The 57,671-nt window shown below is 58.4% G+C and carries 51 protein-coding genes (2 of these 51 cut by a window edge); 22 read left to right on the top strand and 29 right to left on the bottom strand.

Annotated features, from left to right (window positions below):
• From AC2FGC_RS04245 to AC2FGC_RS04270, 6 genes are all read right to left on the bottom strand, one after another.
• Positions 1-550: the 5' portion of a hydroxymethylglutaryl-CoA lyase gene (locus AC2FGC_RS04245; RefSeq protein WP_496781504.1), read on the bottom strand. The gene continues 305 nt to the left of window position 1, outside the view; the window shows 550 of its 855 coding nt (coding positions 1-550); its start codon is at positions 548-550; its stop codon lies beyond the left edge, outside the window.
• Positions 551-616: 66 nt separating this feature from the next.
• On the bottom strand, positions 617-2,545 hold the full coding sequence (locus AC2FGC_RS04250; protein ID WP_496781507.1) for an acetyl/propionyl/methylcrotonyl-CoA carboxylase subunit alpha: 1,929 nt from the start codon (positions 2,543-2,545) through the stop codon (positions 617-619).
• Positions 2,546-2,548: 3 nt separating this feature from the next.
• A complete protein-coding gene (locus tag AC2FGC_RS04255) occupies positions 2,549-2,974 on the bottom strand; it encodes an ASCH domain-containing protein (RefSeq protein ID WP_496724473.1) in 426 nt (141 codons plus the stop codon).
• A gap of 1 nt (position 2,975) precedes the next feature.
• Positions 2,976-4,580, bottom strand: coding sequence for a carboxyl transferase domain-containing protein (locus AC2FGC_RS04260; RefSeq protein ID WP_496724471.1), 1,605 nt, complete (start codon positions 4,578-4,580; stop codon positions 2,976-2,978).
• Positions 4,577-5,377: a hypothetical protein gene (locus tag AC2FGC_RS04265; RefSeq protein WP_496724469.1), complete on the bottom strand. Its 801-nt coding sequence runs from the start codon at positions 5,375-5,377 to the stop codon at positions 4,577-4,579. The genes AC2FGC_RS04260 and AC2FGC_RS04265 overlap by 4 nt, the downstream gene beginning before the upstream one ends.
• Entirely contained in the window at positions 5,367-6,830 is a 1,464-nt protein-coding gene (locus AC2FGC_RS04270; protein ID WP_496724591.1) for an AMP-binding protein, read from the bottom strand. Before AC2FGC_RS04270 ends, AC2FGC_RS04265 begins: the two co-directional genes overlap by 11 nt.
• Positions 6,831-7,035: 205 nt before the next feature.
• Between AC2FGC_RS04270 and AC2FGC_RS04275 the strand changes: the two genes are divergently transcribed.
• Positions 7,036-7,641, top strand: a complete 606-nt coding sequence (locus AC2FGC_RS04275; protein ID WP_496724467.1) for an OmpW/AlkL family protein — start codon at positions 7,036-7,038, stop codon at positions 7,639-7,641.
• Between the two features lie 54 nt (positions 7,642-7,695).
• On the opposite strand, the gene AC2FGC_RS04280 is transcribed toward AC2FGC_RS04275, so the two are convergent.
• From AC2FGC_RS04280 to AC2FGC_RS04290, 3 genes are all read right to left on the bottom strand, one after another.
• Positions 7,696-8,859 (bottom strand): isovaleryl-CoA dehydrogenase, encoded by a 1,164-nt coding sequence (locus AC2FGC_RS04280; RefSeq protein ID WP_282153997.1) that lies wholly within the window; start codon positions 8,857-8,859, stop codon positions 7,696-7,698.
• Positions 8,860-9,015: 156 nt separating this feature from the next.
• Entirely contained in the window at positions 9,016-10,206 is a 1,191-nt protein-coding gene (locus AC2FGC_RS04285) for a DegT/DnrJ/EryC1/StrS family aminotransferase (protein ID WP_496724465.1), read from the bottom strand.
• 39 nt (positions 10,207-10,245) lie between these two features.
• Positions 10,246-10,917 carry an HAD-IA family hydrolase gene (locus AC2FGC_RS04290; RefSeq protein WP_496724463.1) on the bottom strand — a complete coding sequence of 224 codons (672 nt, stop codon included), beginning with the start codon at positions 10,915-10,917 and terminating at the stop codon, positions 10,246-10,248.
• 133 nt (positions 10,918-11,050) lie between these two features.
• On the opposite strand from AC2FGC_RS04290, the gene glmU reads away from it, so the two are divergent.
• From glmU to AC2FGC_RS04310, 4 genes are read left to right on the top strand one after another with little or no spacing between them, the layout of a single operon-like run.
• Positions 11,051-12,406: a bifunctional UDP-N-acetylglucosamine diphosphorylase/glucosamine-1-phosphate N-acetyltransferase GlmU gene (gene glmU / locus AC2FGC_RS04295; RefSeq protein ID WP_496724461.1), complete on the top strand. Its 1,356-nt coding sequence runs from the start codon at positions 11,051-11,053 to the stop codon at positions 12,404-12,406.
• 3 nt (positions 12,407-12,409) lie between these two features.
• Positions 12,410-14,233, top strand: a complete 1,824-nt coding sequence (gene glmS / locus AC2FGC_RS04300) for a glutamine--fructose-6-phosphate transaminase (isomerizing) (protein WP_496724459.1) — start codon at positions 12,410-12,412, stop codon at positions 14,231-14,233.
• Between the two features lie 3 nt (positions 14,234-14,236).
• Positions 14,237-14,779: a pyridoxamine 5'-phosphate oxidase family protein gene (locus AC2FGC_RS04305; RefSeq protein ID WP_496724457.1), complete on the top strand. Its 543-nt coding sequence runs from the start codon at positions 14,237-14,239 to the stop codon at positions 14,777-14,779.
• A gap of 8 nt (positions 14,780-14,787) precedes the next feature.
• Positions 14,788-15,474, top strand: a complete 687-nt coding sequence (locus AC2FGC_RS04310; RefSeq protein WP_496724455.1) for a DNA alkylation repair protein — start codon at positions 14,788-14,790, stop codon at positions 15,472-15,474.
• Here the strand turns inward: AC2FGC_RS04310 and AC2FGC_RS04315 are convergent.
• Positions 15,462-15,878: a hypothetical protein gene (locus AC2FGC_RS04315; protein ID WP_496724453.1), complete on the bottom strand. Its 417-nt coding sequence runs from the start codon at positions 15,876-15,878 to the stop codon at positions 15,462-15,464. The genes AC2FGC_RS04310 and AC2FGC_RS04315 overlap by 13 nt on opposite strands.
• Before the next feature lie 90 nt (positions 15,879-15,968).
• Here AC2FGC_RS04315 and moaA point away from each other — a divergent pair, with 90 nt between their 5' ends.
• Both moaA and AC2FGC_RS04325 read left to right on the top strand, forming a co-directional pair.
• Positions 15,969-16,976, top strand: a complete 1,008-nt coding sequence (gene moaA, locus AC2FGC_RS04320; RefSeq protein ID WP_496724451.1) for a GTP 3',8-cyclase MoaA — start codon at positions 15,969-15,971, stop codon at positions 16,974-16,976.
• Position 16,977: 1 nt separating this feature from the next.
• Positions 16,978-18,276: a 3-deoxy-D-manno-octulosonic acid transferase gene (locus AC2FGC_RS04325; protein WP_496781509.1), complete on the top strand. Its 1,299-nt coding sequence runs from the start codon at positions 16,978-16,980 to the stop codon at positions 18,274-18,276.
• Between the two features lie 79 nt (positions 18,277-18,355).
• On the opposite strand, the gene AC2FGC_RS04330 is transcribed toward AC2FGC_RS04325, so the two are convergent.
• The 7 genes from AC2FGC_RS04330 to AC2FGC_RS04360 form a co-directional block, all read right to left on the bottom strand.
• Positions 18,356-19,519 carry a M20 aminoacylase family protein gene (locus tag AC2FGC_RS04330; RefSeq protein WP_496724447.1) on the bottom strand — a complete coding sequence of 388 codons (1,164 nt, stop codon included), beginning with the start codon at positions 19,517-19,519 and terminating at the stop codon, positions 18,356-18,358.
• A gap of 59 nt (positions 19,520-19,578) precedes the next feature.
• Entirely contained in the window at positions 19,579-20,721 is a 1,143-nt protein-coding gene (locus tag AC2FGC_RS04335; protein WP_496781511.1) for an MFS transporter, read from the bottom strand.
• A 70-nt stretch (positions 20,722-20,791) separates the two neighbouring features.
• Complete coding sequence (locus AC2FGC_RS04340; RefSeq protein ID WP_496724443.1) at positions 20,792-22,069, bottom strand: DUF3422 family protein; 1,278 nt, start codon at positions 22,067-22,069, stop codon at positions 20,792-20,794.
• Between the two features lie 107 nt (positions 22,070-22,176).
• On the bottom strand, positions 22,177-22,533 hold the full coding sequence (locus AC2FGC_RS04345; RefSeq protein WP_496724442.1) for a VOC family protein: 357 nt from the start codon (positions 22,531-22,533) through the stop codon (positions 22,177-22,179).
• Between the two features lie 86 nt (positions 22,534-22,619).
• Positions 22,620-24,062, bottom strand: coding sequence for an NAD(P)(+) transhydrogenase (Re/Si-specific) subunit beta (locus tag AC2FGC_RS04350; protein ID WP_496724440.1), 1,443 nt, complete (start codon positions 24,060-24,062; stop codon positions 22,620-22,622).
• Positions 24,063-24,075: 13 nt separating this feature from the next.
• A complete protein-coding gene (locus tag AC2FGC_RS04355; RefSeq protein WP_496724438.1) occupies positions 24,076-25,647 on the bottom strand; it encodes a Re/Si-specific NAD(P)(+) transhydrogenase subunit alpha in 1,572 nt (523 codons plus the stop codon).
• A gap of 127 nt (positions 25,648-25,774) precedes the next feature.
• A complete protein-coding gene (locus tag AC2FGC_RS04360) occupies positions 25,775-26,224 on the bottom strand; it encodes a methyltransferase family protein (protein WP_496724437.1) in 450 nt (149 codons plus the stop codon).
• Positions 26,225-26,441: 217 nt separating this feature from the next.
• Between AC2FGC_RS04360 and kynU the strand changes: the two genes are divergently transcribed.
• A complete protein-coding gene (gene kynU, locus AC2FGC_RS04365; RefSeq protein WP_496724435.1) occupies positions 26,442-27,635 on the top strand; it encodes a kynureninase in 1,194 nt (397 codons plus the stop codon).
• On the opposite strand, the gene AC2FGC_RS04370 is transcribed toward kynU, so the two are convergent.
• On the bottom strand, positions 27,628-28,206 hold the full coding sequence (locus AC2FGC_RS04370) for a TetR/AcrR family transcriptional regulator (RefSeq protein WP_496724433.1): 579 nt from the start codon (positions 28,204-28,206) through the stop codon (positions 27,628-27,630). The genes kynU and AC2FGC_RS04370 overlap by 8 nt on opposite strands.
• Positions 28,207-28,305: 99 nt before the next feature.
• Between AC2FGC_RS04370 and AC2FGC_RS04375 the strand changes: the two genes are divergently transcribed.
• A complete protein-coding gene (locus tag AC2FGC_RS04375; protein ID WP_496724432.1) occupies positions 28,306-28,770 on the top strand; it encodes a (2Fe-2S)-binding protein in 465 nt (154 codons plus the stop codon).
• 3 nt (positions 28,771-28,773) lie between these two features.
• Positions 28,774-31,014, top strand: coding sequence for a xanthine dehydrogenase family protein molybdopterin-binding subunit (locus AC2FGC_RS04380; RefSeq protein WP_496781513.1), 2,241 nt, complete (start codon positions 28,774-28,776; stop codon positions 31,012-31,014).
• A gap of 46 nt (positions 31,015-31,060) precedes the next feature.
• Here AC2FGC_RS04380 and AC2FGC_RS04385 read toward each other — a convergent pair whose 3' ends face one another.
• From AC2FGC_RS04385 to AC2FGC_RS04395, 3 genes are all read right to left on the bottom strand, one after another.
• On the bottom strand, positions 31,061-31,840 hold the full coding sequence (locus AC2FGC_RS04385) for a gamma-glutamyl-gamma-aminobutyrate hydrolase family protein (RefSeq protein WP_496781516.1): 780 nt from the start codon (positions 31,838-31,840) through the stop codon (positions 31,061-31,063).
• A gap of 225 nt (positions 31,841-32,065) precedes the next feature.
• Positions 32,066-32,491 carry a GlcG/HbpS family heme-binding protein gene (locus tag AC2FGC_RS04390; RefSeq protein WP_282119153.1) on the bottom strand — a complete coding sequence of 142 codons (426 nt, stop codon included), beginning with the start codon at positions 32,489-32,491 and terminating at the stop codon, positions 32,066-32,068.
• 25 nt (positions 32,492-32,516) lie between these two features.
• Positions 32,517-34,649 carry a malate synthase G gene (locus AC2FGC_RS04395; protein ID WP_496781518.1) on the bottom strand — a complete coding sequence of 711 codons (2,133 nt, stop codon included), beginning with the start codon at positions 34,647-34,649 and terminating at the stop codon, positions 32,517-32,519.
• A 205-nt stretch (positions 34,650-34,854) separates the two neighbouring features.
• On the opposite strand from AC2FGC_RS04395, the gene pepN reads away from it, so the two are divergent.
• From pepN to AC2FGC_RS04420, 5 genes are all read left to right on the top strand, one after another.
• The gene (pepN, locus tag AC2FGC_RS04400; protein ID WP_496781520.1) at positions 34,855-37,407 is read left to right on the top strand and encodes an aminopeptidase N; all 2,553 of its coding nucleotides are present in this window, start codon (positions 34,855-34,857) and stop codon (positions 37,405-37,407) included.
• Positions 37,404-37,832, top strand: a complete 429-nt coding sequence (locus tag AC2FGC_RS04405; RefSeq protein ID WP_496724428.1) for a hypothetical protein — start codon at positions 37,404-37,406, stop codon at positions 37,830-37,832. The genes pepN and AC2FGC_RS04405 overlap by 4 nt, the downstream gene beginning before the upstream one ends.
• Before the next feature lie 130 nt (positions 37,833-37,962).
• On the top strand, positions 37,963-39,225 hold the full coding sequence (locus AC2FGC_RS04410; protein ID WP_496724427.1) for a hypothetical protein: 1,263 nt from the start codon (positions 37,963-37,965) through the stop codon (positions 39,223-39,225).
• A gap of 70 nt (positions 39,226-39,295) precedes the next feature.
• Entirely contained in the window at positions 39,296-40,807 is a 1,512-nt protein-coding gene (gene gatB, locus AC2FGC_RS04415) for an Asp-tRNA(Asn)/Glu-tRNA(Gln) amidotransferase subunit GatB (protein ID WP_496724426.1), read from the top strand.
• Positions 40,808-40,978: 171 nt separating this feature from the next.
• Positions 40,979-41,392, top strand: coding sequence for a DUF4177 domain-containing protein (locus AC2FGC_RS04420; RefSeq protein ID WP_496724425.1), 414 nt, complete (start codon positions 40,979-40,981; stop codon positions 41,390-41,392).
• A 38-nt stretch (positions 41,393-41,430) separates the two neighbouring features.
• Here AC2FGC_RS04420 and AC2FGC_RS04425 read toward each other — a convergent pair whose 3' ends face one another.
• A complete protein-coding gene (locus tag AC2FGC_RS04425) occupies positions 41,431-41,820 on the bottom strand; it encodes a VOC family protein (RefSeq protein ID WP_058274355.1) in 390 nt (129 codons plus the stop codon).
• A 40-nt stretch (positions 41,821-41,860) separates the two neighbouring features.
• Here AC2FGC_RS04425 and AC2FGC_RS04430 point away from each other — a divergent pair, with 40 nt between their 5' ends.
• Positions 41,861-42,397: a winged helix-turn-helix transcriptional regulator gene (locus tag AC2FGC_RS04430; RefSeq protein ID WP_496781522.1), complete on the top strand. Its 537-nt coding sequence runs from the start codon at positions 41,861-41,863 to the stop codon at positions 42,395-42,397.
• A 20-nt stretch (positions 42,398-42,417) separates the two neighbouring features.
• Here the strand turns inward: AC2FGC_RS04430 and AC2FGC_RS04435 are convergent, their stop codons facing one another.
• Positions 42,418-42,672 (bottom strand): BolA family protein, encoded by a 255-nt coding sequence (locus AC2FGC_RS04435; protein WP_058274353.1) that lies wholly within the window; start codon positions 42,670-42,672, stop codon positions 42,418-42,420.
• Positions 42,673-42,780: 108 nt separating this feature from the next.
• On the opposite strand from AC2FGC_RS04435, the gene AC2FGC_RS04440 reads away from it, so the two are divergent.
• Positions 42,781-43,407: a J domain-containing protein gene (locus tag AC2FGC_RS04440; protein WP_058274352.1), complete on the top strand. Its 627-nt coding sequence runs from the start codon at positions 42,781-42,783 to the stop codon at positions 43,405-43,407.
• 5 nt (positions 43,408-43,412) lie between these two features.
• Here AC2FGC_RS04440 and AC2FGC_RS04445 read toward each other — a convergent pair whose 3' ends face one another.
• The gene (locus tag AC2FGC_RS04445; RefSeq protein WP_496724423.1) at positions 43,413-44,321 is read right to left on the bottom strand and encodes a Hint domain-containing protein; all 909 of its coding nucleotides are present in this window, start codon (positions 44,319-44,321) and stop codon (positions 43,413-43,415) included.
• Positions 44,322-44,640: 319 nt separating this feature from the next.
• Here AC2FGC_RS04445 and cobS point away from each other — a divergent pair, with 319 nt between their 5' ends.
• The 5 genes from cobS (at position 44,641) to AC2FGC_RS04470 (ending at position 51,720) form a co-directional block, all read left to right on the top strand.
• Positions 44,641-45,627 (top strand): cobaltochelatase subunit CobS, encoded by a 987-nt coding sequence (gene cobS / locus AC2FGC_RS04450; protein ID WP_058274350.1) that lies wholly within the window; start codon positions 44,641-44,643, stop codon positions 45,625-45,627.
• Positions 45,628-45,807: 180 nt separating this feature from the next.
• Positions 45,808-47,685, top strand: a complete 1,878-nt coding sequence (cobT, locus tag AC2FGC_RS04455) for a cobaltochelatase subunit CobT (protein ID WP_496724422.1) — start codon at positions 45,808-45,810, stop codon at positions 47,683-47,685.
• 73 nt (positions 47,686-47,758) lie between these two features.
• Entirely contained in the window at positions 47,759-49,549 is a 1,791-nt protein-coding gene (locus tag AC2FGC_RS04460) for an aminopeptidase P family protein (RefSeq protein WP_496724421.1), read from the top strand.
• 65 nt (positions 49,550-49,614) lie between these two features.
• Positions 49,615-49,956: a DUF427 domain-containing protein gene (locus AC2FGC_RS04465; protein ID WP_496724420.1), complete on the top strand. Its 342-nt coding sequence runs from the start codon at positions 49,615-49,617 to the stop codon at positions 49,954-49,956.
• Between the two features lie 396 nt (positions 49,957-50,352).
• Complete coding sequence (locus AC2FGC_RS04470; RefSeq protein ID WP_496781525.1) at positions 50,353-51,720, top strand: DUF3179 domain-containing protein; 1,368 nt, start codon at positions 50,353-50,355, stop codon at positions 51,718-51,720.
• Here AC2FGC_RS04470 and AC2FGC_RS04475 read toward each other — a convergent pair.
• From AC2FGC_RS04475 to ftsZ, 5 genes are all read right to left on the bottom strand, one after another.
• Positions 51,717-53,402, bottom strand: a complete 1,686-nt coding sequence (locus AC2FGC_RS04475; RefSeq protein ID WP_496781527.1) for a chloride channel protein — start codon at positions 53,400-53,402, stop codon at positions 51,717-51,719. The two genes, AC2FGC_RS04470 and AC2FGC_RS04475, sit on opposite strands and share 4 nt — an antisense overlap.
• A gap of 100 nt (positions 53,403-53,502) precedes the next feature.
• Positions 53,503-55,152 (bottom strand): DNA repair protein RecN, encoded by a 1,650-nt coding sequence (gene recN / locus AC2FGC_RS04480; protein WP_496724416.1) that lies wholly within the window; start codon positions 55,150-55,152, stop codon positions 53,503-53,505.
• A 35-nt stretch (positions 55,153-55,187) separates the two neighbouring features.
• Positions 55,188-56,030, bottom strand: coding sequence for an outer membrane protein assembly factor BamD (locus AC2FGC_RS04485; RefSeq protein ID WP_496724414.1), 843 nt, complete (start codon positions 56,028-56,030; stop codon positions 55,188-55,190).
• Between the two features lie 127 nt (positions 56,031-56,157).
• Positions 56,158-57,078: a UDP-3-O-acyl-N-acetylglucosamine deacetylase gene (lpxC, locus tag AC2FGC_RS04490; RefSeq protein WP_496724412.1), complete on the bottom strand. Its 921-nt coding sequence runs from the start codon at positions 57,076-57,078 to the stop codon at positions 56,158-56,160.
• Between the two features lie 213 nt (positions 57,079-57,291).
• Positions 57,292-57,671, bottom strand: partial view of a cell division protein FtsZ gene (gene ftsZ, locus AC2FGC_RS04495; RefSeq protein WP_496724410.1) — the 3' portion only. Its footprint extends 1,240 nt past the window's final position; only the last 380 of its 1,620 coding nucleotides appear in the window; its start codon lies off the right edge, out of view; it ends in the stop codon at positions 57,292-57,294.

Consider the following 57,671-nt stretch of genomic DNA (forward strand, 5'->3'; position numbering starts at 1 on the left):
CGGGCGTGCCCTGCCCGATCGTGTCCCCCAGCGATACTTCGTAACATCCCAACGAGAACAGCCGGTCCGCAACTTCGGCCACTTTCTCGGGCGGCGTTGGTCCGTCATAGGGGCAATCAGTCACGCAGGACACATACCCACGTACCGGCAGGTCGATGTGGCGCGCAGCTTCAAGAATCGGGGCAAAGCGGTCGATGGATTCTTCAATAGTCGCGTTGATATTGGCTTTTGAAAACCCTTCCGAAGCCGAAGCGAATACCGCGATCTCATCCGCCTTTGCGGCCAAAGCGTCTTCGTATCCCTGCATATTCGGTGTCAGCGCTCCATACCGGACGCCGTCGGCCCGTTTGATCCCGGCCAACACGTCCGCGCTGCCCGCCATTTGCGGCACCCATTTGGGCGAGACAAAACTAGCCACTTCGATGCGGTTAAAACCGGCCTTGCTCAGGCAATCGACCAGCGCCACCTTGTCCGCCACTGCAATTTCGCGCTTTTCGTTTTGCAGACCGTCGCGCGGACCCACTTCGAAGATTTCGACCCGTTCACCCATTGCTGTGTCCTTCTCTGATTGCCGCATTCGATCCGACTGTGCCACGTTGTTCGAAAAGGGGACAGTTCATTCCTCCTCCAGCCGGACCAACGCGGCCCCAGCCTCGACCTGCGCCCCGGCATCCGCCAGCACTTCGGCAACGATGCCGTCACGGGCGGCCAGCAGGGAATGTTCCATTTTCATGGCCTCAAGGATTGCCAGCCGGTCGCCTTCCTGCACGGCTTGACCCACCTGCGCAAAGACAGCTTTGACCAGACCCGGCATCGGGGCCTCAATCACATTGGTGTCGCCAGCGGCACCGGCATCGCGGTCCAATGGATCAACAATTTCCAGGACTTGACCATAGTTTTCAAAAACTGTGACCTGCGAACCCGAGACAGACACGCGCGGCATAGGGGCTCCGTCGATCATCCAACCGCCCGGACCGCGCTGGGCAAGGATCGTGTGTTCTCCGACCTGCCAGACCTGACGGTTCTGACCTTCTACCTGAACGTCCAGATCAATATCATCACCTGCCCGCAACTGAACCGCGCGATGCAATGGGGCCCATAGCGAAAACCCGGTTTCCTCATCGGTATCCACCAGATCCAAAGCTGTCATCGCGGCCGCGACGATCGAAGACGCCGGGATCGGCACTGCACCAGCCAGCGCGTCCAGATCGCGACCAATCAGGCCAGTATCAACATCACCGGCCGCAAAGCCAGGATGCCGTGTCAGTGCGCCCAGAAAGCCAAGGTTCGTGACCGTCCCAGCAACCTCGGTGCCTTTAAGGGCGCGGTGCAGCTGTTCCAATGCGACAGCGCGTGTGGGGCCGTGCACGATCACCTTCGCGATCATCGGATCGTACCAGGGGCTGATTGTGTCACCCGCGCGCACGCCGCTATCGGCGCGGCATGCTGCCGGGAAGCGCAGATGGGTCAGTGTACCGGTCGCCGGCAGAAAGCCCTTTGGCACGTCCTCAGCGTACAGCCGTGCCTCGAATGCGTGGCCCAGGATCGACAGGTCACTCTGTTTCTTAGGCAAGCTCTCGCCCGCTGCAACACGCAACTGCCATTCGACGAGGTCGACGCCGGTGATCGCCTCGGTCACCGGGTGTTCAACCTGCAAACGCGTGTTCATCTCCATGAACCAGAACCGGTCCGGACGCAGCCCGTCCGAGGCATCCACGATGAATTCAACCGTCCCCGCGCCTTTGTAACCGATGGCCTCGGCGGCACGCACGCCCGCCTGGCCCATCGCGTCGCGCATCTCAACGGTCATGCCCGGGGCCGGCGCTTCTTCAATCACTTTCTGGTGCCGCCGTTGCAGCGAGCAGTCGCGTTCAAACAGATGCACCGCATGGGTACCGTCGCCAAACACCTGAACCTCGATATGGCGGGGCTTGGAGACGAATTTCTCGACCAGAACAGCATCATTGCCAAATGCAGTGCGGGCCTCACCCCGGGCGCTGTCCAATGCCTCGGTAAAATCTGCGGGCCGCTCGACCAGCCGCATACCTTTGCCACCGCCACCCGCGACGGCCTTGATCAGGACCGGATAGCCAATCGTGTCGGCCGCACCCGCCAGATGCTCGGGGTCCTGATTGTCGCCGTGATACCCCGGAACAACCGGCACGCCCGCCTGCTCCATCAATACCTTGGCCGCGTCTTTGAGACCCATCTTGCGGATCGCATCCGCCGAAGGGCCAATGAAGGTCAGGCCAGCCGCCGCGACCGCATCCACGAAATCGGGGTTTTCCGAGAGAAATCCATAACCCGGATGGATCGCCTGCGCCCCCGTATCGAGCGCGGCTTGAATGATCACGTCGCCCTTGAGGTAGCTCTCAGCCGGCGCTGCACCACCGATATGAACCGCCTCGTCCGCCATCTGCATATGCTTGGCCGACGCATCGGCATCAGAATACACAGCCACGCAAGTTACGCCCATTTTCTGAGCGGTTTCCATCACCCGGCAAGCAATCTCGCCCCGGTTGGCAATCAGGATTTTTTTGAACATAGTTTAGCCCTTATCCACCAGGTCTTCGATCAGGCGGAACCGTTCGCAAAGCAATTCCATCTCGGGATCAAACCCGCCGTTACGCTCAAAGTAACGCCGGTGATCCTCACGCCACCCGTCTAACGTTTCGTTTTCACCTTCGGCCAAGGCGAAGTCTTCGGTCATGTCGCAAAATCGGCAGATCGAAACCTCGATCGTCTCAATCACCAACGCTGGGCGATCATCCCATTCAAGAGCAATGTCGCGCCGCCCAACAACCGGGGTATCAAGGCTGCCTTCGGGATAATCGCGCAGAGCGCCGCAGGTTGCCGTTTTTTGCCCCGCCCGAATCAGCGCTAAAAGCTCGGCACTCAGGATTGCACTGTCGCCGAATTTGAACGTCTGTGCATCGGGATAACGACCTTTTACTACTTCCAGGTCCGTGCTCATCTTACATCCTGAACACGCCAAAGCGTGTCTCCTCAATCGGCGCATTCAGTGCCGCGTGCAACGACAAGGCCAGCACGTCCCGGCTTTTGCGCGGGTCGATAATTCCGTCGTCCCACAGTCGAGCTGATGCATAGAGCGGGTGGGATTGTTCTTCGAACATCTCCAGCGTGGGGCGCTTGAATTCGGCCTCTTCTTCCGCCGACCATGTTCCGCCCTGGCGTTCAATCCCGTCGCGTTTTACGGTGGCCAGAACACCCGCCGCCTGCTCTCCACCCATCACGGAAATGCGCGAGTTTGGCCATGTCCACAGGAACCGCGGTTGGTAGGCCCGGCCTGACATGCCGTAATTCCCCGCTCCGAACGAGCCACCCACCAGCATGGTGATTTTTGGCACATTGGTTGTGGCCACTGCCGTCACCATCTTGGCCCCATGCCGCGCGATGCCTTCGTTTTCGTATTTGCGACCAACCATGAAGCCAGTGATGTTCTGTAGGAATACCAAGGGGATTTTGCGCTGCGAACACAGCTCGACAAAATGCGCGCCCTTCTGTGCAGCCTCGGAAAACAGCACGCCGTTATTGGCGATGATCCCGACCGGGCAGCCTTTGACATGAGCGAACCCGGTCACCAGCGTTTCACCAAAGCGCGGCTTGAATTCGTCAAAGCGCGAGCCATCGACCAATCGCGCGATCACCTCTCGGATGTCATAAGGTGTGCGCAGATCGGCAGGGACGACGCCCAGAATTTCTTCGGGGTCATAGGCCGGATCCTCGGGGTTGGCCCAATCCACCGTCTGTGGCTTGCGCCGGTTCAGCGATCCGACAGCCCGCCGCGCCAAAGCCAGTGCGTGGGCGTCATCTTCGGCCAGATAGTCGGCCACACCGGACAGGCGCGTATGGACATCTCCGCCCCCCAGATCTTCGGCGCTGACCACCTCACCGGTCGCGGCCTTGACCAAAGGTGGTCCGGCCAGAAAGATGGTGCCCTGTTCCCTGACGATGATCGTTACATCCGACATCGCGGGCACATAAGCCCCACCCGCCGTACATGATCCCATGACCACCGCGATTTGCGGGATGCCCTTCGCGCTCATCCGTGCCTGATTATAGAAGATGCGGCCAAAGTGATCCCGATCGGGAAACACCTCATCCTGATTGGGTAGGTTCGCGCCGCCACTGTCGACCAGATAAATGCACGGCAGTTGGTTTTCCTCGGCAATCTCTTGCGCGCGCAGGTGCTTCTTGACTGACATCGGATAATAGGTGCCGCCCTTCACGGTGGCATCGTTGCACACCACCATGACCTCTTGCCCCTGAACCCGGCCAATCCCTGCAATGACCCCGGCACAGGGCGCAGCGTCGCCATACATGGCGTGCGCCGCCGTCGCGCCGATCTCAAGGAACGGCGACCCCGGGTCCAGCAAGTTCGCCACCCTACGCCGCGGCAGCATCTTGCCCCGCGATTCATGCCGTGCACGGGATTTCTCGCCTCCGCCCATGCGGGCGGCCTCGGCGGCGTCGGCAATTTGCGCCAACGCGTCCAGATGAGCCGCGCAGTTTTCCCGGAAGCCTTTGGACGAGGGCAAAGCAGAGGATCGGAGCTTCATCTTGTGTACTCTCTTAGAAAATCTCGAACGGGGTTTTCGCTGACTGCAAAGCTCTGCATCAGACGCGCGTAACCTTGCGCCACGTTGCTGGAACAAACTGCGTCAAGTTTTTTGATCTCTGGCTCTTCCAGAAAATCTTCCAGATCCGACATCGGGACCATAAAATAGTATTCAAATGGCAGCATCTCGGCCGCCATCTCCATCGCCTCGATGGCCTCTTCGTTATCCCCGCGGCACAAATAGGCCAGGGATAGGTTGTGATAGGCGCCTCCCATTGCGTCATAGTCGCCGTCCGCCTCGTACTGGCTCACGGCAAGTTTGAAACGCCCGACGACTTCGCGATTGTAAAAATTCTCATCCGCTTGCGCTTCCGGCAGGAACATCGAGACATAGGCCAGATTTTCATCATGCCATCCGTCGGTTTGCATCTCGGTGCTGAAGACACTTCTCAGCATGCGAATTTCGGGTTCATATTTCAAGGTGCTGTAAGAGGCAGAGATCGCATCTAAATAGTTGTCGTAAAATGCAATTTTTCGTTTGTCTTCGTCATCAAGGCTCGCCACTCGACCGGCTACTTTGCGCAATTCAGAGATAGCCTCGTCGGGATAATCATAATAAACCAGAAGGTCTGCCAGTTGCAGTTGCTCTATGACTGCAATTTTGTCTTCGACGGCTTTATCGATTGTGTCCCGCATCCACGTCTCGAAGTAAGCCTTACCGGCCCAAGCAGCGCCAATGACCGCAATTGCCGTCGCGCTGAATTCAATCCCCGTTCTGATACTGGACTTATCCGCCATGATTTCCCTCCTCAGACGCGCGACGCTTCAATTCCTTTCGGATTACTTTTCCGGTCACAGTCAAAGGCAACTCTTGCACAAAAGCCACTTCACGAGGGTAAGAATAATGCGCAAGGCGGGTTTTAACCCACTCCTGCAACTCGGATTCCGAGGCGTCGGCCGCCGGTTTCAAAACCACATATGCCTTGACGATTTCTGTCCGCAGCTTGTCGGGCTTACCAACCACGCCCACCGTTGCCACCGCCGGGTGGGTCAGCAGACAATCCTCGATCTCTGCCGGGCCGATACGATAACCGGACGAGGTGATGACATCATCGTCGCGCCCTACGAAACGCAGGTACTCACCCTCCCACACACCATGGTCGCCGGTGATCAGCCAGTCGCCACGAAACTTCTCAGCCGTCGCATCGGGTCGGTTCCAATATTCCAATAGCATTGAGGCCGAGCCTCGCCGGATGGCCACGTCACCCTCATCAGCGGTCGGGTTACCGTCCTCGTCGATCACCGCAATTTCGTGGCCCGGGACCGGTTTGCCTATGCAGCCGGGCCGCACCGGGAAGTCATCTGAGCAGGAAGAGACAACCATGTTGCATTCGGTCTGCCCGTAGAATTCGTTGATCGTCAGACCAAACGCCTGTTGCCCCCAGGCTAACATCTCGGCCCCCAGCGGCTCACCCCCGGACGCTACAGAGCGTAGCCCGGAAATCGCCTGATCAGAGACCTTGAGCATTCGAAGTGCCGTTGGGGGAAAGAACACGTTCCGCACACCACCGCGCGCGATCACATCGGCGCAGGCTTCGGGGGTGAACTTGTCCAGCCGCGCCGCAACCACTGGAACACCCAGCGCAAGACCAGGCATCAACACATCGAACAGCCCACCGATCCAGGCCCAATCGGCCGGTGTCCAGAGGCAGTCGCCCTCTTGCAGGTTGTTATGGCTGATCGAAACGCCCGGCAGGTGGCCGGTCAGCACCCGGTGGCCATGCAACGCACCTTTCGGACTGCCCGTGGTGCCGGATGTATAGATCAACACCGCCGGATCCTCTGGCCCGGTGTCAGCGAATGGCACAACGCCTCCGTCTTCGCCAATCTGGTCCGCCATGAGCGGTTCTGCCAAGTCGCCTAACAGCGTTGCGCCTTCAGTGTCGGTCAGCACAACCTGCGCTCCGGCGTCGCCCACTCGAGACCGCAAGGCATCCTGTTTGAATAGTTTGAACAACGGCACAGAGATCGCGCCAATTTTCCAGATTGCCAGATGCGCCGCCGCGCACCACGGTGACTGGCTGAGCAACACGCCCACGCGATCCCCCGGCTGCACTTTCTTCGACAGTGCGCGCGCGATGCCGTCTGTCATTTCAGCAAGCTGCCCGTAGGTGACGCGCCGCTCTTCGATTCCGGTCAAGTCGATCACTGCAACCTGATCCGGTGCGTGATCAAGACACTGGCGCGCCATGTTCAAACGAGATGGCACGTCCCAGCCCCCCGCTGAACGCAAACCCGGTATGCGATTAGCTTCTGGCACGCTGCAATTCCCCTATTTTCAAGGGCCTTACCGGAGAAGCCTCCGATGACCCTGTCACACAAATTTGATGCAGATCAGAGTGCGCGGACCGCGCGGCTGTCAATTCAATCTCATTAACTGAACCAAAGGCAAGACCATGACCAACAAACTCGCCGCTTTGACACTTTCCACCGCGCTGGTGGCGCTTGCCGCCCCCGCTTTTGCCCAATCGCAGGGTGATTGGACCGTCGGTGTCGGTGTCGGTTACCTCAACCCCAAATCCGACAATGGGACGCTGGCTGGACAAAAGGCCGAGATCGACTCGGACACCCGCCCGATCTTCACTGCCGAGTATTTCATCCGTGACAACTTGGGCATCGAACTGCTGGCCGCAACACCGTTCAAACACACCGTAACCTTGGGTGGAAGCACCGAGGCCGGAACCGTCAAGCACCTGCCGCCCACCTTGTCGCTGAACTATCACTTCCCGACCAACAGCGCATGGAAGCCCTATGTCGGCGCCGGTCTGAACTACACCATCTTCTTCGACGAGAAATCCGCACTGGGTGATCTGAAGGTTGATGACTCTTTCGGTGTCTCGCTGCAGGCCGGTCTGGACTACATGGTCTCGGACAACGGTGCTGTCCGTCTGAACGTACGTTGGTTTGATATCGACACGGACGTCAAACTGAACGGAACCAAGATCGGCAAAGCCGATATCGATCCCTTCCTTGTCGGCGTATCCTACGTTCATAAGTTCTGATCCTTACAAGGAAAGCGCTTCGCAGCTCCCTCGTCTGCGAAGCGTTTTCTTCTCTCAGCGCATCTCGTTCATCAGTTCCCGCCCGATCAACATCCGGCGGATTTCGCTGGTGCCCGCGCCAATCTCCATCAGCTTTGCGTCGCGGAAGATTCGGCTGACCGCCGAGTCGGACAGGAACCCTGCCCCGCCCATCGCCTGAACGGCCTGATGCGCCTGCGACATGCCCTGTTCTGAAGCATAAAGACAGCACGCCGCCGCATCCTGACGGGTTACATCCCCCCGGTCACAAGCCTTGGCAACCTCATAGACATAGGCCCGTGCCGAGTTCATCGCGGTGTACATATCGGCGATCTTGCCCTGCATCAGTTGAAAGCTGCCGATCGGTTTGCCGAACTGCTTACGCTCGGCCAGATAGGGCATGATCTCATCCAGACAGGCCGCCATGATGCCGGTTCCAATTCCGGCCAGAACCACACGTTCGTAGTCCAGCCCGGACATCAGAACCGCAACGCCCTTACCTTCTTCGCCCAAAACGTTTTCGAACGGCACCTCAACATCTTCAAAGATCAGCTCGGCCGTGTTCGAACCGCGCATCCCCAACTTGTCGAAATGGGGCGAGGTCGAGAAGCCCTTCATCTCTTTTTCAATCAGAAACGCGGTGATTCCCTTCGATCCGGCCTCCGGGTTGGTCTTGGCATATACGACCAGCGTATCCGCGTCCGGCCCGTTGGTGATCCAGTATTTGTTGCCGTTCAGCCGGTAGTGATCATTGCGTTTTTCCGCACGCAACTTCATCGACACAACATCGGATCCGGCGGAAGCCTCGGACATGGCCAACGCACCAACATGTTCGCCCGAGATCAGGCGCGGCAGGTATTTCGCCTTTTGCTCGTCATTACCGTTCAGCTTGATCTGATTGACGCACAGGTTCGAATGCGCGCCATAAGACAGAGAGACCGAGGCCGATGCACGCGCAACCTCTTCCACTGCAACGGTGTGGGCCAGATAGGACATCCCTGCCCCACCGTATTCCTCGGACACAGTGATGCCGAGCAAACCCAGATCGCCCATCTCTTTCCAAAGCTCGTTTGGAAATGCGTTCGAGGCATCGATCTCACCCGCCATCGGCTTGACCCGCTCCTGCGCCCAACGGTGCACCATTTCGCGCAGGGCATTCACGTCCTCGCCCAGATCAAATTGCATGGCCGCCGTGAACATAAGCGATCTCCTCTTTCGCATTAATGAACAGTTGTTCAATAAATAGCAGCGAATCTGAATTGGGTCAACGACGACGTCCCAAAAACAAACCGCCGCCCTGATCGGGGCGGCGGTTTCACACAAATAAAGCGTGCGCGTCATGCGCACTCGATTGGGTTACGACTGATACACTGCGCTCACCTCTGCCCGAATGATCCGTGCAATCAGCGCGCAATCATCAAGCGAAAAGGTCAAGGGAACGCGCATGTCGACGATCCCGGCGAGGATTCGATCACTTTTTGGCATCGGCGCGCTGTCGGCATATCGCCAGCTGTCATAGCGCGACGTAAAGCCGTTCGGCTCGGCCCCGCCAAACCACTTAAGCTCAACCCCCCGGGCCGCGCAGCGCTGGATAACCTCGTTTACCCGCTCTGCCGACCAATCGAGCAACAGGAACTGGATCGAGGAACCGACAAACGTCTCGGCTTCTGGCCGATCTACAACGCTCAAACCCGGCGTATCGCGCAGGCCTTTTTCGATTTCGAAATAGCGTTCGTTCCAGCGTTCGATCTGCCGATCCAGATCGCGCAATTGCGGGCGAAGGATCGCGGCACGCAGATTATCCATTCGCCCCGAGACATTGGGGGTATGATACTTGATCCGCTCAAACACCTCTGGCCCCGGTGCCGCAAGGTGGCGTTCGTACAGCATGTAGGACCCCGACAGCATCGTTGCCTTTGCCGCCAGTTCCTCATCATCGGTGATAAGCAAGCCGCCCTCGCCCGAATTGACGTGTTTGTAGGTCTGGCAGGAATAGCAGCCAATCGCGCCTTGTCGGCCCGAAACCTGCCCATGCCACGCAGCGCCCATTGTGTGGGCGCAATCCTCGATCACCGTGACACCTGCGGCATCGCACATCTGCATCAGCCGATCCATGTCACACAGATGACCACGCATATGGCTCAGCATCAAAACGCGGGCCTGATCCAGCTTGGTTTCGAGATCGTCCAGATCAATCGTAAGGTCTTCGGTCACACCCACAAAAACGGGGCGCGCACTGACCGAAGCAATAGATCCGGGCACAGGTGCCAGAGTGAACGTGTTCGTCAGCACCGGGTCCCCCGGGTTGACCCCCACGGCCCGCAGTGCCGTTGCCATCGCATAGCCGCCCGAGGACACGGCCAGACAGTATTTGGCACCTGTCTGGGCGGCAAATTCCTGTTCCAGCAGGGCGGTTTCGCCCAATTCGCCAGGTACGACGTTATAACGATGCAGACGCCCGTGGCGCAGTACCGCCAGCGCGGCCTCAACCGCCTCTTCTGGAATGGGTTCCTGCTGGGTGAAGCTGCCAGTGAATATCTCGGTCATAAGAGTGTTCTGGTCCTGCAAAACGTTCGGGTCAAGGGATTACGCGGCCGCGCCAATCAACTCTGCAACCAATTCTGGCAAATCATGGAAATGGTGCAGCAGAGCTTCGGGTTCCAGCGCGGCCATATCATCGCCGGACGGGCCGAAGGTAACCAATACCGACGGCACACCCGCGGCGCGGGCCGTGTTTCGGTCAGTGTCGGAATCGCCAATCAGAACACATAAATCAGGATGACCACCCGCCCGGCGTGCAGCTTCACGCAGCGGTTCCGGATCAGGCTTGCGCACCGACAGCGTGTCTGCACCAACTAAAGAGGCAAACAGGTCACGCACTCCCATCTGCGTGAGCAACTGATGGGCCAAGGCTTCAGGCTTATTGGTACAGATGCCAACTCCGTAACCTGCGGACTTCAACAATCCCACTGCGTCCAGCGCGCCAGGGTAGAAATGGGTATGCGTGTCGATATCGTCGGAATACGCTTCAAGCAGCATCGGGTAGTAGTCTTGAACCGTTGCATCGTCATAAGCGCCCACCCGTTTCAACCCATGGGTCAGCATCATTCGGCCACCGCGCAGCGCAACGCCCGCATCTTCGCCGTGAACCAACACATCCCCATGCCCCATATGCCGAAAACAGTGGTTGGCGGCGGCCAGCAAATCGCCCGATGTATCGGCCAAGGTCCCGTCCAGATCGAAGATAACCGTACGCATTTTGCCCCCTAATTCGGCGAGACTTCGCCATAAGTGTTGCAAACGGCAATCTTGTTTGATGCCCGAACCGCTTGCGACTTTGAACTCAGCGGATAAAACGGGCCGCAACAAAACACAAAGAGAAATCGTTTTTATGACCGTCGCCCTTGTTATCCTTGCCGCCGGAAAAGGCACCAGGATGAATTCGGATACCCCGAAAGTTTTGCACCCGATTGCCCAAACGCCGATGTTGGTGCACGCGATGCGCGCCGGTGCGGTGCTGTCACCCGAACGAACCGTTATTGTCACTGGTCACGGCTCTGAGGAGGTTGCTAAAGCCGCCACTTCCGAAGATGAAGCCGCGCAGATTGTCGTTCAGGAAGAACAGCTTGGAACAGCGCATGCAGTTGCGCAGGCGCGGGATGCATTGGCCGGTTTTGATGGCGATGTGATCGTCCTTTACGGCGACACGCCCTTTATCGACCCCAGAACACTGGAGCGTATGATTGAGGCGCGCGCATCCTTTGATCTGGTCATGCTGGGCTTTGATATTGCCGAAGTTCAGCCCCGCTACGGCCGATTGATCATGGATGGCAAAAAACTGGTCGAAATCGTCGAGTACAAAGACGCAACCGAAGAACAACGCGCCATTCGCTTTACCAACAGTGGATTACTGGCCTGCAACGCAAAAGTACTGTTCGAATTGATTGACGCGGTCGGCAACGATAACGCCTCGGGTGAATACTACCTGACCGAAATCGTGGCACTGGCAAATGCGCGCGGTCTGTCGGCAACTGCCATCAAATGCGATGAGGCTGAAACGCTGGGCGTGGACTCTCGTGCTGATCTGGCTGCGGCCGATGCCGAGTTTCAGACCCGTGCGCGCAATGAGTTGTTGGCTTTGGGCGTGACGCTGATGGCCCCCGAAACGGTTTATCTGTCCGCTGACACGATCGTAGGTCGAGACACGGTGATCGAACCCAACGTCGTCTTCGGCCCCGGCGTTACCGTCGAAAGCGGCGCGACGATCCGTGCATTCTCACATCTGGAAGGCTGCCATGTTAGCCGCGGCGCCATCGTCGGCCCCTACGCGCGCCTGCGCCCAGGTACAGAACTGGCCGAAAACACCCGTATCGGCAATTTCGTTGAGACAAAGAATGCCCAGATCGCTGAAGGCGCTAAGGTCAACCACCTCAGCTATGTCGGCGACGCCTCTGTTGGAGCGTCGACCAATATCGGCGCGGGGACGATCACCTGTAACTATGACGGCGTGATGAAGCACCAGACGACCATCGGAGAGAACGTCTTTATCGGCTCCAACACTATGCTAGTTGCCCCCGTTTCTGTCGGTGACGGCGCGATGACCGCAACAGGTACAGTCGTCACGCGGGATGTAGAACCCGACGCGCTGGCCGTGGCACGTGCCAAGCAGGACAACAAGCCCGGCTATGCGCGCAAATTGTTTGAGATGTTGAAGGCGAAGAAGGCTCGCCGCAACAAGGGAGCCTGAGTTATGTGTGGAATTGTAGGTGTACTGGGTGAGCATGAGGCCGCGCCAACTTTGGTCGAGGCGCTAAAACGTCTTGAATATCGTGGCTATGACAGCGCCGGAATTGCCACGGTCAATGGTGGTACGCTTGGACGTCGTCGGGCGGTCGGCAAGCTGGTCAACCTAAGCGATCTGCTGGTGCACGACCCGCTGCCCGGTAAATCCGGTATTGGTCATACCCGTTGGGCTACCCATGGCGTACCGTCGGTGACCAACGCGCACCCGCATCAGGCCGGCCCTGTGGCGGTTGTTCATAATGGTATCGTCGAAAACTATCGTGAGTTGCGGGCAGAACTGGCCGAACATGGCATCGGTTTCGCGACCGAGACGGACACCGAAACCGTCGCCCTGATGACGGAGTATTACCTGAAGACAGGCCTGTCGCCGGTTGAGGCCGCCTTCAAGACCATCGATCAGCTTGTTGGTGCGTTTGCGCTGGCCTTTCTGTTCGACGGTCAGGACGATCTTATCGTCGCCGCGCGCAAGGGATCACCTTTGGCCATCGGTCACGGAGATGGTGAGATGTACGTGGGCTCAGACGCCATTGCGCTGGCCCCGCTTACCGATCGCATCACCTATCTTGAGGAAGGCGACCGGGCCGTTCTGACCCGAACCTCTCTGGAAATCCGCAACGAAGCCGGTGAATTGGCTAATCGCGAGACTCGCCAGATCAAACTGGACCACACACAGACCGAAAAGAACGGCCATAAACACTTCATGGCCAAGGAAATTGCCGAACAACCCATCGTGATTGCCGACGCGATCCGGTCATACCTGCCAAGTGGTGGTGATCAGGTAGTTCTGCCTGGCGCCGATCTGGATTTCACCAAACTGGATCGTTTGACCATGGTGGCCTGCGGTACCGCATTTTACGCCTGCCTGACGGCGAAGTACTGGTTCGAGCAATTGGCCCAAATGCCCGTCGAGGTCGATATCGCCAGCGAGTTCCGCTATCGCGAACCTCCGATCACGGGGCGCACGATGGCGCTGTTCGTCAGTCAGTCGGGTGAAACTGCCGACACTCTGGCGGCACTGCGCTATTGCGAAGGCAAGGCGGACAAGATCGTCTCGGTCGTCAACGTCCCCGAAAGTTCGATAGCCCGCGAAAGCGATATCGCCCTGCCCATCCATGCGGGCGTTGAGATCGGCGTGGCTTCGACCAAGGCGTTCACGTGTCAACTGAGCGTTCTGCTGATGATGGCGCTCAAGGCGGCTGCGGATCGTGGTACGCTGACCGACGACGAGCTGGCCGACCACTATGCTGCGCTACGCGGCCTGCCAACGGTGATGAATGCAGCACTGGATCAGAATCCGGCCATCAAGACGTCCGCACAACGCCTGTCCGAAGCCCGCGACGTTCTGTTCCTGGGTCGCGCCCTGATGTATCCGCTGGCGATGGAGGGGGCGCTGAAGCTCAAGGAAATCAGCTATATCCACGCCGAAGGTTATGCTTCGGGTGAGCTGAAGCACGGACCGATCGCCCTGATCGACAAGAATATGCCTGTGGTGGTCATGGCCCCGCGCGACGCCGTGTTCGACAAAACGGTGTCGAACATGCAAGAGGTGATGGCGCGCAAGGGCAAGGTCATTCTGGTCTCGGACGATGACGGGATTGCCGAGGCTGAAGATGGCGTCTGGAGCATCATCCGGATGCCGCATGTCCACCCCAGCCTGGCGCCGATCCTCTACTCGGTGCCTGCGCAACTGCTGGCCTATCACACGGCGGTGGCCAAAGGCACGGACGTAGACCAGCCGCGCAACCTGGCAAAATCGGTTACAGTGGAGTGAGACATGGCCAAGCAATTTCCGGAACTGGACGACGGGCAGCGTAAATTCATCGAAGAACAGCACATGTTCTTCGTCGGCACTGCGGCACCCAACGGACGGGTCAACATCTCGCCCAAGGGCATGGATTCGCTGCGCGTTCTTGGCCCGAACCGGATTGCCTGGATGAACCTGACCGGCAGCGGCAACGAAACCGCCGGTCATCTGCTTGAAGCGAACCGCATGACGCTGATGTGGTGTTCGTTCACGACCCGCCCCATGATCCTGAGAACGTATGGCACCGCGCGCACGCTGCATGTGGGGGATGAGGGCTGGGATGAATTGGCTGGCCTGTTCCCCGATCACCGTAGTGCGCGTCAGATCTATGATCTGGATATCGATGTGGTCCAGACTTCGTGCGGCTATGCCGTGCCGTTCATGGAATATCAGTCCGAACGCGACACGATGCAGAAATGGGTCGATGGCAAGTCCGACGAGCAGATCCAATCCTACTGGGTTGAAAAGAACCATCAGACCATTGATGGCAAACCCACGCGCACCCGACCCTGAGTTTATTGATGATTGAAGCCTATCTGGACCAGATCAAAGCCCATTCCGATCCCGAGCGCGCCAAACAAATGGCGGCCTACCACAAGGCCGACCGCCCCCATCTGGGCGTGGCAAACCCGATCCTGAATGATCTGACCAAAACCTGGCGACAGGAGTTGGATGTGGCAGCGCGCGTCGAACTCGCAGATGCGCTGTGGCAAACCAATGTTCACGAAGGACGTCTTGCCGCCGCAAAACTGCTGACACAGGCGCGCATCCGACCGGATGATGCCGTTTGGGACCTGCTGCAAAGCTGGTTGCCGGATTTTGATGCCTGGGCCGTGGCGGATCACGCCTGCATGGCGATGCAAAAGCGCCTGTCAGCCGACCCTTCGCGGCTGGATCAGGTGGAAAGCTGGACAAAATCGGACCACATGTGGACCAGGCGCGCGGCGCTGGTGGCGACCCTGCCCTGGACCAAACAGAACCACCCCAAACCGGAAGACCTGCAACGCCGAGACCGCATTCTGGGCTGGGCGGCAAGTTATGTGCCTGACCGCGACTGGTTCATTCAGAAATCTGTTGCGTGGTGGCTGCGCGAGTTGTCCAAGCACGACCCGGACCGGGTCGTCGCCTTTTTGAACATACACGGCGACGCGATGAAGCCTTTTGCGCGAAAAGAGGCCGGCAAGTATCTGAGAGGTCAGTTGGAATAAACTTCCAGCTCAACCAATTCATCGAATGGCAACAGCAGTGCCCGCATGGCATCCAGCGATAGACGGCTGCCGCCCCCCGCTGGCCCGGATGCCGGAATAAGCATGATATAGGCCTGCGCGCCTGTCCGCGGCACAACCACTCGCCCGGTAAATTCGGTGTCCACTAAAGACGTTTCCAGCCATCGACCAGGTGTTGTGGGATCTCCCAGACCCGCAATCGTGGTTTTTGGACCGACCCAACCAGTGGCGGCAACCGCGACAGGCTGCGGCTCGACCACTTCTTCCACAACGGCGGGTTCTGCCTCTTCAGTGGGCTTATCGCCACCAAAGACACGATCGGTGGTCGACCGCACGGTGTCACATCCCGCTACCAGAACACAAAAAGCCAAAAGCGCATATCTCATGACGCAAACCTAACCCCCTGCGTGCATCTGTTCCAGCGCAAAGCGCAGTTCGCCCTTGTCGGAGGGCGGTTGCAGCTTTACCTATGTCGCATGACAGCTCCGCTTATCGACCCGTTCGCACGTGCCATCACCTATCTCCGCGTATCCGTTACGGATCGCTGCGATTTCCGCTGCGTCTATTGCATGTCCGAGGACATGACCTTTCTGCCAAAGAAAGACCTGCTGACGCTGGAAGAGCTTGACCGCATGTGCTCGACCTTTGTGAACATGGGCGTGGAAAAGCTGCGCATCACTGGCGGTGAGCCTCTGGTGCGTCGCAACATCATGACATTCTTCAATTCGATGACCCGTCATCTGGACAGCGGCGCGCTTAAAGAGTTGACGCTGACGACCAACGGCTCGCAATTGCATCGCTTTGCCGATGACCTGTACGCTGCCGGTGTTCGTCGCGTGAACGTATCGCTGGATACGTTGGACGAAGACAAATTTGCCAAGGTCACCCGCTGGGGACGGCTCAAACAGGTGCTGAATGGGATCGACGCCGCGCAGAAAGCGGGTCTGCGGGTCAAGATCAACGCAGTCGCGCTGAAAGGGTTCAATGAACCCGAGTTGCCAAAGATCACTGAATGGTGTGCCGAGCGTGACATGGATCTGACCTGGATTGAGGTCATGCCCATGGGCGATATCGGAAACGAAGACCGCCTGGACCAGTACTGGTCTCTCGAAGATGTGCGCAAGGAATATGAAAAACACTATTCCGTCACGGATCTGGCCGAACGGACCGGTGGCCCTGCGCGTTATGTACGGCTTGAGGATACAGGCCAGAAAATCGGCTTCATCACACCGCTGTCACATAACTTCTGCGAAAGCTGCAACCGCGTGCGCCTGACCTGCACCGGTGAGCTGTACATGTGCCTTGGGCAAGAGGATATGGCCGACCTGCGCGCGCCGCTGCGCGATCATCCCGACAGTGATAGATCATTGGAGGAGGCAATCAGGTCCGCGATCACCCTCAAGCCCAAAGGGCATGATTTCGACTATTCCCGTCAGGCCGTCGACGGCCAGATGAGCCGCCACATGAGCCACACGGGCGGCTAAAGTGCCAAACAACCCCGACCAGCCAACGCTGCTGTACAAGCTGTATTGCGGCCTGACTTCCGTTGCGGCCCCGCTGGCATGGCGCACGGTTCGCAAAAAGCTGCGGGCGGCGGGCGTTCCGGAAACGCGCCAGCAGGAACGCCTTGGCCACGCCACGCAAACCCGCCCGGATGGGCAGCTGATCTGGTTCCACGCCGCCAGCGTTGGCGAAACTCTGTCGGTCATCAGTCTCATCAAGCGACTGGGCGAACGCCTGCCCAAGGCTGAGTTTCTGATTACCTCCGGAACCCCAACTTCGGCCGCGCTGATCGAAAAACGAATGCCACCGCGCGCGCGCCACCAATACCCACCACTGGACACAGCCGGACCGGTGAAGCGGTTTTTGGATCACTGGCACCCGGACGGCGGTGTCTTCGTCGAAAGTGAAATCTGGCCGCGCCTAATTGTCGAAGCATCCCGGCGCGAGGTTCCGCTGGCGCTGCTCAACGCGCGCCTTTCGGATCGCTCGGTCGATGGGTGGAAGAAGCGACCCCAAACCGCGCGATTTATTCTGGACCATTTTACACTGTTCCTAACCCAGAATGACAAGACGGCAGCAAATCTTATCGACATGGGCGCACGCTCCGATCGGGTACAGCCCGGCACCAACCTCAAGGCGATGTCGGACCCGCTGCCGGTCGATCAGACGACGCTGGACGATATCCGCGCTCAGATCGCCGACCGCCCGGTCTGGATCGCCAGTTCGACCCATGTAGGTGAGGAGGAAACGGTTCTGGCCGCGCATGCCAAGCTGTTGCAACGCTGGCCCGATCTGCTGCTCCTGCTGATCCCCCGGCATCCCGAACGACGGTCAGAGGTTGCAAGTCTGCTGGAGTCCGCCGGACAGTCCGCTGCTTTCCGCACCAAGGGCGACAAGATAGCGCCGCAGGCTCAAGTTTACGTCGCTGACACACTGGGCGAAACCGGCACATGGTACGCATTGTGCCCTATCGTGTTCCTGGGCGGCTCGCTCAAGGAAATCGGCGGTCACAACCCGTTTGAGCCCGCACAGGCCGGTGCCGCTGTGATCACTGGTCCGGGGTACTTCAATTTTTCTGAAACCTTCGCGCCACTAATCGAAAGCGGTGGCGCGGCCGAGGTCAACTCCGCCCCGCAACTCGCGGATGCCGTTGCAAATTTGTTGTCAGACGACACCGCGCTGGACAAAGCGCAGGCTGGTGCGAAATCCTGCGTAAATCTCCAGAAATCCGCGTTGGACGATGTGATCAACACCTTGTGCGAGACACTCAACCTCGCCTGACGCAGTAAGGGTCCACCTTCAAGCCAAAAATAACCCGGTGAGCGCGAGGGGCTGGTCCCTCGCGCTCACCACCTCTTTATCAGGCCGCGGGCATCCGTTGTTCCACGATCCCGGCCCACCAACTGCATCCAGCCGGAATAGCTTCGTCGTTAAAATTGTATTCAGGATGATGCACAGCAGCTGTGTCGCCGTTGCCAACCAGGATGTACGCTCCGGGCCGTTCTTCCAGCATAAAGGCAAAATCCTCACCGCCCATGATCAAGGGCGCTTCGTCACAGTTTCCAGACACCGAGCGCGCGACATCCGCGGCAAAATCGGTCTGCTCGTCGCTGTTCACCATCACCGGATAGCCTCGATAATAGGTCACCTCGGCCTGACCACCAAAAGTGGTGGCGATACCTGCGCAGATTTCCTGAACGCGCTTTTCAGCCAAGTCGCGCATTTCCTTGCTCATCGTGCGCACGGTCCCTTTGATCTTCACCGATTGGGGGATCACATTGAACGCGTTTGACGATGTCTCAAACGACGTGACCGAAACCACAAGACGATCAATCGGATCGGCATTGCGCGATGCAATGGTCTGCAGCGCCAAAACGGCCTGCGCAGCCATTACCGTGGTGTCGACCGTTTCATGCGGCTTGGCAGCGTGCCCGCCTTTACCTTCGAAAGTGATATCGAACTGATCTGTTGCCGCAAAAAAGGCCCCAGGCCGAATGGCGAAACTGCCCACCGGGCGGCCGGGCCAATTGTGCATGCCATAGACCTCCTGAATGCCCCAGCGGTCCATCATGCCGTCTTCGCACATCTCGCGCCCGCCGCCACCGCCTTCTTCAGCGGGCTGGAAGATCACAACCACGGTGCCGTCAAAATTGCGCGTCTCGGACAGGTATTTCGCGGCCCCCAACAGCATGGCCGTATGCCCGTCATGCCCACAGGCATGCATCGCGCCATCGGTTTTTGAGGCATAGTCCAGCCCGGTCGCCTCGTGGATCGGCAGCGCATCCATGTCTGCACGCAGCCCGATCACCTTGCCGCTTGTGTCCGTCTTGCCCTTGATCACGCCGACAACTCCGGTACGGCCGATACCTGTCACCACTTCATCACAGCCAAAGTCCCGCAACCTGTCGGCGACCAAGGCACTGGTGCGGTGGGTGTCGAACAGGATTTCCGGGTTTTCATGAATATCGCGTCGCCACTCGGTGATTTCACCCTGCAACTCGGCGAACCGGTTTTTGATCGGCATGTTGGTCTCCTAACTGTTGGTTTTCCGGCCTGCTGCTCCGCTATGGCTCCGCCATGACTTCAATCTGTTTCGGCGGGTCGCAACGAACCCGCCAACAGGACAATGAATACGGCCAGCGGCAACAGCGCCGTGAATGCTATGCGCAATGTAAGCATCTCTGCGAGAAACCCAATAAGCGGTGGGCCAATCAACAGGCCTCCGTACCCCAGCGTGGCGACGCTGGCGATCGCCTGCCCCGGCGGTACGTTGGGATCACTTGCCGCCCGGCTGAACGCCAACGGCATGATCACCGCGTACCCGATCCCCATCATCGCAAAACCTACCAATGCCAACCCTGCCTCGGCAGCGGACACAACACAGAACACACCCAAAGCGGCGCAAGCCCCGCCAAATCGCGCTGTTGCCACCGGTCCAAACCGCGCAATGACAAACCCGCCTGTCAAGCGGAAAGCAACCATGGCTACCGAGAATACCGCATAACCCAGGGCCGCAATGCTTTCGGCGGCGTCGGTCACGTCCCGTAGGAAAATCGCACTCCAATCCGCCACAGCACCTTCCCCCAAAGCTCCGCACAAAGCGGTGAAGCCCACAAGGATCAATGCGCCTGAAGGTAATGCAAAAACCTTGCCTCCGGACACAGCCGCGCGGCGCGATGTCCAGCGTACCCATGACAATGCCAATGCCAGCCCAACGACGATCCCGCCCGCCAGCAAAAAGTGTTGGATCACTGTCAGCCCCATCTGCACTGCTGCAAATCCGCTGAGGGCGCCCAACCCTGCCCCAAGGCTCCACATCGCGTGGAAGGATGACATCACGGGTTTCTTGTACGCCTGCTCAACCTCCGCCGCCCAGGCGTTCATCGCTACATCCATCGAGCCATGGAAAGCCCCAAATACAAACAAAAAAGCCGCAAGCGACCAGAAGCCACCCGCGAGGGCCAGAAGGATCAAAGAAACCGTGTAAAAAACGGCAATGTACCGCGTCAAGACCACCGCTCCGAACCTGTCGGTTAGCCGGCCGGTGATTGGAAAAGAACACACAGCGCCCGCCGCCATGAACAAAAGGCCATATCCCAGCGTCTCATGCGTCAGGTCCAGTTTGTCCCGAACCGCTGGAATTCGCGATGCCCAGATGCCGAACAATGCGCCATTCAATATGAACATGGCGGCCACTGCCCGCCACGCCGACACGATTCCAATCACAGAGAATTCCCCGACCCAGGTGTCAAACGCGTTTGTTGTACAGCGCGCGGGTCCAAAGGCAAATACGGATCTACCCCAACCGCTTTCGAATCCTGCGAACCGCAAACCATACCGCCAGGACAACCGGAATCGTCACCGCTGCGCTTAACATCCCTTTACTGATCCCGGCACCTGTCAGGGGGTAGAGCAGATAGCTGACCAGCGATACGGCGTAATAGCTGATCGCGACCACGGAAAGCCCCTCGACCGTGTGCTGCAGACGCAGTGCCAGATCCGCGCGGCGATCCATGCTTTCCAACAGGGCCTGGTTCTGCGCGCTGCGCTCAACATCTACGCGGGTTCGCAGCAATTCCCCTGCACGGATGGCCCGATCAGACAGGGCTTGCAGGCGACGTTCCGTGGATTTCACCGTGCGGATCGCCGGGTCGTATCGGCGCATCATAAAGTCCGCAAAGTTCTGACCGCCTTCAAAACGCTCTTCGCGCAGGACCTCAATCCGCTGATTTACGATGGCCTCATAGGCACCCGTGGCTCCGAACCGGAACGAACACTGCGCCGCCAAAGTTTCCAGTTCAATCGAGGTCGACAGCAAGTCCTGAAGCAACTCGTCGGGCTGGGCAGAATTGTCGGTCATCTGCCCCATCAGGCGCGTCAGCTTTTCATCCAGCATTCCGATGCGAGGCATCAGCTGTTTGACCCGGGCAAAACCCAGCATGGACATTGCCTTGTAGGTCTCGATCTCACACAAACGCTGGACGATCCGTCCCGTCCTGCGCCGACCGGTTCCATTCGCGACAAACAGCGCAAACCGCATGTGCCCTGCCGGATCGATACGAAAATCACTTGCACAAACAGCTGCGTCATCCAGCACCCGAGCAACAGCCAGGCTTTCTGGTTCGAACCAATCCAGCAGCTTGGATTTGATCACCTCGTCGCCTTCACGTTCGACAACACGCACCATGGCCGACGTGACCCTCTGTCCGGGGCTGGCCATCAACCAGTCGGGGGGGAAAACCTCAAAATCTGCCGGGTTGAATGCACGCTCGCTGACGTTCTGGGCGATGGCCGTATAGGTCACGAACTCGGTATGTTGTTCCCACTTCAACCAATGGCGGCCGATTTGCCCGGCATAGTGCGTGGCGTCCGGCTGCGGATGCTGAGCACCGTGGCGGTCGAGAAGGTCGATGAGGTGATCCAGATCCTCGCGGCGGTCCCGTGCGACGGCGGCGACAGATTTCTTGATCGCAAGAAAGACCACAGTACAGGGCATTGCCGCCACCGGAAACGGACGGGCGTGCAATTCATTGGCCAGCGCATAGCGCAGCGGATGGTCATCTATCGGCGTCATCTTGGGCTCCGTTTCGTCCGAGGCACTATACGACACCTATAAAATTCATCAATTCTCTTTTTATTTCATATACTTACAAGGATACTACGGTATACAAACCCGCTATCTCATTGATTTGGCTGCCACAGCTCGATCGGGTTGCCCTCTGGGTCATGGATGCGCGCGAACTGGCCAACCTCACTGTCCCACTCTGCGTTGGTTTCAACCTTGATCCCTGCGGCTTCAAACTGCGCAATCATGGTGGCCAGATCATCGACACGAAAATTGATCATCCACTGCTGCTCGGATCTTCCGAAGTACGCGGTGTCCTGCGCAAAGGGGGCGAAGACTGTGTAACCCTCGCGCTGTTTCCATGGCTCCGGGATATAGTGATTTACGCCCAGATGCTTTTCATACCACGCGCTCAAGGCCTCGGGATCACGAGCGCGAAAGAACACGCCGCCTATGCCGTTCACTTTTTCCATCGGGCACCTCCTTTTCAATTCAGGATACACCAAAAACAGAAAAGGCGCCCACTGGGGCGCCTTTACGATAGTTTTCCTGACCCGGCTTATTCGATCATGGGCAGTAGTTTGTCGAGGCTTGCCTTTGCGTCGCCGTAGAACATGCGGGTGTTTTCTTTGAAGAAAAGCGGGTTTTCGATGCCCGAGTACCCGGTGCCCTGGCCGCGTTTGGACACGAAGACCTGCTTGGCCTTCCAGCATTCCAGAACCGGCATGCCGGCGATGGGGCTGTTGGGGTCTTCCTGCGCCGCTGGGTTCACGATGTCGTTCGAGCCGATGACGATGGCCACATCCGTTTCGGGGAAGTCGTCGTTGATCTCGTCCATTTCCAGCACGATGTCGTATGGCACCTTTGCCTCGGCCAGCAGCACGTTCATGTGGCCAGGCAGACGGCCCGCGACCGGGTGGATCGCAAAGCGCACATTCTTGCCCTGCGCCCGCAACTTGCGGACCAGTTCGCTGACCGATTGCTGTGCCTGCGCCACCGCCATGCCGTAGCCGGGGATGATCACCACGCTGTCAGCATCGTTCAGCGCTGCGGCCACACCGTCGGCCTCGATGGCGATCTGCTCGCCCTCAACCGCCATCTGCTCACCCTGCGGGCCACCAAAGCCGCCCAGGATCACGCTGACAAAATGACGGTTCATCGCCTTGCACATGATGTAAGACAGGATCGCACCCGACGAGCCCACCAGCGCACCAACCACGATCAGCAGGTCGTTGCCAAGGCTGAAGCCGATCGCCGCAGCCGCCCAGCCCGAGTAGCTGTTCAGCATCGACACAACCACCGGCATGTCGGCACCGCCGATGCCCATGATCAGGTGATAACCGATGAACAGCGCCGCCAGCGTCATCAGGAACAGCGGGAAGAAGCCGCCGGTCGAGGTGTACCAGATCAGACAGATCAGCGAGAGACCTGCCGCAGCCGCGTTCAGCGCATGACCGCCCGGCAGCTTGGTTGCCGCAGACGTAACCTTGCCCGCCAGCTTGCCATAGGCCACGACCGACCCGGTAAAGGTGATCGCACCGATGAAGATACCCAGGAACAGTTCGACATGCAGGATTGCCAGCTCGGCCGAGGTTTTCTTGGCGATCAGCTTGGCAAAATTGCCCAAGCTTTCAATGTCTTCTCCCTTGACGTTAAGCGCAACATGAACGTTTCCGATCTCAAAATGCGCGTTGAAGCCCACGAACACAGCTGCCAGACCGACCAGCGAGTGCATCGCGGCCACCAGCTGCGGCATCTCGGTCATCTGCACGCGCTGTGCAACGTATTGACCGATCAGACCACCGCCCGCGATCAGCAGCAGCGACAGCAGCCACAGGCCCGAACCGGGACCAACCAGCGTGGCGAAGACTGCCAGCGCCATACCGACGATGCCATACCAGACCGCGCGCTTGGCGCTTTCCTGGTTCGACAGGCCGCCGAGCGAAAGGATGAACAGAACAGCCGCAACAACGTAGGCGGCAGTAGTGAAGCCAAATTCCATGTGCCCGGCCTCCTTAAGATTTCTGGAACATGGCGAGCATGCGCCGGGTTACGAGGAAGCCGCCGAAGATGTTGATCCCGGCCATGAAGATGGACAGCGCCGCCAGCAGAATGACCAGGAACGACCCCGATCCGATCTGCATCACAGCCCCAACGATAATGATCGACGAGATCGCGTTGGTGATCGCCATCAGCGGTGTGTGCAGGCTGTGGGCGACGCCCCAGATCACCTGGAAGCCCACAAAAATGGCCAGCACAAAGACGATGAAGTGCTGCATGAAGCTGGCCGGAGCGATCAGCCCCACCAACAGCATCAGCGCGCCACCAACACCCAGCAGGGTGAACTGCTGCTTGGTCTGCGCCTTGAAGGCCGCAACCTCCTGCGCCTTTTTCTCTTCCGGGGTCAGTTCCTTGACTTCCGGTTTCTTCTGAGCCGCGATCGCCTGCACTTTAGGCGGCGGCGGCGGGAAGGTGATGTCGCCTTCAAAGGTCACAGTCGCACCGCGGATCACGTCATCTTCCATGTCGTGGTTGATCTGACCGTCCTTTTCAGGCGTCAGGTCAGTCATCATGTGACGGATGTTGGTCGCATAGAGCGACGAGGACTGCGCCGCCATCCGGCTGGGGAAGTCGGTATAGCCGATGATGGTCACGCCATTGTCGGTCACGATCTTCTCATCCGCCACGGTCAGCTTGCAGTTGCCGCCCTTTTCCGCCGCAAGGTCAACAATGACCGAGCCCGGCTTCATCGCCTCGACCATATCCTTGGTCCAAAGCTCGGGCGCTTCGCGGTTCGGGATCAGCGCGGTGGTGATCACGATGTCTATCTCGGGTGCCAGCTCGCGGAACTTGGCCAGCTGCGCCTCGCGGAATTCCTCGGATTGAACGCTGGCATAACCGCCGGTGGCGGCACCGTCCTGCTGATCCTCACTGAAATCCAGATAGACGAACTCGGCCCCCATCGATTCGACCTGTTCGGCCACTTCGGGGCGCACGTCGAACGCGTAAGTGATCGCGCCCAGCGAGGTCGAGGTGCCGATGGCCGCCAGACCAGCCACACCGGCCCCGACAATAAGCACCTTCGCAGGCGGGACTTTACCAGCCGCCGTCACCTGACCGGTGAAAAAGCGGCCAAAGTTGTTGCCCGCCTCGATCACCGCGCGGTAACCGGCGATATTGGCCATCGACGACAGCGCGTCCATCTTCTGCGCGCGGCTGATCCGCGGCACCATTTCCATGGCGATGACATTGGCGCCCTTGGCCTTGGCCGCTTCCATTCCCTCTTCATTCCCCGCAGGGTTGAAGAAGGAAATCAACGTCTTACCCTTGGTCAGACGCTTCAGCTCAGCCTCGTTCGGCTGACGCACCTTGGCAACAATGTCGGCCTGTTTCCACAGCGACGCAGCCGTCTTGACGACCTCAACCCCCGCTGCCTCATACGACGCATCCGAAAACCCTGCCGCAGCACCAGCACCCTTCTCAATCAGACATTCATAGCCCAACTTCTGAAGCTGCAACGCTGACTCTGGCGTCATCGCAACACGGTTCTCACCGTCATAAATCTCTCTCGGTGTGCCTATCTTCACTGGCAGTCCCCCTAATTTTCACTCTGACCGAGCGGGTGGTCGGTATTGTTTGTTAAGCAAAGGTGTATCCTGCGCAACATTATTTCGCAAGCGCAGCATATTTACGTTGTGTCATTACCACATCACTTCATATCCATCGGCGGGTTTGGCGTTCATATCGGGCAAAGTCGGCGCGAAAAGTTCTGCGTAAACGGTCCTCTTCGGGCATGATGAAACGACGTTCCAAAAGCCACACGAAAATCGGAATCAGAACCAGTGATGCAACCGCATCAAACTTTAGTATCAGGCCGGACAAGATCAGCACATCGCCAACGTATATGGGGTTTCGGCTACGCTTAAATATCCCCGATTGCACCAGCGATGTCGGCGTTTCATGCGGGATGATCGTGGTGCGGTGGCGGCGAAACTCGGCCGCAGCCAGGACGATCAGGATGATGCCGCCCCCGATCAGAACACCGCTGAGCAAATCGACAAACCCATTGTCGAGCGACAGCCCCATCGGCATATGCCGCGCCTGCAGCCATGCCAGCACCGCAAAGCCCAGCAACCACACCGGAGGGACGTCGATTTTTTGCATGTCAGGCAGTCTTTCATATCCGGGCGGGACAAAATGTCGCTTTTGTCCGATGACCTACCGCTTTTCGCTGGGAAAAGCAAAATCACAGTTGGTCGCAGCCGTGCAATCGGATCGCGTCCGGACATGGTTGCAGAGAGGGTCTTCGATGATGGACAGCCGCTTTTGGATCAGATAGCCATTTTGCATCAACTATTGCCCACACAATGATGAGAAAACGATGACCGACTTTGCCGCGACCAAAGCCATGTTCAACCTTCCCCAAGGCGTCGTTTATCTGGACGGCAACTCGCTTGGGCCGCTGCCCCGGGCGGCCGGAGATCGGGTTAATGACATGATGGTTCAGGAATGGGGGCAGATGCTGATCACCGGCTGGAACAAGGCCGGGTGGATGGCATTGCCGACCGGCTTGGGTGATCGTGTCGGGCGGCTGATTGGCGCTGAACCCGGCAGTGTCGTTACCGGCGACACTCTGTCGATCAAAGTCTATCAGGCCGTCGCCTCGGCGCTGGAACTGTGCCCTGGTCGCAAGGTCGTTCTGTCAGACAGCGGTAATTTCCCGTCCGATCTATATATGGTGGATGGCCTGCTGCGCTCGCTCGGGCCGGAATATGAATTGCGCGTTGTCGCACCGGAAGACGTAGCTGACAATGTGACCGAGGATGTAGCCGTTTTGATGCTGACCGAGGTAGATTATCGCTCGGGCCGGATGCATGACATGAAGGCACTGACAGAACTGGCCCATGCAAACGGCACAGTTACGGTTTGGGATCTGGCCCATTCAGTTGGTGCAATTCCCGTCGATCTGGCGGGATGTAATGCAGATTTCGCAGTTGGCTGTACCTACAAATACCTGAATGGCGGGCCCGGGGCGCCCGCATTTATCTATGTCTCTCCGCGCCTGACGGATCAGGTGCGCCCTGCATTGTCTGGGTGGTTGGGCCACGAAGCGCCTTTTGCCTTTGATCTGGATTACCGCGCCGGAAATGGCATCGAGAGAATGCGCGTCGGAACCCCTCCTATCCTTCAGATGACTGCCTTGTCGGCTGCGATGGACATTTGGGATATGGCCGACATACGAGACGTCCGAGCCAAGTCAACTGAGCTGACCGAGCTGTTCATCAAACGGGTCGAAGCCACCTGCCCCGACCTGCAACTGGCAAGCCCACGCAATCCCGCCCAGCGCGGCAGTCAGGTGTCTTTCCGATTTGCCGATGGCTATGCCGCTATGCAGGCCCTGATTGCGCGCGGCGTGATCGGGGACTTCCGGGCGCCTGACATCATGCGGTTTGGCTTTACGCCGCTATACATAGATGAACAGGATGTGGAAAACGCGGTCGAGATCCTGACAGATATCATGCAGAACCGGCTGTGGGACGCGCCAGAATACAAGGTGCGCCAGCATGTTACCTGACCTCTAACCCAGCTCCTATCAGTGCGGCAAACTGGGCAACACGGGTTTCGTATTCCTCTGCGCCTATGGCGCTTGCCTTCAGCCCCTTAAGAGTAGCCGTTATCGTTTTGCCCGTCTCGTCGGCATCCGCCAGTAATCTGACGCGCCCGGCTTTATGTTCGCGTGTCAACCACTCGGAATACAGTCGGGCCAATTCAGCCTCGCCTTGCGAAATGATATCTGACGACATGGACTTGGTCGCATCCAGCATTTCAAGCCCGTGGGGCGATGCAAGGATCATTGCCATCCCCTCGGTTTGCGCTTGAACGGCATCCTTCAACACGTCCGAAACCGAACCCGACACAGTCAGCGCCGCAGCGACGGCGGCGATCTTCTCGGCATAGTAATGCTCGGTCAGCCTGGTGACGATCGCCTCTTTGTTTTTGAAATGCAGATAAACGGCCGGCCGGGACATCCTCGCGCCCCGCGCTATGTCATCCATTGAGGTTTTTCGGAATCCATAGGTGGCGAAGGCCCGAAACGCCGAGTCCAAAATCGCCTGTTGCCGTGTATCGTCTGCTACGTCTGCCATCCTTGAACTGGTGACATTTTCTGTTCATTTTGTCAATTGACACACTGACACATTTCACCAATTGTGTCAGAAACCAGCCACAGCTACGAGAGGTGCGCCATGGCGACCGCCCTTAAGATCAACGGAACGCAACATCAGGTTGACCTGCCCGATGACGTCCCCCTGCTTTGGGTTCTACGTGATGAAGTCGGACTGACGGGCACCAAATTCGGCTGCGGCGTGGCCGCTTGCGGGGCGTGCACCGTGCACATTGACGGCGAGGCTGTGCGTTCGTGCCAAGTGGCCCTGTCCGATGTCTGGGGCGATGTGACCACGATTGAAGGCATTGGCACCCCGGACGCGATGGCCGCGATTCAGCAGGCCTGGGTCGATCATCAGGTGGCGCAATGCGGCTACTGCCAGTCGGGCCAGATCATGCAGGCCGCAGCGCTGCTGGCCGAGAACCCTGCGCCTTCGGATACCGATATCGACGATGCCATGCAGGGCAATTTGTGCCGCTGTGGCACCTACGCCCGCATCCGCGCTGCAATTCACGACGCGGCATCCAAGCTGAAAGAGGCATAAACGATGGCATCTGTTGGAAAAATCCTCCGTCGTTCGTTCCTGATCGGTTCGGCCGCGATTGTCGGCGGCGTGGCATTCGGCGCCTATTACGTCAGCCGCCCGGCCGCCAATCCGTTGAAGCCTGCTAAGGGCGAAACCGCGCTCAGCCCCTTTGTTCTGATTGATCAGCAAGGCGTCACCCTGTTCGCCCCGCGTGCTGAGATGGGACAAGGTGTAATGACCACGTGGGCGGCGCTGATCGCAGAAGAGTTGGATGTGGAACTGGACCAGATCCGCGTTCTGCACGGCCCTGCAGCGGCGGCCTATTACAACTCGGCCCTGGTTGGTGAGGGATTGCCGAACAAGGGTTATGACATCTCGGACTTCCAGCACAATCTGGGTGAGGCTCTGGGCGTTCTTGGCAGGACGCTGAGCTTGCAGGTGACCGGTGGTTCGACCTCGATGAAAGATGGCTTCGAGCGCATGCGCGAGGCGGGTGCGACCGCGCGCGAAACGCTGAAACAGGCCGCCGCTGACCGTCTGGGCGTGGATCGTGCGCAACTGAAAACCGAGAATGGTGCTGTAATCGCGCCGGACGGGGCGCGCATTCCTTATACTGAGCTTGCCGAGGCTGCCGGTCAGATTGAACCGCCGGAAGTCGAATTGCGCGATCCGTCCAACTGGCGCTTGTTGGGGCGGAACTTGCCGCGTGTGGATGTGGTCGGCAAATCCACCGGAACGGCTGAGTTCGGGATCGATGTGCGCCCCGAGGGTCTGAAATTCGCCTCGGTCCGCATCAATCCCAAGCTGGGCGGCGACGTGAAAGGCTTTGACGCCAGCGCGGCTGAGCAAATGCCCGGCGTGGAAAAGGTGGTTGATCTGGGCAACGGCGTGGCTGTGATTGCCACCAACACATGGCTGGCCATTCAGGCCGTCGAGGCGATTGACGTAGATTGGGGCGACGCCCCCTACCCGCCGGAAACCGACGCCATTTTCACCGAAATTGCCAATGCATTCGACGCGTCCCCCAATTCGACCATGCGCGATGACGGAGACGTTGACACTCTGCCCGACGGCGCCACCGAAATCACGGCCGAATATACGGTGCCCTATCTGGCCCATTCCACGATGGAGCCGATGAACGCCACAGCGCTGTTCACGGGATCGGCGCTGGAATTGTGGTGCGGCAATCAGGCCCCGACTCTTGTCCAGATACGCGTGGCCAACACGGCCAACCTGGATAAAGACGCCGTTCAAATCCACACTACCTATCTGGGTGGAGGGTTTGGCCGCCGGGGTGAGCTGGACTTTGGCGAGATCGCCACAAAGGTTGCGATGGCCATGCCCGGCGTTCCTGTTCAGACCACCTGGAGCCGCGAAGAAGACATGCGCCACGACTACTATCGCCCCGGTGCGATGGCCCGTATGCGCGGTGCTGTCAAAGACGGTCAAGCCGTTCTGGTTGACGGCAAGGTCGCGGCGCAATCCTGCACGCAACAAGCGGTTCAGCGCTATACCGGCCTGCCGGCTGGCGGCCCTGACAAAGTGCTGGTCGAAGGATTCTTTAACCAACCTTACGCGGTGCCCAACTATCGCATGAGCGGGCACATCGCCGATCTGAATATTCCCGTCGGCTTCTGGCGTTCAGTCGGGAACAGCCACAATGGCTTCTTCCATGAGACCTTCATGGACGAGATGGCGCATGCCGCAGGTCGTGACCCGCTGGAGTTCCGTTTGGAATTGGCCAAGGCCGAGCACGCTCCATCGGCAGGCTGCCTACAAACCGTGAAAGAGATGTCCGGCTGGACCGGAGAAACCCCTGATGGTGTCGGGCGCGGTGTGGCGATGACCTACAGCTTTGGCACCCCTGTTGCACAGGTGATTGAGGTCGTCGATGAGGACGGCACTATCCGTATCGCCAAGGCATGGATCGCCTGTGACGTGGGTCTGGCCCTGGACCCCGGCACAGTCGAGGCGCAGATGTTCGGTGGCATGATCTATGGCTTGTCGGCAGCCGTGATGGGTGAGATCACATTTTCGGACGGAGAGGTCGAACAGTACAATTTCCCCGACTACGACGCTCTGCGGATCCACAATGCTCCGGTGACCCAGGTGGAAATTCTGGAAACCAACCACCACATGGGTGGCGTTGGCGAACCGGGGACACCCCCGTCCATGCCCGCGCTCGGCAATGCCCTGTTCGACTTGACGGGTGAGCGCGCGCGCACCCTGCCTTTGATCAATCAGTTCAATCTGCTGGTTTGATCGCGCTGCGCCGGTCCGGACCCTCTCTCTCGGATCGGCGCAGGAGTTACGCGGATTGTTGGACCAACGCCCTATCCGAACCGGTTGCCCATGCATGTACAGCAGCACCGAATGCCTTGAACAAAGGGCGTGACACGGGATCATTTTCGGCGTCCCATTCCGGGTGCCATTGCACTGACAATGTAAACCCGGGTGCGTCCTTAATATAAATCGCCTCGGGCGTTCCATCGGGGGCTTGACCATCAATCACTACCCGACGCCCAACCGATTTGATCCCCTGCCCGTGCAACGTGTTTGTCATCACTTCGGTCGCGCCCATCAGGCGGTGGAATACACCGCCCTCGTTTAGCGCAACGACATGACGCAGGGCAAATTTCTCTTCCAGGGTCCCATCGGGCGGCATGCGGTGGTTCATCCGACCCGGCAGCTCGCGGATTTCCGGGTACAGTGTCCCGCCCATCGCCACGTTGACTTCTTGGAACCCTCGGCAGATGCCAAAGAAGGGCTGGCCACGCTCCACACAGGCGCGCACCAGCGGCAATGTGATCGCGTCGCGCGCCCGGTCAAATTCACCATGGGCCTCAGTTGCGGGCTCGCCGTATTCTTCAGGGTGAACGTTCGGGCGCCCGCCGGTCAGCAGAAATCCGTCACAGACCTCTAGCAGCTCATCAACCGAGACATAGCGCGGATCGGCTGGGATCAGCAGCGGCAGACAGTCCGACACATTGGCAACCGCGTCCGAGTTCATCGTCCCACCGGCATGGGTCGGATATTGATCATTCATCAAATACGAGTTGCCGATGATACCGACGACGGGTCGAGACATGCTGCGTTCCTGAGTTATCTGTTTGCTTTCCAAAAACTATCGACCGCAAGAACAGCGCGCAATAGCACAGGCCCTGCGTGTCAGCGCAAGCTCTTGTTCAACTGTGCACATGATGGATTATGAACGCGCTTTGTCTGGTACCTTGGCCATTGCCCGTTTTTGTGGCGTTGCACGAACATCACATTGGGTCGAAGAGCCCAAAAGGCTCTCCGCCAGTCATCAGGTTCAGATCTCGCCAATCAGGCCGGCAGTTTCGATCCCGGCCAATGCCGCTGCGGCATCATTGTCAGACGTATCGCCGGTCACGCCGACCGCACCGATCACTGCGCCCTTTTTGTCGCGCAGCAACACACCACCCGGGACCGGAACGACCTGCCCGCCATAGACGCCATTCACAGCTGCCATGAAATAGGCCTGCGCTTCGGCCCGCTGCATCTGCGCGGTGCCCGCCATGCCCAGCATCACTGCGCCATAGGCCTTGCCATGCGCAATCGCGAACCGACCCGGGGCCGCGTCGTCTTCGCGTTCGAAAGCGATCACGTGACCGCCTGCATCAAGAACGACGACGGAAAGGGGTTTCAGCTCCATTTCGTGCCCCTTCTCAAGGGTCTTTCGGATGATGGTGCGGGCTTTGCGGAGGGAAACTCCCATGTCGTGTCCTATCGTTCCTGATGGTTTAAAGGCTGGCTTTCAGTTCCAGACGGCGAGCATGCAGGACCGGCTCGGTATAGCCCGAGGGTTGCACACGCCCCTTGAAGACCAGATCACAGGCCGCTTGGAAAGCAATTCCGTCGAAACCGGGTGCCAACGGGCGATAGTCTGCGTCGTTTTCGTTCTGGCGATCCACCACTGCGGCCATTTTTTGCATAGCAGCCATGACCTGCCCTTCCGAGGCAACTTCATGGTGCAACCAGTTGGCCAGCGCCTGAGATGAAATCCGGCATGTCGCGCGATCCTCCATCAGGCCGACATCGTTGATATCCGGCACCTTCGAACAGCCAACCCCCTGATCAACCCAACGCACCACGTATCCAAGAATGCCCTGCGCGTTGTTCTCGATCTCGCGGGTGATCTCGTTCTCGCTGAGGTTTCGACCGCCCAGCAACGGAATGGTCAGCAAATCCCCCAGCGTCCCCCGCGCGCCACCGGCAGCCAGTTCATCCTGGCGGGCCAGCACGTCAACCTCGTGATAATGCGTCGCGTGCAATGTCGCAGCTGTCGGCGACGGCACCCAGGCGCACGTCGCGCCGGATTTCGGGTGGCCGATCTTCTGCTCCAGCATATCACCCATCCGGTCGGGCATCGCCCACATGCCCTTACCAATCTGCGCCTTGCCCTTCAGACCGCAGGCCAAACCAGTATCTACGTTGCGATCTTCATAAGACGCAATCCACGGCGTGTTCTTGATGTCGCCCTTGGGCAGCATTGGCCCAGCTTCGATCGAGGTGTGAATCTCATCCCCAGTCCGGTCAAGAAAACCGGTGTTGATGAAAGCCACCCGCGATTTCGCAGCGCGGATGCATTCCTTGAGGTTGACCGACGTGCGGCGCTCTTCATCCATGATGCCCAGCTTCACGGTATTGCGCGGCAGGCCAAGGATGTCTTCGACCATGTCAAAAATCTCGACCGAGAACGCGACTTCTGCCGGTCCGTGCATCTTGGGCTTGACCACATAGACCGAGCCTTGGACCGAATTTCCGCCGTCTCGCTTGAGATCGTGCATGGCGATCAGCGTCGTGCAGAGCGCATCCATCAACCCTTCGCCGATCTCATTGCCCTGTTCATCCAACACAGCAGGGTTTGTCATCAAATGCCCGACGTTGCGGATCAGCATCAGCGAACGACCCTTCAGGCTGGCTGCCCCACCGGATGCTGCAGTAAAGCTCAGGTCCTGGGCCAGTTTACGGGTAAAGGTCTTGCCACCTTTCGCGACCTCTTCTGTCAGGTCGCCCTTCATCAGACCCAGCCAATTGCCATAGGCAACAACCTTGTCCTCGGCATCGACACACGCAACCGAGTCCTCGCAATCCATGATCGTGGACAGGGCGGATTCCAGATAAACATCGGAAATGCCAGCAGGATCCGCCGCCCCGATGTTGCTGGACGGGTCGATCACGATCTTGATGTGCAGACCGTTGTTTTTCAGCAGCACAAAATCGGGGTTCTCAGTCGAACCGCCATAGCCAACAAATCGCGAAGCGTCCGTCAGTGCGGGCACCAATGCCCCCTCTTCAACCCGCAGTTCAGGCGCATTCGCCCACGAGCCATTTGCCAATGGAACGGCGTCATCCAGAAACCCCTTTGCCCAGGCAATCACCCGCGCGCCGCGCGCCGCGTCGTAGCCGCCAGCCGCAGGCAAGTCACCCATCGCGTCCGTTCCATAAAGCGCGTCATAAAGACTGCCCCAACGTGCATTGGCTGCGTTCAGTGCAAATCGCGCATTGGTAATCGGAACAACAAGTTGCGGTCCAGGGATCGAGGCGATCTCGGGGTCGACATTGGCGGTTTCAATCTGGAAATCCGCACCTTCTTCGACCAGATAACCGATCTCGCGCAGGAAAACCTGATAGGCCTCGGCGTCGTGGTCCTGGCCTTGGCGCTCAAGATGCCATGCATCGATCTTGCCCTGAATGTCCTGCCGCTTAGCCAGAAAAGCTCGGTTCTTGGGGCCAAGTTCAGCGACCATGCGCGCCAGACCATCCCAGAAGGCATCCGCTGTGACACCTGTACCCGGCAGGGCTTGGCCTTCAATGAACTCGGCCAGAACCGTATCCACCTGCAATCCGCTGCGCGCCTGTCTGCTGCTCATTTTGTTTCTCCCGGGAATGTGCACGACTGTATGCCGTCAGCATTTAGGGCGAAAGTTTCCGATAGGCAACGTGCGTCGCAGCGTCGCGGTCAAAAAGACTTACCAAAATCAGGCTTGAGGCATTCCGGCGCGCGGATCGCACGGCTTGCAGCCAACCTTCACAGCCCATACGTTCGCGCAAACACGAAATTATGCGAGGCCCCTGATGCGCGACGCTGCCCCAACGACGATCTATCTGAAAGACTACACACCCTTTGGTTATCTGGTGGACAGCGTGCACCTGACGTTTGATCTGGCCGCCCACGCAACCCGCGTCACCTCTCGCATCGCATTTCGCCCGAACCCGGAGGCCAGCGACAAGACGTTCTTCCTGCACGGTGAGGACCTCAAGCTGATCCGCGCATCCATTGATGGTGCGGAAATCACCCCCGAGATTACCGACAAGGGCCTGACCGTTGCTGCCCCCGACGCGCCGTTTATCTGGGAAGCCGAGGTTGAGATCGATCCCGGCAATAACACGGCGCTCGAAGGCCTGTATATGTCAAACGGCATGTATTGCACCCAGTGTGAGGCTGAAGGGTTCCGCAAGATAACCTATTACCCCGACCGCCCGGACGTAATGTCCAACTTTACCGTGCGCATCAACGGCGACCTCCCTGTACTGCTGTCCAACGGCAACCCTTCGGGCCAAGGCGAAGGCTGGGCCGAATGGACCGATCCGTGGCCCAAGCCCGCTTACCTGTTCGCGCTGGTCGCGGGCGAGCTGATCGCCCATCCCGGTCAGTTCACCACCATGTCGGGTCGCGATGTGGAGCTGAACCTCTGGGTCCGTCCCGGCGACGAAGGCAAATGTGCCTTTGGTATGGAAGCCTTGAAGAAATCCATGAAGTGGGACGAGGACATCTATGGCCGCGAATACGATCTGGACGTGTTCAACATCGTGGCCGTGGATGACTTCAACATGGGCGCGATGGAGAACAAAGGGCTGAACATCTTCAACTCATCCGCTGTTCTTGCCAGCCCTGAAACCTCGACCGACGCCAATTTTGAACGGATCGAAGCGATCATCGCGCATGAGTATTTCCACAACTGGACCGGCAATCGGATCACCTGCCGCGACTGGTTCCAACTGTGCCTGAAAGAAGGGCTGACCGTTTTCCGGGATGCGCAGTTCACCTCGGACATGCGCTCGGCCCCAGTAAAGCGGATTGAGGACGCTATCGACCTGCGCGCGCGGCAGTTCCCCGAGGATAACGGGCCCTTGTCGCATCCCGTCCGGCCTGAGAGTTTTCAGGAAATCAACAACTTCTACACCGCCACCGTCTACGAAAAAGGTGCCGAGATCATCGGTATGCTGAAACGTCTGGTTGGTGATGAGGCCTACTCCAAGGCTTTGGATTTGTATTTCGATCGTCACGTTGGGCAAGCCTGCACCATTGAAGACTGGATCAAGGTGTTTGAGGACACCACCGGCCGCGACCTGAGCCAGTTCAAGCGCTGGTACAGCCAATCCGGCACGCCGCGCGTAACAGTGAGCGAAGATTGGAATGACGGCACATATACGCTGACACTGGCGCAGCACACCGAAGAAACACCTGGGCAGTCCGAAAAGCTGCCGCAAGTGATCCCAGTCGCTGTAGGTCTGCTTGGCCAAAACGGGGACGAGGTGCGCGCAACCGAGGTTCTGGAACTGACCGAAGCGCAACAAAGATTCCAATTCACCGGGCTGGCGGCAAAACCTGTGGCCTCGATCCTGCGAGATTTCTCGGCCCCTGTGATCCTTGAGCACGATCACACCGACGCCGAACGCGCCTTCCTTCTGGCCCACGACACCGATCCTTTCAATCGGTGGCAGGCGGGACGGTCTTTGGCGCAGGACACGCTGTTGCGCATGATCCTCGAAGACGCAACGCCGGGTGCGGATTACCTGGACGGGGTGCTGGCCGTTCTGCGCGACGGCGATCTGGACCCGGCGTATCGCGCCCTGATGCTGGGTCTGCCTTCGCAATCCGAGCTGGCGGCCGCGTTGTCCGACCGGGGTGAAACACCTGACCCTATGGCGATCTGGACAGCGGTCGAGACGCTGCGGCAGGCAACCGCGCAGCACGTTCAGGACTTGCTGCCGCGCTTGCACAGCGAAACCTTGATCGAGGCACCATACAGTCCCGATGCAGACCAAGTCGGCAAACGTTCGCTTGGCAATGCCGCACTGGCCCTGACGTCACGGCTTGATGGTGCGGCAATGGCAGCCGAGCAATACGCGGCGGCTGGCAACATGACACAGCAACTGAGCGCCCTGTCCTGCCTGCTGCGCGCAGGCAAAGGCGAGGCCGAGCTTTCTGCGTTCTACGATCAATGGCAGCACGACCGTCTGGTGATGGACAAATGGTTTGCCCTTCAGGTCGGAATGGCCTCTCCAGCGGCCACGGCAGACATCGCCCGCACCCTGACCGAGCACGCCGATTTCAACTGGAAAAACCCCAACCGGTTCCGGGCGGTAATGGGTGCACTGGCGATGAACCACGCCGGTTTTCACCGCGCAGATGGTGCGGGTTATGCGTTGCTGGCCGACTGGCTGATCAAACTGGACCCTGTCAACCCGCAGACCACGGCGCGGATGTGTTCGGCCTACCAGACATGGAAACGCTATGACGCGGACCGTCAGGACCTGATCCGTGCACAACTGACCCGCATCGCAGAAACGCCTGACCTGTCGCGCGACACGACAGAAATGGTCTCGCGCATTCTCAACGCATGACGGAATTCACGTTTACGCGTCAGAATCGGGCACCGCGCACCGTCGGTGTTCTGATCTGCGTCTATGCGGCCTTGTTGGCACTTGTGATCCTGTTCGACGCGGCGTGGTGGCTGGTAGTGCTATTGGCGTTGCCTACGTTACCGGCTATTTGGGATATCACACAGAACACCAGCGCAGGGCTGGTTCTTGATCAGAACAAACTGCGCTGGTTTACCGGCACCCGAGAGGCCGAAATTGATCGTTCGGACATTGATTATTTCCGCTTCGACACGCGCTGGGATTTCTCGGTGCGCGTTTCACTGGTTCTGACATCCGGCAAACGGATTCGGCTGCCTGATGAGTCGTCTCCGCATCACAGGGACTTCGAACAGGTCCTGCAACAGGCTGGTTTTCGAATTGAACGTCATCACTTCGTCGCATTTTGAAACAATGGATGTATTTTCGTAAAATTAAAGACAATAGTTAACCAATCTCATTCAAAGACCTTGAATTTGACACCGATTGCGGCAAAGCTTTCACCCTCAAGTTTCTGGTTTGTTTGTTTCGAGTGCCGCCATGTTCTGGTTTTTGAGGGACCGTTCGTCCCGTTCCCGATCTTCTATTGCTCATCCCGCTGCATCCGGCGCGTATTTCGCTGACCCGGCTGTTTCGCCTGTATTGCCGGACCAAGGGCAATTGAACATCCCATTGGCTGATGTTCAGGCCCAGGATGAGATTGGGCGCAGCTCGATAGAAAAAGGCCGCTTCCTGGCCAGACAGGATCGCTGGGCAGAATTGTCCGACCTGATGCGCAAAGCAGACGACGCACGGGACACTGCACCCGACGGAATGCCCGTCGCCGAATTGCTGGCGTTTGGGGCACGAGCCGATGTGGTTCTGGCCGCAGAGCACGCGCTGTCTGACGCCAAAGCGCTATCAGAATTTGATGTCATGAACGGCATTTCCGAATTGGAAGACGAGATGCGCGCGCACTCGGGCGACCCGATGATCGCCTTGGTTGTCGCTTTGGCCCACATTGATATGGCATGGGCATGGCGCGGTACAACGAACGAAGCAACCCTTCCCTCGCTGCACCAATCCCGTTGCGCCGCCCATTTCGATCGGGCAGCTGCAATCCTTCCCAATTGTCGCGAGGCCGCAGCGGACAGCCCCATTGTCGCCTCGGCTGGCTGCGCAATTTTGGCGGGTCAGCGTAGAGCAAACACACGGGTGGCGGATGAATACGAGCGGTTGATTAAGCTCGACCCGTTGAATCATCGGCACATGCGCGCGATGGGGACCCACCTGCTGCCGCGCTGGTTCGGAAGCTATGGCGAGCTCGAGGTCCAGGCGCTGCGTATGGCGGCTCAGACCCGGGACACCTGGGGGGCCGGAGGCTATACTTGGGTTCAGTTCGACGCAATTGCCCTAGACGAAGAGGCCTGCGCGCGTCTGGATGTCGATTTCTTCCTGGAAGGCATGCACGATATTCTCCGTCGGCGTCCTGACCAGCAAACCGTCAACATGTTGTCTGCCTACTGCGCCATCACGATCCAGAACGGTGCTGGCCAGTGCGACAAGGCTGATCTGGTGCGCAGCCAGATACACCAGGCTGCAAACTGGCTGATCCGCGATCACCTGACAGAACTGCACCCGTTGATTTGGGCCCATGCAGCAAATGGGTTCAACAACAGTGTTCGGATCAATTCACCCGAACGGTTCGCGGCCCGCGGGCAGCGCGATGCCCTGCGTGCAATTGGCGATCTGTTCCGTGATGAGCTGCGCAGCGGATTGGATGTGACGTTTACTCCGACGGGTTTGCGCCTGTCCGGGCATTGATTCCCCCTTGCCCCTAGGCCGTGCCGGGCCTAATACGCAGGCTTAGACTTCTGCGGAAATGAGGCGCGCCATGCTCGACCTGACATACGAAATGCCCAAACCCAAAACCATTGCCGGGGCCAAGCACGATTGGGAACTGGTCATCGGGATGGAGGTGCATGCGCAGGTCTCATCCAATGCCAAGCTGTTCTCGGGTGCGTCGACCCAATTCGGGGCCGAGCCGAACTCGAACGTGGCATTCGTGGACGCGGCGATGCCGGGAATGCTGCCCGTGATCAACGAGTATTGCGTGGAACAGGCGGTGCGCACCGGGCTGGGCCTGAAGGCGGAGATCAACCTGAAATCGGCCTTTGACCGCAAGAACTATTTCTACCCCGACCTGCCGCAGGGTTACCAAATTTCTCAGCTTTATCAGCCTATTGTGGGTGAAGGCGAGGTTCTGGTCGAAATGGGTGACGGCACCGCACGTATGGTGCGCATTGAACGCATCCACATGGAACAGGACGCTGGCAAATCGATCCACGACATGGACCCCCACATGTCATTTGTCGACCTGAACCGGACCGGTGTTTGCCTGATGGAGATCGTCAGCCGCCCCGATATTCGCGGACCGGAAGAGGCCGCTGCCTATATCGTCAAGCTGCGTCAAATCTTGCGTTACTTGGGCACCTGCGACGGCAACATGCAGAACGGCAACCTGCGAGCAGACGTGAACGTTTCGATCTGCCTGCCCGGTGCTTATGAGAAATATCAGGAAACGCAGGACTTCTCGCATCTGGGCACCCGTTGCGAGATCAAGAATATGAACTCGATGCGCTTTATTCAGCAAGCGATCGAAGTCGAAGCGCGTCGTCAGATTGCCATCGTTGAAGGTGGCGGCAAGGTCGATCAGGAAACCCGGCTATATGACCCGGACAAGGGCGAAACACGGTCGATGCGGTCCAAAGAAGAGGCGCATGACTATCGCTACTTCCCTGACCCAGATCTGCTGCCGTTGGAGATTGAGCAGGCATGGGTGGACGACATCGCCGCCAAATTGCCGGAACTGCCCGACGACAAGAAGACACGATTCATCAGTGAATTCGGGCTGACCGACTATGACGCTTCCGTTCTGACCGCCGAGGTAGAGTCGGCCGCCTATTTCGAAGAGGTCGCCAAAGGCCGCAACGGCAAGTTGGCCGCAAACTGGGTCATCAACGAACTGTTTGGTCGGCTGAAGAAAGAAGACCACAGCATCACCGACTCGCCGGTTTCGCCTGCGCAGTTGGGTGGGATCATCGATCTGATCGCCTCAGACGCCATTTCTGGCAAGATCGCCAAGGATCTGTTCGAGATTGTCTACACCGAAGGCGGCGACCCGGCGCAGATCGTTGAAGAACGCGGCATGAAACAGGTCACCGACACCGGTGCCATCGAAACTGCTCTGGACGAAATCATCGCGGCCAACCCGTCGCAGGTCGAAAAAGCCAAGGTGAACCCGAAACTGGCAGGCTGGTTTGTTGGTCAGGTCATGAAGGCAACTGGCGGCAAGGCGAACCCCAAAGCCGTCAATGAGTTGGTCAGCAAAAAGCTGAGCTCGTAAACCTTTCGGTTCAAGAAACTGCAACGGAAGGGTCCGTGCATATGGCGCGGATCTTCCGGCCCCGCGCGCGGGGCGCAACAGACAAAACAGAATTTGCCCAACGGGCGATGATGACTGTTCGAAACCCGACAACATGTTAGATTGCCAGGGATCGGCAACTAGGAAAATCTGATGCAGCGCTACGAATACAAAGTTGTCCCCGCCCCGCAGAAAGGCACCAAGGCCAAGGGCGTCAAAACTGCCGAAGGGCGGTTTGCAGTGTCGATCGAACAGATCCTGAATCAAATGGGGCAGGATGGCTGGGAATACCAGCGTGCGGAACTTCTGCCCAGCGAGGAACGCGCTGGCCTGACCAGTTCCACCGTGAACTGGCGCAACGTTCTGGTGTTTCGGCGTGAGATTGCAGCTGAATTTTCTTCGGAGCGTGAGGCGGTTGAGGACAGCGACGCTGCCCCCGTGGCTCAGCCGGTGCCTGGACCAGAAGAAGAAGTGCAGGCCCCTGCACCGATTTCAGAAGAGGTCAAAGATCCGCCATTGACCCTGAAGCCAACAGACCTGTCCGAAAAGGACAAAGAGCAGACCTAAGCGGTCTGCTCGGCGTTTTCATAGCCTGCAGCTGAATTTTACTCGGCAGCGCTTGCTGCTTGGCTCAGATCCTGCGCCAGCATCAGTGCGTTGCCGTCCGGGTCGTAGAACGTCGCGGTGCTGACCATGCCCTCGATCGTTTCAGTCGCCCCATCGAACCTGACGCCCGAGGATTCGAGCGCCTGACGCGCCGTCGCAATATCCGACACCCCGAACACCGGCACCGTATTGCCCGGCGCAGGCTCGGCCTGTTCACCCAGGCCCAAGGTCACACCGTCGGTTTTGGTTTTCATCTCGCTCCAACCGGCCTCGTCAATGTGGTGGATCAGCTCAAACCCCAGCTTGGCCTGATACCATTCGGCACTGACATGCCTGTCTTGCACGGACATGGCGAGCGTGATCGTGTTTTCCAGTGAAACGAGTGGCATTGAACTATCCTTTTGGCGAAAATTAAAGTAACTATACTTTATGGACATAACGATTCTTGTCAAGCTTACATCCCGCGCCTGGTCCCTGAACATTCTGGCGTTGATGCATGAAGGCATGCCGGGACGACAGGCACCGCTACTGGCTGCGACAAGCGCCGGCAGAACGGCATTTGCCCAGAGCCTTGACCACCTGATTCAATTGGGTTTTCTGGAACGGAATCCTGGCCACGGTCATCCGTTGCGTCCCGAGTTTCGATTGACCCAAACGGGTGAATCTGCGGCCGAAATCGCCAGCCGAATCGTGAATGCCGTGCCAGATGACGCTGATTTCGCGTTACTCAGACGCAGTTGGACGGCGCCTATTCTGGCGCTGACCGACAGGCCCCGACGGTTCTCGACCCTCAAATCCGGTCTGATCACGATTTCCGACCGCGCACTTTCGACGTCGCTTCATCGCCTGGAAGAGCAAGAGTGGATACAGCGAGACATTGATGCAACGCACCGGCTGCCTTTTCCCACCTATCGAGCGGTGAATCAGGGAATCGCGGTTAACAGGGCCATTTCTCTGGTCGCCTAGGCACCGACCAAAGGGCCTGTTCAGGTATCAATATCCAGCGCCAGCGCATGAATGCGGGGCACGATGTCACCCAGTGCCTTATGTACGGCCCGGTGGCGGGCGACGCGGGATTGACCCTGAAAAGCGCTGGCACGAATACGGACGTTGAAATGGCTTTCGCCGCCCTCTTGAAACCCGGCGTGTCCTCGGTGGCTTTCGCTGTCATCCACGACTTCCAGCTCACGCGGTTCAAAGGCTGCCATCAGGCGGGTTCGGATCTCGTCGGTAACAGTCATTTTTTTGCTCACGGGCGAAAATTTTACCGCCCCCCCTCTTCTACTTTCGGCTGCTTAGACTAAACTGCTGCCTCCGAGTCGAAAAGATGCGTTCTTAAGGATGAGCACATGGTGAAGTCAGACCCCTTCGGATTTGATATGTCCGTATCCACTTCCAAGAAAAAGAACCCGCGGGGGCGTCGCGGAATGTCGGGCGCGTCTGAAACCTCGACGCGTATCTGCGATCACGAAGGTTGCGAAGAACCGGGCAAGTTCCGTGCGCCCAAGGCCCCTGACGTGCTGGACGACTTTTTCTGGTTCTGCCAGCAGCACGTTCGCGAATACAACAACAAGTGGAACTTCTTTGACGGCACCACCGAGGCCGAGTTGAACGCCCAGCGGTCCAAGGACAAAGTGTGGGAGCGCGAGACCAAGCCGATGGGCGATCCCGAAGCGCGCGCATGGGCGCGTCTGGGCATCGAAGACCCGCATCAGGTACTTGGCGCAAACAGCACCCAAAACAAAGGACGCACGTCAGGTGGCGGCGGTCGTCGCCTGCCCCCCACGGAACGCCGCGCGATCGAAATTCTGGAAGCCAACGACAGCTGGACCAAGGCCGAGGTGCGCAAAGCGTACAAAAAGCTGATCAAGGTGCTGCACCCTGACATGAACGGCGGCGACCGTTCCCAGGAAGAGCAGTTGCAAGAGGTCGTCTGGGCGTGGGATCAGATCAAGGACAGCCGGAACTTTAGGTAGTCGGCTTATCGACGACCGTACATGCGCAAAAGCGCCTCTGTTTCGGGTCGCTTTAGGCACCGCACGCGAGTTTGTTCCAAAGTGGGTTTAGGGCTGAAACGATCCGGGAATAGCATACCAAGCTCCTCGACATCTTCGCGATCGAATGACAAAAGCGCCATGTCGCCCAGAAACAAGCTTTCTGTCGGCAAACCATGCGAAATCAGTATCGCATGGCGATCACAGGCAACGTGGAAATACGTCACGGCCTCATCGGGCCGCACTTGTCGAATTGTTTTGTCATTGACCAAATGAATTGCCGCAGCAAAAACTCTGGGCTCTCCAAACAGCAATTCGGCGCGCCACCCTTCGAGAACAATCCTATGCTGTGGAGACACGTATAGATCACGATCAGGCAAACCGTCCCCGATTGCCCCTTTCTGGATGCAAACAGGGCGCAATCGTGGGTTTCGCTGCAACGCTTCCGCGCTCATGGTCTTTTTACCAATCCAAAGGATAGGCAACAGCGCACCGCTGGAAACACGAACTTTGTCCCCAACCGATAGTTCTTCGACGGGGCAAGGACCTTTCCCGGTTTCAATCAAAGTTCCCTTTACGAAACATGGCACTGTTCCGGCAGGAAGGTCGACTGTCACACTGAGAGAGGCATTGTTACCATTTCCCGGATTCCCCGTCGTCGCGCGTATTAGAACCGTGAGTTGCGTATTCGGGGGAATGTCTGCCCCCTCAGTAAGCTCAACGGTCAGAACTCCGCTCGGTGAAATCGAAACAGTGTAGTCGGAAGGATCCAATCCACCATTGCCAGTTACGGTCACGCTCCACGTCACAGCTTTGGTCGCGGTATACTGCTCCATAACCGAGGTCGACCCACTGGGGATCGAGATAGAAGTCGGACCTGAGATTACTAACGACATTTTTACCTACACTCTTAAAAACAAAATCGGGAACCGCTTTTGCACAATCATATATGCATATTTAACTCATCATATCTTACTATTGCAATGTTAATGCTTCACGGGACTGTGTGGCGGCGTTCTGGACCCAAAATTCGTGCTGTCCAAGATTTGAAAGATTAGCTCGAGACATTGGACGCAACGTCGATAAGGCCAGTTTCAAAGAAACATCCGCCTAAGTACCTACCAGCACGGCTTTCCCTTGCCCTTGCCCGCAATATGTTGCACCACACACGAGTTCAAACCCGGCAACGCGGGGCAAAGGATAAGGACAAGGCGAATGGCTGACGGATCGATCGACGTAAACGCAAAACCCACCGAAGAAATTTCGGTCCGTGACGTGTTCGGTATTGAAACCGACATGGCGATCAAGGGCTTTGCTGACCGCAGTGACCGCGTACCCGCGATCGACCCGACCTACAAGTTTGACCCGGAAACCACACTGGCCATTCTGGCAGGCTTTTCCCACAATCGTCGTGTGATGATCCAAGGCTATCACGGCACAGGCAAATCGACCCATATCGAACAGGTCGCAGCCCGCCTGAACTGGCCCGCCGTGCGTGTGAACCTCGACAGCCACATCAGCCGGATCGACCTGATCGGCAAGGACGCCATCAAACTGCGTGACGGCAAACAGGTCACCGAGTTCCACGAGGGTATCCTGCCCTGGGCGTTGCGCAATCCTGTCGCCATCGTGTTCGATGAATACGACGCGGGCCGTGCCGACGTGATGTTCGTGATCCAACGTGTGCTGGAACACGACGGCAAGTTGACCCTGCTGGACCAGAACGAGATCATCACGCCGAATCCCAATTTCCGCCTGTTCGCCACGGCAAACACCGTGGGCCTGGGCGATACAACTGGCCTCTATCACGGCACGCAACAGATTAACCAGGCTCAGATGGACCGCTGGTCGCTGGTCTCGACGCTGAACTACCTCAGCCATGATGCCGAAACGATGATCGTTCTGTCCAAGGCGCCGCACTACAATACCGAGAAAGGCCGCAAGACCGTCAGCCAGATGGTCACTGTTGCCGACCTGACCCGGACCGCCTTCATGAACGGTGACCTGTCCACAGTTATGAGCCCTCGGACCGTTATCAACTGGGCCCAAAACGCCGAGATTTTCCGTGATGTGGGTTACGCTTTCCGCCTGTCCTTCCTGAACAAGTGTGATGAGCTTGAGCGCCAGACAGTGGCCGAGTTCTATCAACGTTGTTTTGATGAGGAACTGCCGGAAAGTGCAGCGAGCGTAAGCTTGGGGTGAAAGCCTTTTTTGTCATAGCATCGATCTGGGTCGTTTTTGATTCATTTTGGCTATTTGACAAAGTAGGTTGGAAAAAGTCGGCGCCTTCAGACATGACGGCGTCGCAATATGTTCACCTGATACGGCTGCGTTGGGAGTACGCAATACTTTTCCTAGCAGCAATGATCTGGAGTACGTTCATTGTCTAAACCTAACGACAACCCCGCCGATCCGTTCAAGAAGGCCTTGGCCGAGGCCACCAAGGTTATGGCCGACGATCCAGAGCTGTCTGTAAGCTATACGGTCGACCCCTCGGGGCTGTCGGGCGAGTCGATGCGTTTGCCGCAGGTCTCGCGCCGAATGACGCGAGAGGAGGTTCTGCTGGCGCGCGGAACGGCGGATGCCTTGGCATTGCAGCGCAAGTACCATGACGATGCGACGCACAACCGCTATGCGCCTCCGGGCGATATGGCGCGCGACTTGTATGAAGCGATGGAGGTCGCACGGTGTGAGGCGATGGGCGCGCGGGACATGCCCGGCACCGCTTCGAACATCGATGTAAAGATCGGGCACGAGGCACTGCGCCGCGGTTACGACCAGTGCAAGCAACCCGCAGATGCCCCCTTGTCGGTGGCCGCGGGTTATCTGATCCGCCACTTGGCAACCGGGCGCGACCTGCCGCCTGCAGCTGAGAACATCATGAACCTGTGGCGTGGCTTCATCGAAGAGCAGGCTGGTGGCACGCTGGAAAATTTGCAGGACATCCTTTCGGATCAGGCCGAATTCGCCAAGTTTGCCCGTCAGATGATCAAGGATCTGGGGTACGGCGATCAGTTGGGCGAAGACCCGGATGAGCTGGACGAAGATCAGGAAGATCAGGCTGAGGACGACGCCGAAGAACAGCCCGATCCCGACAGCACCGGTCAGGATGATCAGGACGAACAGGACGCCGACGCGACCCCTGAGCAAACTCAGGAAGAGCAGCAGGATCAGTCCCAGGCTCAGGTCTCGATGGACGAGATGGCCGAGGATGAGATGGGCGAAGAGGCCGAGATGCCCGAGGGCGAGGCACCGTTGGAGCCACCTGCCCCACCGCCAGCGTCCGAGGCCGACCCGGATTATAAGGTTTACCTTGGAACCTTTGACGAAGAGATCGCAGCCGAAGACCTGGCCGAGCCTGCCGAATTGGAACGGCTGCGCGCCTATCTGGATCAGCAGCTTGAGCCGCTTAAGGGTGCCGTCAGCCGTCTGGCGAACAAACTGCAGCGCCGTTTGCAGGCGCAACAGAACCGCTCTTGGGAGTTTGACCGCGAAGAAGGTATTCTAGATGCCGGGCGACTGGCGCGTGTTGTGGCCAACCCGACCACGCCGCTGAGTTTCAAGGTCGAGAAAGACACTGAGTTCCGCGATACGGTGGTGACACTGCTGCTGGATAACTCGGGCTCGATGCGCGGTCGTCCGATCTCGATCGCGGCGATCTGTGCCGATGTTCTGGCCCGGACGTTGGAACGTTGCAACGTGAAGGTCGAAATCCTTGGCTTTACTACGCGCGCTTGGAAAGGTGGCCAGGCACGTGAGGCATGGCTGAATGACGGTCGCCCGCAACAGCCGGGGCGTCTGAACGATCTGCGCCACATCATCTATAAAGGCGCGGATGCCCCGTGGCGTCGCGCGCGACCCAACTTGGGTTTGATGATGAAAGAAGGCCTGCTGAAAGAGAACATCGATGGTGAGGCGCTGGAGTGGGCGCATCGCCGGATGCTGGCGCGACGCGAACAGCGTAAGATCCTGATGGTGATCTCGGACGGCGCGCCGGTTGATGATTCAACGCTCAGCGTTAACCCCGCGAATTACTTGGAAAAACACTTACGCGACGTGATCGGAATGGTCGAAAAACGTAAGATGGTCGAGCTTTTGGCCATTGGTATCGGCCACGATGTAACCCGATACTACGACCGCGCGGTAACGATCACGGATGTCGAACAGCTGGCAGGTGCGATGACTGAACAGCTGGCGGCATTGTTCGACAGCGATCCTCGGGCACGTGCACGCGTGATGGGGATGAAGAGGGCCAGCTGACGCTGGCCCTGCCTCCGGCAGAAGTATTTTTCAAAAGATGAAGGGGCAGCCCCCCGTTTGCGAGAGGTGTCACATGTTTCAATCCTTTGCAGTCACTGCGCGTCCGGAACAGGGACCGCCCAGGCTGGCCGCTTTGCGATCCCAGATGGCACAGGATGGGTTGGACGGTTTTCTGATCCCACGCGCAGATGCGCATCAGGGCGAGTATGTGGCCCCACGCGATGAACGTCTGGCATGGCTGACGGGTTTCACCGGGTCGGCCGGTTTCTGCGCAGTGCTGTCCGATATTGCCGGCGTTTTCATCGATGGCCGGTATCGCACGCAGGTCAAGGCTCAGGTTGCGGCGGATTTCACGCCTGTGCCCTGGCCTGAAACCAGTTTGGGCGTGTGGCTTAAAGAACAGCTGCCCAACGGCGGCAAGGTTGGTTTTGATCCTTGGCTGCATGCAGCAGGGCAGATTACCAGTCTGAAGAAAGAGTTGAACGCAAGCGGCGTCGAACTTGTTCGTAGCGACAATCTGGTGGACAGGGTGTGGTCGGATCAACCGGACGCCCCGATGAACCCGGTCAAGGCGCACCCGATTGAGTTTGCAGGGGAAACAGCCACAAGCAAAATTGCGCGGGTGGCGGAGGATCTAAAACAGAACGGGTGTGATGCGGCCATCATTACATTGCCGGATTCGATCATGTGGCTGCTTAACATTCGTGGATCAGATATCGGGTATAACCCGGTAGCCCATGGGTTTACCATTCTACATGCCGATGGTCGGGTTGATCTGTTCATGGCGGCGCAAAAACTTACCGGGGTGTTAGATCACCTGGGCGACCAAGTTCAGGTTCACGAGCCTCGGTCTTTTCTGGATGCGGCCGCGGATTTGGGCGGCGCGGTTCAAGTCGATTTGGGAACCCTGCCGCAGGCAGTTGCGGATGTGCTGGGTGACAAAATGATGGATGCAGGTGATCCCTGTGCCCTTCCCAAAGCTCGCAAAAACGCCGCCGAAATCGCAGGCAGCGCCGAGGCGCATCTTCGTGACGCGGTGGCTGTTATTGAAACCCTGTGCTGGTTGGACGCACAGACCCCGGGCACAGTGGCGGAAACACAGGTGGTCACGCAGCTCGAGGAAAACCGCCGCCGGGATAACGCGCTACAGGATATCTCGTTCGACACGATTGCGGGCACCGGTCCCAACGGTGCGATCATGCATTACCGAGTAACCGAAGAAACCGACAGCCGGCTGGAGAATGGTGACTTGTTGGTTTTGGATAGCGGCGGTCAATATCTGGATGGCACAACCGACATCACCCGCACCATTGCAATCGGAGAAGTGGGCGTTGAGGAAAAAGCCTGCTTTACCCGCGTGCTGAAAGGGATGATCGATATGTCCATGCTGCGCTGGCCCGCCGGGCTGGCCGGACGAGATATCGAATGCATCGCACGCGCCCCCTTATGGGCAGCGGGCCAGGATTTCAATCACGGGGTCGGCCATGGCGTCGGTGCGTATCTGAGCGTCCATGAAGGGCCGCAGCGCTTGTCAAAGGTCAGCCACGTACCGCTCGAGCCAGGTATGATCCTGTCCAACGAGCCCGGATATTATCGCGAAGGCGCGTTCGGCATTCGGATCGAGAACCTTGTTGTGGTGCAGGATGCCCCGACGCTGCCCACCGCTGACACCGAGCGTGCGATGCTGAACTGGCGGACACTTACATACGTACCGATTGACCGGCGGCTGATAGTAGTTGATATGCTAACGGTAGATGAGCGCGCGTGGCTGAATTCATATCACCGCGACGTTGCGGAAAAAGTCCGCCCAAGGCTGGGCGACGACGCTCAACTGTGGTTGGATGCCGCAACTGCGCCGATCTGACACCGGACTGTCACATAAACCGGGCAGAGGAGTGATCCGTACTGAAGACGAGGGAAGAAGCAGAGATGACAGACATAACGATCCGCAAAGCAGCTGGAAAATGGAGCGTTCGTTCCGGGGGCGCCGTTCTCGGAGAGAGCATGAATGCGCTGGAGCTGCTGGAAGGTGATCTGGAGCCGGTGATCTATTTCCCTCGTGCCGATATCGGAATGGCATTTCTGGACCGTACAGAAAAGGTTACGCATTGCCCGCACAAAGGCGATGCAACGCATTTCTCAATCGTCAACAAATCATCGGTGACCGAAAACGCAGCGTGGAGCTATGAGAATCCGGTCGCCGCAATGGCCGAGATCAAGGGTTATGTCGCGTTTTACCGCGTCGATTCCGTTAAGGTCGAACAGATCTAAATCCCTCAGATGGCCTTTCTGACCCGCTCAGTCGAGGCTATGTCGTGACACGGACGCCCCTAGGCCTGCGCCATGGATGCCAGTGACCTTAGTTGGGCTGCTGCCGTTCGTACGCGACCAAAAAATCCCTGGCCGGGCCTCCCTAGCATGGCCAGAATTTCGAACCCGTAGCAAAAATTATCGTTTTTGGCACCGTGGCAAAAAATATCTGTGACATTTTTTGGATACGACTAAGCGGAAAATTTCACGAAAACATGCAGGCATATAATCTTCGCTGGTAGCTCAACGGCGCGCTCGCAACTGACAGGGCTTGATCACGATCCAATCACGGGGCTGTTGCATGCATTTGAGGCATCAAGCGTGCACAATGCCATCAAACACCGCCCAGAGGATGCCATGTCACTTACCCGTCGCAGTTTCGCAGGATCATTGGGGGCCACGCTCTTGTTGCCTAGCGCGTTGTCCGCGCAACAAGACCCCGTGCTTGATGCTGTGCGTTCCACCCTGTTTGGAAGCAACGCAGAGTTTGAGCAAGGCATGGCCTTTCTCGTACAACGCGGCAACCCGGATGTGGTGCCTGCTTTGCTGACCGGTATGCGATACGCCAGACGTCGCAGCAGCGACATCGTGAAAGTCATGCAGACCCTGACTGGTGAGAATATCGGTCAAGACTGGTTTGAGTGGATGTTGTGGCAGGAAAAGAACCCGCAAATCGTGCCGCACCCCTCGCTCATCCCGTTCAAGCGCGAGGTTCTTTTGGGAATTGATACGAATTTCGATGTCTTCCTGAAGCCAAAGTATTTGCAGCGCGACAAGATGAAGATCCGGCTTGAAGAGATCGCGTGGGGTGGTGTGAACAAGGACGGTATCCCATCGCTGGACAATCCGGCTCTGACCCCTGCCGCGCGTGCAGATTACCTTAAGGACGATGACCTGGTTTTTGGCGTTTCGATCAACGGGGACGAACGAGCCTACCCGCTGCGGATCATGGGCTGGCATGAAATGTTCAACGAGGTGATTGGCGGAGTTCCGGTGGCCTTGGCCTACTGCACACTGTGCGGATCCGGAATTCTGTTTGAAACGCAAGTGCCGGGTCGCAGCAAACCGCTGATCTTCGGCTCATCGGGGTTTCTGTACAGGTCGAACAAACTGATGTTCGATCGTCAGACGCATTCCCTGTGGAACCAATACACCGGCAAGCCAGTCGTTGGCGCGCTTGTCGGCAGCGGTATCGAATTGAAACAACGCCCGGTGGTCATCACCACATGGCAAAGCTGGAAAACATCTCACCCCAAGACGAAGGTCCTTTCAATGAACACCGGTCACCGGCGGAATTATGGATCGGGTGTCGTGTATCGGGAGTATTTCGCTTCGTCCGAATTGATGTTCCCGGCGCTGGTCGATCAGTCCAGTCACAGACAGAAAGATTATGTTTTCGCCATTCGGCAATTTGGCGCGGCGCGAGCATGGCCGCTGGATGCGTTCGGCAGAAGCCGGGTAATCAATGACGCCATCGCCAACCGGCCGCTGGTGCTTATCGGAAACGACGAAAAGCGCGCGGTGCGGGCTTATGAACGCGCATCCCACAAGTTCGCTGCGTCGGGCAGCGATTTGGTGGATGAAACGGGTCAGAAGTGGACCATGACCGAAGAGGCGCTGGTTGGACCAGGAGGCGCGGAATTGCCCCGGGTCGCAGGCCATATTTCGTACTGGTTTGCTTGGGACAATTACCTGGGCGATACCGCAACAGTGTATAATCGCTAAGAGTGCTCTTCTGCCGCCGTGGCGGCCAAGGCGCGATTATACGCCTTCAGTGCATCGACGTGGTAAAGCGCTCCGACCGGGTTTTCACTACCGTCCTCTTCGACAATCACCACCGGAATACAGGGGATGTCATCCCTGTCGAAATAGGGCATCGCTGCCTCTAGTGTGGCGCTGGCCTGAACACAAAGCCCCTGTTCGATCAATTCGGCCGCCTGTTCTTTCGTGATCGAGCGAGAGTCGCCCAAGGGGCGCATGACTGCCCCGGTCCGCAGCATCGCCAGCAGATAGGCTTGCGGCCCGGCGGCCAGATGCACGTTGCGACGTTCCAGCTGGGTCAAGAAGAAGGACCGATCCACAAGACGCGAGGCCAGCGCTGTCGACATCGACACCGAAACCATCACAGCCAGGCCGATTTGCCAGTCTCCGGTCAGTTCAAAGACGATCATCGTGGTCGAAATCGGCGCGCCCAGAACCGCAGCAGCAACGGCCCCCATTCCGGCAAAGGCATAAAGCGTATGCGTGCCCGACACATCCGGCAGCAGCCCGGTTGCGATCAGGCCAAAGGCCAGCCCGGTCAACGCCCCAATCATCAGCGATGGGGAAAACACCCCGCCGCCCATACGCCCGCCCATGGTGATCGCCACGGCAACCGTCTTGATCACCGCAAACAGGATGGCAAAACTCAGGGTCAGGTCACCTGCCAAAGCGCGGATCGTCGTTTCATACCCGACGCCGATGATATGCGGGAACCAGATCGCCAGCAGCCCCAGCATCGCACCTGAAACAGCTGGGCGCAGCCAGCCAGGCAAGGCAAGCCGGTTCTGGATATGGTTGCCGATATCTTCGGCAAAAAAGATCGACCGCATGAGCAGAAGCGAAACCAGGCCGCAGATCAGGCCAAGTAGCAGAAAGGCAGGCAGTTCCACGTAGAATTGCAGGGAACCGGGTGTATCCAGAACAAACTCGGTCACATCGCCATATTCCAGCCGGTTGATTACTGTCCCGGCAACCGAAGCAATCACGATTGGCGCAAATGCATGCACTGCAAAGTGACGCAGCACGACCTCAAGCGCGAACAGCGCACCTGCGATCGGTGAGTTAAAACTGGCCGAGACGGCGGCGGCGACAGCGCATCCCAACAGGTCGCGCCCGGTGATGCCATCAGCATGGATGCGGTTACTGACCCAGGTTGAGATCACACCAGCCATGTGCACGACCGGCCCCTCTCGGCCCGTGGACCCGCCTGTGCTGAGCGTGACGAGCGAGGCAAAGAAAGACGCGATACCCGCCTTGCTTTCCACGCGACCATCGGTCACCGCGGCCCCTTCGATGACGTCAGCGACGGATCGCACGCGTCCGTCGTCGGTGAACTTATTCAGGATCACGCCCACGATAAGCCCGCCGATGATGGGAATGATCAGGATCAGAAACCAAGGCAGCTTTTCCGCGTGGCTGTGCAAAAGCAAAATGTCATCCGTATCATAGACATAGGCCTGCAGCGACCGGATCGCCTTGCGAAATCCCAATGCCATGAAACCTGCCGCGATCCCGATCGCCAGCGCGATGAACCAGAATTGAATCTGGCTGGGCCCACGCCGCCGCATCACCCGCCAGGCGTCCTTTATCGCGGCCAGAGCCTGATTGAGCTGGTTGCGCAGAACGGTGCGGGTTGATTGGGTCATTTGCCCTCGGGGATCACGTCTTTCCCCTTAGTAAGCCACGGAGCGCCCTTATAAAAGTGGGATCGCGACGGATTGAACACAGGAAAGCGGCAGAATTACCTCAGGCCTGCAAAAGGGCTCGGGCCGCAGCGCGGGCCTCGTCCGTTATTGTGTCACCTGCGACCATACGGGCGATTTCATCCACGCGGTCGGGTTCGGCCAGCGGCACAACGGTCGACAGGGTATGCCCGTCGGTGACGTGTTTTTGAACCCGCCAGTGATGCGCCGCGCGGGCCGCCACCTGCGGCGAGTGGGTCACAACCAGCACCTGACCGCCATGCGCTAACGACGCAAGGCGCCGCCCGACAGCATCAGCGGTCGCGCCGCCGACACCTCGGTCGATTTCGTCGAAAATCATCGTGCGCGCGCTGTCATCACCGGCCAGACAGACCTTGAGCGCCAAAAGAAAACGACTGAGTTCACCGCCTGAGGCGATCTTGTTCAGCGGTCCCGAAGGCGCGCCGGGGTTGGTGGCAACCGTGAACGCCACAGCGTCAATCCCCTCGGGGCCCGGGTCTGCCACCGTGATTTCGGTTTGGAACACAGCGCGTTCCATCTTCAACGGGGCGAGTTCGGTCATCACGGCGGCATCGAGTTGCCCGGCGGCCTTTTGCCGCGCAGCACTCAGTTTGGCCGCTGCGTCGTCATAAGCCGCCTGTGCCGCGTCTACCGCCGCCCTCTGATCGGCCAGATCCGCATCGCCCGCGTCAAGCCGGTTCAGGCGGTCGCGCAAAGTGTCGGCGAAGGTGCCCAGATCATCTGGCACGACGTCATGTTTACGAGCCAGCGCACGAATAGCGAACAAGCGTTCTTCGGCCTGCTCCAACTCAGACGGGTTAAAGTCCAGTTTTTGCAGGCAGGCATCGACACCATCCTGCGCCTCACCCAACTCGATCAAGGCGCGTCCCAATGCGGCGATCGGCTCTTCCAATTGGCCGCCCGCACTATCCGACACCCCTTCGAGCCAGCGCACGGCGTCAGCCATCGCCCCCTCGGCCCCGTCCCCACCCAGCAGAGCGAAGGCACGGGCAACGTCATCGCGGATACGCTCGGCCCCCTGCATCATGCGACGACGGGCGTCGAGCTCGGCGTCCTCGCCCGGCTGCGGGTCCAGCTGATCCAGTTCGGATACCGAATGCCGCAAGAATTCCTCTTCTGCACGCATGGCTGCTAGGGCCGATTCCGTCTGCGCAAGAGCTTTGCGCGCACGTGACATCTCGGACCATGCTGACCGCACCTTTACTAGATAGGATTCTGCTCCGGCGTAATCATCCAGCATTGCCCGGTGACCTCGCGGGTTCAACAGGCCGCGATCATCGTGTTGACCATGCAGTTCGATCAGGGTCTCGGACAATGCCCGCAGCACCTCGCCCGAACAACGACGATCATTGACCCACGCGGTCTTACGCCCCTCGGCCGTATTCACCCGCCGCAGGATCAGCTCTTCTCCGTCGGGCAGGCCCGCTTCGGCCAGAATTGCATGTGCGGCGTGATCTTCGTTCAATTCGAACTCGGCCACGACTTCACCCTGAGCGGCGCCCTGACGGACCAGTTCTGCCCGACCACGCCAGCCCAGAACAAATCCCAGCGAATCCAGAAGAATCGACTTGCCCGCACCGGTTTCACCGGTCAACGCATTCAGGCCCGGCTGAAACGTCAGTTCCAGCCGATCGATGATCAGCATGTCACGGATATCGAGGGCGCGCAGCATCGGGTCTTAGCGTCCCACCCCATTGGCCATGGCGATTACAACCACTCACCTTTGACAGTCTGACGGTAGATCGTGCTGAGCCAGTTGTTGCCACGGCTCTTGAGATCCAATCCGCGTGACGTCAGCAGCGAATAGCCCGCATCGTACCATTCGGACGACTGATAGTTGTACCCCAGAATGGCCCCCGCCGACTGTGCCTCATCCACAAGACCCAGTGCCAGATAGGCTTCAATCAAGCGGTACAGAGCTTCGGCGGTGTGAGATGTGGTCTGGAAGTCTTCAACCACCACACGGAACCGGTTGATGGCTGCAGTATAATGGTCCTGGCGCAGATAATAGCGTCCAATTTCCATCTCTTTGCCAGCCAGGTGGTCAAAGGCCAGATCGAATTTCAGCACCGCAGAGGTCGCGTATTCGCTATCCGGGTAGACCTCGATCACGGTGCGCAGCGATTGCAACGCCTGAAAAGTCAGGCCCTGATCGCGCCCGACCTCGTCAATCTGGTCATAATAGCTGAGCGCCAGAAGATATTGGGCATAAGCCGCATCTTCGTCCGTCGGGTAAAAGTCGATGTACCGTTGTGCGGCGCCTCGGCTTTCTTCGTAGTTTTTGTCCGAGTGGTATGAGAATGCCTGCATGATCAGCGCACGCTTGGCCCAATCGGAATACGGATACAGACGTTCAACTTCTGAAAAATACCACGCCGCATCATCCGAACGATTCTGCGACAGCTCATATTCGCCGCGCGTGAATATCTGTTCAGGAGTGAACCCTTCCAGGTTCTGATTGCGGTCTGCGCCTTTTCCAGCGCATGCCGTCAAAACTGCTGTCAGAAGAATCGCGCTTGCGAACCTGACTGCCGCTTTGGTGCCAACCATTCCGCCTATCCTTGTCGTATTACTTGACGGGGTTAAGCCCCGATTTAGGCCAAGGTCTAGCACATAAAATTCCGGTGCAAAACGCCTTATGCGCCCGTTCGCAGAATTGTCGGAAGAGTTGATCCAATCAAGCGACTTCCGGGATTTCGTCCCGGACCAGGCCCTGCCCCGGAAGGCGGGCTGCCTGTTCAGGCGTGCACAGGATCGGACGGACCGCACCCGGCGTCTCGAACAGCTTGCGCAGCAGAGTATTGGTCATTGAATGGCCGGATTTGTCACCGGTAAAGTGACCAAAGATCGGACCGCCTGCCAAATACAGGTCACCAAGGGCATCCAGCATCTTGTGGCGCACGGCCTCGTCCGCGCGGCGGAAACCACCCGGCGTAAGGACTTCGTCACCCTGAACAACGACGGCATTTTCCAGCGTGCCGCCCAAAGCCAGCCCGTTTTCGCGCATCGCCTCAACATCAGTACGGCGGCAGAACGTCCGGCAGTCACACAGCTCACGTGCGAACGAACCGTTGCGCATATCCAAGGTCTTGGTCTGGTTGCCAATGGCACCGTCTTCGAAGTCGATATGAAAGTCGATGATCAGACCGTTTGCAGGCGCAATCGAAGCGCTAGCACCTTCGCGCACAGCGGTCACCGGCTTAAGAACCTCATAGGCCAGAACCGGGCTGGCTTGGCGACGCACGCCCTTCGCCATGATACCGCGAACGAAATCAATCGAAGACCCATCCATGATCGGAACTTCGGGACCATCAATCTCGATCAGCGCGTTATGTATTCCGCAACCGGCCAACGCGGCCATGATGTGCTCGACCGTGGACACAGACACACCCGCGTCGTTGATCAGGCGGGTGCACAGCGGGGTGCGCTCGACCACATCATAGATCGCAGGGACAAGGGCATTGCCCAGCTCAATATCCGTCCGTTTGAACCAGATGCCGTGACCGGCGGCTGCCGGTTTCAGGACCATCGTCGCAGGCTTACCGCTATGCAGTCCGACGCCTGTAAACGTGACCGGAGATTTGAGCGTATGTTGCAAGGTGAACCTCGAAGAGTGGTGTCCGGCCTCGTTTGGCCGTGTTGGACACTCAGTTAAGGAAGGCGGCGTCAAGGCTCAACTCACTCTTTGCAACCGAATGAAACATGTATGTGACAGATCGGCAAATCCCTGCTTACACTTCCTTAAATATTTGTAAAACAAAAGAAAAGGGCCGCCCTTTGGCGACCCTCTGCATTCACTTTGTTACCGCGATCAGTTGGCCTGACGCCGCAAAAAGGCGGGAATTTCGATCCGGTCCTGTTCGGGGTCGACCTCATCCCTTGCAGGTGCCGTAGCGTCAGATTGGCGCATAACGGGCTGCTGGCGGGGTGGTTGCGCCGGAGTATCTGCTGCGTGGCCGGTCATCCGGTCGATCAGGCGGTTAAAGCCAAACCGGGGACGATCATGCGCTTCTTCCTGCGGCACAGCGGTCGGCTGCGGGGTCGCGGGGCGGACCATCGAAGGGCTCCGCTCGGACGGCGGAACGTTCTGGACCGCGGCCTGCAAGCGCTGCAATGCTTCGGGCGACGGTGTTCCCGCTGCCGGTTGAGGCTGCGGTGCGACATAGTTTTCGGACGCAGGCTCAACCGGTT

The sequence above is a fragment of the Ruegeria sp. CDSC054 genome, assembly GCF_059610645.1.

Bases quoted from the DNA above. Each gene is read 5' to 3' on its own strand.
- AC2FGC_RS04250 (WP_496781507.1), bottom strand. From the start codon at position 2,545: ATGTTCAAAAAAATCCTGATTGCCAACCGGGGCGAGATTGCTTGCCGG.
- AC2FGC_RS04255 (WP_496724473.1), bottom strand. From the start codon at position 2,974: ATGAGCACGGACCTGGAAGTAGTAAAAGGTCGTTATCCCGATGCACAG.
- AC2FGC_RS04260 (WP_496724471.1), bottom strand. From the start codon at position 4,580: ATGAAGCTCCGATCCTCTGCTTTGCCCTCGTCCAAAGGCTTCCGGGAA.
- AC2FGC_RS04265 (WP_496724469.1), bottom strand. From the start codon at position 5,377: ATGGCGGATAAGTCCAGTATCAGAACGGGGATTGAATTCAGCGCGACG.
- AC2FGC_RS04270 (WP_496724591.1), bottom strand. From the start codon at position 6,830: ATGGCGCGCCAGTGTCTTGATCACGCACCGGATCAGGTTGCAGTGATC.
- AC2FGC_RS04275 (WP_496724467.1), top strand. From the start codon at position 7,036: ATGACCAACAAACTCGCCGCTTTGACACTTTCCACCGCGCTGGTGGCG.
- AC2FGC_RS04280 (WP_282153997.1), bottom strand. From the start codon at position 8,859: ATGTTCACGGCGGCCATGCAATTTGATCTGGGCGAGGACGTGAATGCC.
- AC2FGC_RS04285 (WP_496724465.1), bottom strand. From the start codon at position 10,206: ATGACCGAGATATTCACTGGCAGCTTCACCCAGCAGGAACCCATTCCA.
- AC2FGC_RS04290 (WP_496724463.1), bottom strand. From the start codon at position 10,917: ATGCGTACGGTTATCTTCGATCTGGACGGGACCTTGGCCGATACATCG.
- glmU (WP_496724461.1), top strand. From the start codon at position 11,051: ATGACCGTCGCCCTTGTTATCCTTGCCGCCGGAAAAGGCACCAGGATG.
- glmS (WP_496724459.1), top strand. From the start codon at position 12,410: ATGTGTGGAATTGTAGGTGTACTGGGTGAGCATGAGGCCGCGCCAACT.
- AC2FGC_RS04305 (WP_496724457.1), top strand. From the start codon at position 14,237: ATGGCCAAGCAATTTCCGGAACTGGACGACGGGCAGCGTAAATTCATC.
- AC2FGC_RS04310 (WP_496724455.1), top strand. From the start codon at position 14,788: ATGATTGAAGCCTATCTGGACCAGATCAAAGCCCATTCCGATCCCGAG.
- AC2FGC_RS04315 (WP_496724453.1), bottom strand. From the start codon at position 15,878: ATGAGATATGCGCTTTTGGCTTTTTGTGTTCTGGTAGCGGGATGTGAC.
- moaA (WP_496724451.1), top strand. From the start codon at position 15,969: ATGACAGCTCCGCTTATCGACCCGTTCGCACGTGCCATCACCTATCTC.
- AC2FGC_RS04330 (WP_496724447.1), bottom strand. From the start codon at position 19,519: ATGCCGATCAAAAACCGGTTCGCCGAGTTGCAGGGTGAAATCACCGAG.
- AC2FGC_RS04340 (WP_496724443.1), bottom strand. From the start codon at position 22,069: ATGACGCCGATAGATGACCATCCGCTGCGCTATGCGCTGGCCAATGAA.
- AC2FGC_RS04345 (WP_496724442.1), bottom strand. From the start codon at position 22,533: ATGGAAAAAGTGAACGGCATAGGCGGCGTGTTCTTTCGCGCTCGTGAT.
- AC2FGC_RS04350 (WP_496724440.1), bottom strand. From the start codon at position 24,062: ATGGAATTTGGCTTCACTACTGCCGCCTACGTTGTTGCGGCTGTTCTG.
- AC2FGC_RS04360 (WP_496724437.1), bottom strand. From the start codon at position 26,224: ATGCAAAAAATCGACGTCCCTCCGGTGTGGTTGCTGGGCTTTGCGGTG.
- kynU (WP_496724435.1), top strand. From the start codon at position 26,442: ATGACCGACTTTGCCGCGACCAAAGCCATGTTCAACCTTCCCCAAGGC.
- AC2FGC_RS04370 (WP_496724433.1), bottom strand. From the start codon at position 28,206: ATGGCAGACGTAGCAGACGATACACGGCAACAGGCGATTTTGGACTCG.
- AC2FGC_RS04375 (WP_496724432.1), top strand. From the start codon at position 28,306: ATGGCGACCGCCCTTAAGATCAACGGAACGCAACATCAGGTTGACCTG.
- AC2FGC_RS04380 (WP_496781513.1), top strand. From the start codon at position 28,774: ATGGCATCTGTTGGAAAAATCCTCCGTCGTTCGTTCCTGATCGGTTCG.
- AC2FGC_RS04385 (WP_496781516.1), bottom strand. From the start codon at position 31,840: ATGTCTCGACCCGTCGTCGGTATCATCGGCAACTCGTATTTGATGAAT.
- AC2FGC_RS04390 (WP_282119153.1), bottom strand. From the start codon at position 32,491: ATGGGAGTTTCCCTCCGCAAAGCCCGCACCATCATCCGAAAGACCCTT.
- AC2FGC_RS04395 (WP_496781518.1), bottom strand. From the start codon at position 34,649: ATGAGCAGCAGACAGGCGCGCAGCGGATTGCAGGTGGATACGGTTCTG.
- pepN (WP_496781520.1), top strand. From the start codon at position 34,855: ATGCGCGACGCTGCCCCAACGACGATCTATCTGAAAGACTACACACCC.
- AC2FGC_RS04405 (WP_496724428.1), top strand. From the start codon at position 37,404: ATGACGGAATTCACGTTTACGCGTCAGAATCGGGCACCGCGCACCGTC.
- AC2FGC_RS04410 (WP_496724427.1), top strand. From the start codon at position 37,963: ATGTTCTGGTTTTTGAGGGACCGTTCGTCCCGTTCCCGATCTTCTATT.
- gatB (WP_496724426.1), top strand. From the start codon at position 39,296: ATGCTCGACCTGACATACGAAATGCCCAAACCCAAAACCATTGCCGGG.
- AC2FGC_RS04420 (WP_496724425.1), top strand. From the start codon at position 40,979: ATGCAGCGCTACGAATACAAAGTTGTCCCCGCCCCGCAGAAAGGCACC.
- AC2FGC_RS04425 (WP_058274355.1), bottom strand. From the start codon at position 41,820: ATGCCACTCGTTTCACTGGAAAACACGATCACGCTCGCCATGTCCGTG.
- AC2FGC_RS04430 (WP_496781522.1), top strand. From the start codon at position 41,861: ATGGACATAACGATTCTTGTCAAGCTTACATCCCGCGCCTGGTCCCTG.
- AC2FGC_RS04435 (WP_058274353.1), bottom strand. From the start codon at position 42,672: ATGACTGTTACCGACGAGATCCGAACCCGCCTGATGGCAGCCTTTGAA.
- AC2FGC_RS04440 (WP_058274352.1), top strand. From the start codon at position 42,781: ATGGTGAAGTCAGACCCCTTCGGATTTGATATGTCCGTATCCACTTCC.
- AC2FGC_RS04445 (WP_496724423.1), bottom strand. From the start codon at position 44,321: ATGTCGTTAGTAATCTCAGGTCCGACTTCTATCTCGATCCCCAGTGGG.
- cobS (WP_058274350.1), top strand. From the start codon at position 44,641: ATGGCTGACGGATCGATCGACGTAAACGCAAAACCCACCGAAGAAATT.
- AC2FGC_RS04460 (WP_496724421.1), top strand. From the start codon at position 47,759: ATGTTTCAATCCTTTGCAGTCACTGCGCGTCCGGAACAGGGACCGCCC.
- AC2FGC_RS04465 (WP_496724420.1), top strand. From the start codon at position 49,615: ATGACAGACATAACGATCCGCAAAGCAGCTGGAAAATGGAGCGTTCGT.
- AC2FGC_RS04470 (WP_496781525.1), top strand. From the start codon at position 50,353: ATGTCACTTACCCGTCGCAGTTTCGCAGGATCATTGGGGGCCACGCTC.
- AC2FGC_RS04475 (WP_496781527.1), bottom strand. From the start codon at position 53,402: ATGACCCAATCAACCCGCACCGTTCTGCGCAACCAGCTCAATCAGGCT.
- recN (WP_496724416.1), bottom strand. From the start codon at position 55,152: ATGCTGCGCGCCCTCGATATCCGTGACATGCTGATCATCGATCGGCTG.
- AC2FGC_RS04485 (WP_496724414.1), bottom strand. From the start codon at position 56,030: ATGGTTGGCACCAAAGCGGCAGTCAGGTTCGCAAGCGCGATTCTTCTG.